This window comes from Aminobacter sp. MDW-2 (genome assembly GCF_014250155.1).
Taxonomy (GTDB): domain Bacteria; phylum Pseudomonadota; class Alphaproteobacteria; order Rhizobiales; family Rhizobiaceae; genus Aminobacter; species Aminobacter ciceronei.
The window spans coordinates 4,485,177-4,538,415 of record NZ_CP060197.1 but is presented as its reverse complement, the minus strand read 5'-3'; the positions used below and the strand labels follow the sequence as shown (position 1 = coordinate 4,538,415).

Sequence of the window (53,239 nt, the reverse complement as noted above, 5' to 3'; positions counted from 1 at the left end):
GCGACTGGACGGTCGCGGTTGGGGGGATGGCATGGACCTGCCGCTGCTGGTCATTGAAACCGCGCCGGCCCTGCGGCCGGCCCGTCTCACAGTCCGCGTGCCGCGACGGCGTTATGCACCGCAGCCACGATCGCGCCTGCAATGATGCCGAAAACGAGGCTGAAGAAAATGCCTTCGAGCCAAGCCTGGGGCGACGTCACGGGTGCGAGCGTGAACAGTCCTACCCAGGCATGCGTCACCTGCAGGCTGGGAAACAGCACTCCCACGAGCGCGCACAGGACGAACAGCACGATCAGCGCTGCGCTGGCCGCCATTGCCAGCCCCAGCATCGACAGCGTGCGTCTATTGACGATGTCGGTCATGGCATGTCTCCCTCAGCAGGGGCCTCGGGTGCGGGGATGTCCTTCTGCATCTGCCGCATCATCCGCATCATGTCCATCTGCATCATCTGCATGGACCGCATCATCTCCATCATCTGCATCTGCGGCGAGCCGCCGGCGCCTGGCTGCATCATCCCGCCACTCTGCATCTGCTGCATGAGTTGCAGGTGCATCTGCATCATCGTCATCATGTGCATTTGCATCATCGGTATGGCTGCTCCCCCGCCGCCCTTCATCATGCCCATCATGTCCGGGCATTGGGCCGTCGCGTTGGCTGCGGGCGGGGCAGGAAGCTGGGCAATGTTGCCTGCCGGTGTCCCGGTCGTGGCAGAGGGGGTATCGGCCCCCTCGGGGTGATGCGGGTCGGTCTGGGCGATCGCAGGATTGGCGAGGCTGAGGAACAGCGCCGCCATGAACAGGGGCCTGGTAACGCGCATGGGTCTTCTCCCTTTGCGTTGTGCTGGATTGAATGGGTGGTGACGAGACGCCGGACAACGGTGCAATGCAGGGCAGTGCGCGGGTGAGAAGCGAAACGCCGCGGCCGTCAAGGTCGCTTGTGTCAGCCGAGGTCGCGGGGCGGATGGCGGTTGACGAGCGGATCGATCCCGTGGAGGCATTGCGCTCCTGCCAAGGTCCAGGTCCGGTGCGCGGAACCGGCAAAGCTGGGCGCGTCAGCCGGCGCCACGAGGGCAATACCGCTGCAATGCGCCAGGCTTGAACAGCAATCGGCGAACCGATCATCGCACGGCTCTTGCCCGTTGGCGTCGTGCGCGATCGATGCAGGATGGACGATGGCCAGATGGTGCAGTTGTTCGACGGACGTGCCGGGCAAAGCGGCAACCGCCGCAGCGCCGACGCCAAGCGCCAACGCCAGGCTCAAAATCAGCGCCGTCGCCAGAAGCCGGAGTTCATCGCACAACCAAACCATGTTGACACGATAAGGCCATCCCGCAAGCTGTCCTTGATCGAAATCAAAATCGCGTCGCCGGACGTTCGAGCTTGCGGCCGGCCGGTTCGAGCCGCACGCCGGTTTCGGCGGCCAGGTCATCATAGCCAATGGCCTGGTCGCGGCGGTCGGGATCGTCTGCCTTCTCAAAAATCGTTCGTTTCCGCGTTTTCGTGCGCTTGCTCTGCGTCAATTCGGATCCGCAGGCCAGGTGATAGGCTGGCGTCGGATTGTGGTGCCTACGCGCCGTCTCGCACGCAAACTGGACAAAGCGTCGGCCACTCGCCGGACGCAGAAAAAGGAAGGGATATGTCAGCAACGCCGGGCAGCGATCTGCCCATGGATCTAAAGCTTGCGGATGGCATGCCGCGTCGCAGCGGCCGGTGGTTCCACAAACGATATTTGCTCGTCCTGCTGATACCGGTCTTCATGTTCTTGGGCGGCGTCCTGGGTATGTATTTCCAGCCCGTACCCCTCCAGAAATTCTATGAGATTACCGGGCTGACGCCGGGTGCGGGATCAGCCTCGCCAATCGCGCTGCCTCCCAATATCGAGTTGCCGGCGCAGTTGGCCGAAACGATGCTGCCGTCCGACGTCGTGGGGCTCGCCCGCGTGATACCGCGCGGTGACGTCTCGATCGTTGCAGCGCCTTACGGGGCCGGAGATGCCAGGCTTTCCGAACTGCTCGTCGGTGTCGGCGATTGGGTCGACCGGGGCACGCCACTGGCGCGCCTGGACAACCGCGACGCACTCGAAAGCGCCGTTCTTCTCGCTGAGGCAAATCTGGCGGTACGTCAGGCTGCACTGCTTCAGACCCGCAGCACCGTCTTGTCGAGCCGCGACGAGGCGCAGGCGACGCTCGACCAGGCTCGCTCAAATCTGCGTGAAGCCGAAGCCAATCTCGATCGCACCGGGAAGCTTGCCGGTAGCGGGGTTGCGACCGGCGCTACGCTCGATACGGCGCGCGCGGCCGTCCAGGGTGCCGCGCTCAGCGTGACGCGTGCCGAGGCAACGCTCGCCCGTTTTTCCTCGGTTCACCCCGACGAGCAGCCGGACGTGGTTGTCGCCGGCCGCAACGTTGCTGCCGCCGAGGCCGATCTTGCCCGGGTGAAGCTCGACACGCAGCGGGCGCTCGTTGTCGCGCCTATTGCAGGAACGATCCTCGATATTCACGCGACGCCGGGGCAGCGACCACCGACGGAAGGGATCATGGAGATGGGTGACACCAGCCAAATGATGGCGGAGGTCGAGATCTATCAGGACCGGATTGCCAGCGTTCGAGCCGGCCAGCCGGTGGAACTGGTCGCCAGCGCGCTGGGGCGGACATTGCTGGGAACGGTGGAAAGCATCGGCCTGACTGTTGGCCGACAGGGCCTCATCTCCGACGATGCCGCCGCGAACACCGATGCGAGGGTCATTCGCATCCTCGTGGCTCTTGACGCCTCGTCGACGAAGCTGGCTTCGGGCTATACCAACCTGGAGGCTATTGCCCGCATCGACACGTCAGCGGCGACACGGGCCGCACGATGAGCCGCCTGCTGCAACGGCTCTTTGGGCGGCTCCCTATCGGCTGGTTGCAGCTGACCCATAATCGCACCCGCTTCGCGGCTGCGATCGCGGGTGTCGCCTTCGCCAACGTACTGGTCTTCGTCCAGCTCGGCATAATGAACTCGATGGCCGTTGCGACGCTCAGACCGTATGAGTTTTTTCGGGCCGACATCATCATTTCGGCGGCCGACGCCAATGCGATCGCGGACGGGGGGAACGTTGCTCGCCAGTGGATGCTGCAGGCGCTGGCAAATCCGGACGTCATCGCAGGCATGGGCCTCTTTGTCGCCAATGTGCCCTGGGACCGCGGACAGACGGACATCAGCCTCACAACATTCGGGATAGATCCGTTCAAGCAGGACTTCATCTCGCCCAAGATTGCGGCCGACCTGAACCTGCTGCAGGTGAACGACGCGGCGATCCTGGACAGGCTCGCGCGCGGAATTACGCGAGACGAAGCTGTCGCCATCCGGCCGCAGACGCCGCTCTCCTTCGAGACTGACGGCCGCACCATCAAGGCCTACAACACGTTTTCCGGCGGTGGAGGGTTCGGCGGCGACGGCTACATGCTGGTCTCCGACCAGACCTTCCTGTCGCTGTTTCCCGCGCGAAGCTCGGCCGCGCCCGATCACATCCTCCTGCGCACGAGACCCGGCACGTCAGTGGACGAAGTGTCGGAACAGCTGCGCGGCCAGATCTCGGATTCCTCGCTGCGCATCCGCAGCTATGCAGACGCGATGGCCGAGGATTTGCGGTACCAGCAGACGCGACGTCCAACCGGCGTGATATTCGGGTTCGGCGTCTTTATCGGCATACTGGTTGGCCTGATCATCATCTATCAGGTACTCTCCACCGATGTGGCGGACCACTTGCGGGAATACGCGACCTTCAAGGCCATGGGATATGGCTCGCGGTTCTTTCTGGGCATCGTATTCGAGGAAGCGTTGATCCTCGGTGTCTTCGGCTTCATCCCGGGCCTGATCGTCGGCACGACAATTCTGACTGTAATGGCAAAGGTGACGACGCTGCCGCTATCGATGACGCTCGTTATGGCGGCTTCTGTCTTCGTCGGAACGATCGCAGTTTCGTCCCTGTCGGGCGCGATCGCCACCAGACGCGTCGCAGCCGCAGATCCGGCGGACCTCTTCTGATCATGGAAACGCCAGATCGCGACGTCATCGAAGTCCGTGGGCTTAACCACTGGTTCGGCATAGGCGATGCCCGCAAGCAGGCGCTCTACGATCTCAATTTCGCGATCGAGGCTGGAAGCTTCACCGTGCTCATGGGGCCATCCGGCTCCGGCAAGACGACGGTGCTTACCCTGCTCGGTTGTCTTCGCGGCGTGCAGGACGGATCTGTGCGCCTGCTCGGGGAGCAACTGAACGGTGCCCGTGAAACCACGCTGATGACGCTGAGACGGCGCCTCGGCTTCATTTTCCAAGCGCACAATCTGCATGAGAGCCTGACGGCCTTGCAGAACGTGATCATGGGCGTTCAGGTTCATGGTGATGTTTCGGATGAACTCGCACACAAGGCAGCGGTCCATGTCCTTGAACTCGTGGGCCTGTCCGATCGAATCAACTATCTGCCCGCCAACCTCTCGGGCGGACAGAAGCAACGCGTGGCCGTTGCCCGCGCACTCGTTGGCAACCCGGCACTCGTGCTGGCTGACGAGCCCACCGCCGCGCTCGACGCCGACAGTGCATCCGAAGTCGTGGATCTCCTCAAGCGCCTCGGCCGCAGCCGCGGCACGACCACTCTCCTTGTCACCCACGACAGCCGGATACTCGAACGCGCAGACCGTATCCTTGTGCTGGAGGATGGTCGAGTTGTCTCTGATACGGCACCACGAACAGCGCAGAAACTACACCACCCCTGACGCTTTTGGCGCCCTGCGCGGTCCTCTCATGAACTTGAAAAGACAAGTTTCAGTATCCGATCGCGGGCAGCTGAACGACCGCAACGGGGCGCATTGCCGCCGAAGCTCGTCGGCCGATGAGAAGCCGCTTTGTGATGTGGTTGTTTCGGCGGCATCCGGCCGCCGCAGGCCTGAATGGCAGAGTGATCTCAGCTGGACAAGCCTAGCCCTGCCATCCTTCTGCGCCGGCCTTGTCGCGGAGGTCGAACATCCACAGGCCGCCATCGTCGACATGAGGCCGATGATAAGGACGGTCGGCCGGGATGGGCTCGAGCTGCACGCCGGTTTCGTCGGCGAGGTAACCGACGGCCTGGTCGCGGCGGTGCGGGTCGAGAGGAGGTCGCGCCGGGCGCTGCGCCGGGCCGGGTCGTTCATCTTCAGATGATAGAGGTTGAGCCCGCTGCGTTATTCGCGGAAGCCGGCGTTCTTTGGATACCAGAGATCATGCAGTCCGGTGTCGATGCGTTCGGCCGGGTCGAAGGTCCGGAACAGGCAATGGCGGATCTTGGCGCCAAAGAGCGAGGTGACTGCAGCCCCTATCTTGCTCGTCGAGCGATGATCTCATCGGTATTCGCCAGAAGCTTGCGGACCGCGTTGCGCGCGGCATTCGGCTTCTGCAGCCGAATGCACTTCTCGATGTTCTCGTGCAGTTTCTGCGCGCGCAGCAGGCTGCTGTCCTCGCGGGTCACGTGAACGAACAGGTGGTTCAAGGCAGATTCGATCAGGACACCGAGCGGCACCAGAAGGTCGTTGCCCGAGGCGCGCAGGATTGCCACGTGAAAGCGTGTGTCGGCCTGTGTCCGGTGCTGCAGCGAAGCGGCATTGCCCATGTCGTGAAGGGCCTGGCTTATGTCAGCCATCTGCGCTTCGGTCCGGCGCTCGGCGGCCAGTGCCGTCGCTTCCGGCTCGATGATGTGGCGGAACTCCTGCACCGTCCTGAGAAAGCCTTCGCGGTCGGGCGAGGCGGCGTACCAGCTCAGGACGTCGCGGTCGAGCAGGTTCCAATGCTCCTTGGGCTCCACCCAGCTGCCGATCTTGGGGCGGGAGGCCAGCAGGCTCTTGGCCATCAGCATCTTGATCGCTTCGCGCACCGCGGAACGACTGACATCGAAGATTTCGGTCCACTTGGCCTCGTTGGGCAGGATCGTTCCGGGGGGATAGTCGCCGCGAACGATCCTGAGGCCGATCTCGCTGGCAAGGGAGGTATGTACGCTGGCGCCCGAAATACGCGTGGCGTCGGTTCGGCGGCTCGCCAGCGGCTTGTCGGCGATGAGTGCGTCTGTCGGCTTCGAGGCCATTGGTCTTCCTGTTGTCGTCTTCCTGTTGTCGTCTGGCCGATGCTGGAATTTCGGGCCGCCTTCGCAACAGAGTGGTGCGCCATCCCAAGTGTCAAGCGTCGCTTCCCGGCGCCGGCCAATCAGTTTTGCGAGACGTATTTTCGCCAGCTGTGCTGGCTGCGGAAACCCAGGACCTCCTTGGCCTTGCGATTGGACAGCAGCGTTTCGAATTCGCCGAGTTCATGCTTCAACGGCACGCCGGGATAGAACCGCTCGAGCAGCTCTTGTGTCGGCAGGTCGGACGAGGTGTCGTCATTGGCCGCGTTGAAGACCTGATAGCCCAGGCCGTCGGTCTTGACCGCGAGGTCGGTGATCTGACCCAGGTCACGCGCGTCGATGTAGCTCCAGGCGATGCGCTTGCGGAAACCCGGATCGGCAAACCACTTCGGAAACAGCTCGTATTCGTGCGGCTCGATGACGTTGCCGATCCGCAAGGCATAGATGTCGAAGCCGCTGCGCAGTGCAAAGGCCCGTGCCGTCTTTTCATTGACGACCTTGGAGAGGGCATAGCTGTCCATCGGATCGACGTCATAGTCCTCATCGAGCGGAAAATAGTGCGGGTTTCGCGGCTCATTGGCGAAGACAAGACCATAGGTCGTCTCGCTCGAGGCGATGACGATCTTGCGGATGCCGAGTTTCACCGCCGCCTCGATGACGTTGTAGGTGCCGAGCGCGTTGATGCGGAACAGCTCGTTGTCAGGTGTGAGCATGATCCGAGGAATGGCGGCGAAATGCACGACGGCGTCGACGGGCTGCGGCCGCAGCGACGGGTCGAATTCGTGCAGCCCCATGTAGCTGGTCAGCGCGTTGAAGAGCTGGCCGCTGTCGGTGATGTCGGTGATCAGCGTCCGGACCTTTGGATTGTCGAGCGGCCTGGCGTCGAGATTGAGAAGCTGGTGCCCCTGGTCGACAAGGTACTGGACGACGTGGCGGCCGGCCTTGCCGCTGCCGCCGGTAAAGATGATCCGCTTCGACATTTTGTCCTCCACATTCTGCCAGATCATTGGATATTGTCAGACAATATCATCGGTGACGACTGCGCCGAATTCAACCTGCGACCGGAGGGCATGGAAGATGGCAAACAGCACCAGATCGACCGAGCAGATCGGTTTCATCGGCCTTGGCCTGATGGGGCATGGCATTGCCAGGAACATCGTCGACAAGGGCTATCCGCTGACCTTTCTCGGCCGAAGGAACCGCGGCCCGGCGGAAGACATGATCGCCCGCGGCGCCGTCGAGGTCCCCACTGCTGCGGAGGTGGCCGCCCGCTCGAGCGTCATTTTTATCTGCGTCACCGGTTCGCGGCAGGTCGAAGACGTCGTTCGCGGCGCAGGCGGGCTGAAGCAGGCGCTGAAGCCGGGCTCGGTGGTTGTCGATTGTTCGACGTCCGACCCGGTGTCGACGATGGCGCTGGCGGCCGAGCTTGCCGCCGTCGACGTCACCTTGGTCGACGCGCCGTTGAGCCGCACCCCGAAGGAGGCGTGGGAGGGCACGCTGGACACGATGGTCGGCGCTTCCGACGCGATGTTTGCCCGGCTGAAACCGGTGTTCGACACCTGGGCCGGGCGTGTCGTCCATGTCGGCCAAACCGGCGACGGCCACCGGATGAAGCTGTTGAATAATTTCCTGTCGCTCGGCTATGCAGCACTTTATTCCGAGGCGCTCGCCCTGGCCGGCAAGGTTGGCATCTCGCCCGCCCGCTTCGACAGCGTCATCCGCAACGGCCGCATGGATTGCGGTTTCTATCAGACCTTCATGCGCTGGACCCTTGAAGGCGATCGCGACGCCCACAAATTTTCGCTGGCCAATGCGGTCAAGGACCTGACCTATCTCGAATCGATGGCCGATTCCGTCGGCATGGTGAACCCGCTGGGAAATGCCGCCAAGAACGCGTTTGCCGGCGCCGTCGCCGCCGGTGGGGGCGAACGCTACGTGCCGATGCTGGCGACACATATCGGGCAGATCAACGGCGTCGACCTGGCGCCGCCGGAAAACAGCTGAGCCAAGCCGGGTCGGGACAGGCGTCTACCGCCCCCAGCGGGCGATCACGTCGTCGGTGTCGGCCAGCAGCCTGTGCACCGCGTTGCGCGCCGCCCGGGGACGCCGCAGCCGGATGTTCGTCTCGATCGCCTCATGCAGGCTCTGGGCGCGTTCGTCCCTGATCTCCTGCGTCACGAAGGTGAAGAGATGGTGGAGCGCGGATTCGATCAGCACGCCCAGCGGCACCAGAAGGTCGTTGCCGGATGCACGCAATATGGCAAGGTGGAAGCGCGTGTCTGCCTGGGTGCGTTCCTGCAGCGACGTCGCCTGGCCCATGTCGCGGCAGCTCCGGCTGATCTCGCCCATCTGCGCCTCGCTGTGGCGTTCCGCGGCGAAGGCGGCGGCCTCCGGCTCGATGATGTGGCGGAACTCCTGCACAGTGCGCAGGAAGGCTTCGCGATCAGGCGAGGCTGCATACCAGCTCAGCACATCACGATCGAGCAGGTTCCAGCGATCCTTCGGTTCGACCCAGCTGCCGACCTTGGGACGCGATGCCAAAAGGCTCTTTGCCATCAGCATCTTGATCGCCTCGCGCACGGCCGAGCGGCTGACATCGAAGGTTTCGGACCACTTCGCCTCGTTCGGCAGGATGGTGCCCGGCGGATAGTCGCCGCGCACGATCCTGAGGCCGATCTCGCTGGCGAGCCAGGCGTGCACGCTCGAGCCGCTCATGCGCGCGGCATTGGGGCGACGCATTGCCGGCGGGCGGTCGGCGACCGTTTCCTCAGGCCTTTTGGACGTTCCGTCTGCCATCGACCGAGTTGATCTCTGCTGGATCAATTCCGTTCTGATTGGTGCAGCAAAAGCCGGCTCGGGCGGCGGAACCATCCGCGCGCGACATCAACCGCGCAGGCTTGTCGGAGCGCCGGCGAGCCGGGCGCTCCGAACTGCACCTACTTCTGGCCTGCACCTATTTCTGGATACAGGTATCGACCGTGTCCTTGGTGCACTCGTCGAGGCCGGTGAAGACCGGATCATCGACCGTCTTGCCTTCGATCAGGTCGATCATGACACTCGGTGCCTTGTAGCCCATTTCGAACGGCCGCTGGCCGACCAGCGCAGTGACGAGGCCCTCCCTGGCAATCGCCACTTCGTCGCCGATCGTGTCGGCAGCGCCGATGACGAACTCGTTCTTGGCGATCTTGTCGGCCATCGGCTTGAACAGGTCGCGATAGGGCTGCGGGGCGCCGAACAAAGGCCAGCCGCCCATGATGCCGAAGGCATCGAGGTCGGGATTGGCCGCGAGGATGTCGGTCATCGCCTGGACGCCCTTGGCGCCATCGTCATTGGTGAAGACAGGGCAGCCGGCAACCTCGGTCCAGCCGCCTTCACCCTTGAGTTCAGTCAGGCCCTTCTGGCCGGTCAGCGTGTCGCGCATGCCCTGGGCGCGGCGCAGGATGTTGTCGGCGCCCGGATTGCCCTCGATGGTGCAGATCTTGCCGCCACTGGGCTTGGCTTTCTTGATGTATTCGCCGATGCGCGCGCCCATCAGGTAGTTGTCGGTGCCGAGATAGGTCTTGCGCAGTGCCGCGTCCTCGGCGGCGAGATCCGCGTCCAGCGTCATGACCGGAACAGTCGGGTTGGCGGTCTTGATGGTCTGGGCGATCAGCTTGGCGTTCGAAGGCGAAATGGCGATGGCGGCGGTGTCGGCCTTGCCCAGCATGTCCTGGACGATCTGCGCTTCGCCAGCCTCATCCGACGTCGATGCCGGCCCGGTGTAGAAGCATTCATATTCCGAGCTGGCGTTTTCCTTGTTCCACTTCTGGCAACCCTGGTTGATGGCTTCGAAGAACGGGTTGTCGAGGCCTTTGACGACGATGACGAGCTGCTTCTTGGCGAGCGCGTTGCCAGCGCTGAGTGCCAGGACAGCGGTAGCGAGCAATAATGCCTTCCTCATTGTTTCCTCCCATTTGAACAAACGGGCACGGCGTGCCCGCGACGAAATCAACCCGGATACCAGACGGTGCGAGGATCGTTGTCCGAACGCTCGTACCGCCAGGCTGAGTCGATGAGCATTTCGAGGTCGTATCGGGGTTGCCAGCCAAGCAGGGACCTGGCCTTGGCATTGTCCATCCAGTTCGAGTGGTACTGGCTCGCTATGTCGATCGAGGCGAGGTGACGGGTGCGGGCGAGGTGGCGGGCGACCTCGCCATAATCGACCGGACGATCCATGCAGATGTTGAAGAGTTGCTGCCTGGCGCGCGGATTGTCGATCGCCGCAAGGATCGCCGACACCAGGTCGTCGACATGGACGAAGTTGCGTTTCAGCGGCTGCCCGTCGGCATCCCGCAGCAGCGGCACGGTGCCCGCCCTGGCATGACGCCTGGCGTCTGCCTCCGGCACCAGTGTCTTCCAGTCCGGGCCGCCAAAGACGTCGTCACCGAAAGACAGCGTGTATCGGAAGTCGTCCTTCTCCATGATCCACGGCGCGCGCAGGCAGCACCAGTTAAGGCCATACTGGATGCCGAACTGCTCCAGCATGACCTCTTCGAGCACCTTCGACAGCGCATAGCTGCCGGGATAGGCCTGATAGCGTGCCGCCTCGGTGAGGGGCGCATCGTTGCGGTAGTGGAAATGACCGATCGCCGCGTCGCCGCCGATGAGGATGAACTGTCGGGCGGTTGGACTGAGCCGAAACGCCTCGAGCAGCCAGAACAGGCCCTTGATGGCGACGTCCATCACGTCAGCTGGCGTTTCCTTGCATGTGGCGAGGTGCACGACGTGGGTGACGCCGACAAGCGCGTTGGCAACGACGTCGCGGTCGGCGATCGAGCCTCGGGCGATCTCGATGCGGTCGCCTTCATCGACGGAGCGGTTGTGACAAAGCGCGCGGATGCGGGTCTCGGAAAATCGCGGATCGTCAAGCAGCCCAGCGATGAAGTGCCGCCCGACCTTGCCCGTTGCACCGGTAACAAGGATCAGCATGCTCTTCCTCCGATGCCCAGCTAATATCCTGGCGCCGTCGTCGTCAATGCTATTTGTCCGACAAAACAGATTTTTGAGACATTTGTGCCGAACCCACCCGACAATTGATTGACGCTGTCGAGGCGTTTTGCATAAATGCGGGTCTTCGCGTTTCCCGGGAGGAGATCGGGGAACGTGAATGCGCAGTGCCCGAGCGTGACGCGTGCGGGACGGCTGCGAGGCTTGCATGTTTCGGGAGGCTAGAGGCTGGTGGCAGTTCTCGAACTCGCCAACATTTCCAAGCATTTCGGCGCCATCCAGGCGGTCAGCGACGTGTCGTTCTCGCTCGAGGCGGGACAGGTCGTCGGCCTGATGGGCGACAACGGCGCCGGCAAGTCGACCCTGGTCAAGATGATCGCCGGCAACTTTCGGCCGAGCCATGGCACGATGCGGCTGGAGGGGGCCGAGCTGGTCATGCATCGCCCGGTGGAAGCGCGGCAGCATGGCATCGAGATCGTCCACCAGGACCTCGCGCTGTGCAACAATCTGACGGCGGCGGCGAACGTCTTCCTTGGCCGCGAGCTGCGCCGGGGCTTTGGACCGTTGCGCGTCCTCGACTACAAGGCGATGTACAAGCGGGCCGGCGAGATCTTCAGGGACCTGAAGTCCGAGACGCGGCCGCGCGACCTCGTCCGGCAGATGTCGGGTGGGCAGCGGCAGGCGGTGGCCATCGCCCGCACCATGCTTTCCGAGGCCAAGATCGTGTTGATGGACGAGCCGACCGCGGCGATCTCGGTCCGTCAGGTGGCGGAAGTCCTCAACCTGATCCGCCAGCTGCGCGATCGCGGCATTGCCGTCGTGCTGATCAGCCACCGCATGCCTGATGTCTTTACGGTGGCAGATCGGGTCATCGTCATGCGGCGTGGCCACAAGGTTGCCGACAAGCCGATTGCCTTGAGTTCGCCGGAGGAAGTGACGGGGCTTATTACCGGTGCCATCGAACAGGTATGATCAACCCTGCCGGTCGCGCAGTGACGAAACGAAGGTCGATGATGGCTGTTACCCTTGACCAGACCATTTCACAGAAACAGCAGAGCTGGATGGCGCAGGTTCTCGGCAGCCAGACCTTCTGGGTCCTCATTGCCGTCATTCTGGCCTGCATCTTCCTGTCCTTCGCCACCGATTCATTCGCGACGACGAAAAACCTCTACAACATCACCCGCAACGTCACCTTCGTCGCGATCATCGCGCTCGGCATGACGCTGGTCATCATCACCGGCGGCATCGATCTGTCGGTCGGTTCGGTGCTGTGCCTGTGCAGCATGGTGCTGGCGGTGGTCATGCATGCCGGATACGGCATCGAGGTCGGCATTGCGGCGGCCATCGGCACCGCGCTGGTGATCGGGGCGTTCAACGGCATCTTGATCGCCTATCTCGACTTTCCGCCATTCGTGGTCACGCTCGGCATGCTGTCGATCGCACGCAGCCTGGCCATGGTCGCATCCAACAACACCGTCGTCTTCCAGTTTGGCCCCGACCACGACAAGCTGCTGGCGCTGGGCGGCGGCGCCTGGTTCTTCGGCATCGCCAATCCGGTGCTCTACATGATCGTCCTGGCGCTGCTCACCGGTTTTGTGCTGCGCTGGACGCGATTTGGCCGCTACGTCTTTGCCATCGGCGGCAATGAGCACGCAGCGACGCTGACCGGCGTTCCGGTGCGCAAGATCAAGGTCGCCGTCTACATGATCTCGGCGCTGTCGGCCGGCATCGCCGGCATCATCCAGACCGGCTGGCTCGGTGCCGTCACCACCAATATCGGCGCAGGCATGGAACTTCAGGTGATTGCGGCCGCCGTCATCGGCGGCGCCAACCTGGCCGGCGGGGTCGGCACTGCCTTCGGCGCGATCATCGGTGCGGCGCTGATCGAGGTGATCCGCAACAGCCTTGGCCTGCTCGGCATCAACGCCTTCTGGCAAGGCACATTCATCGGCAGCGCCATCGTGCTTGCCGTGCTGTTCGACAGGATCCGCAATTTCCGACTGAGCGAATAGTGGTTCTGCGGGGCGGCGATCCTCGACGGCCGAACCGAAAAATTCCGTCCCGTTGCCTGTGCGCGCAACCGGCTTGACGCGAGCGGAAAGCCGACCAACGCAGCCGCCAACCGGCATGCCAGCGGCGTTGCGAGCGGGGAGACGCCGGAGTAAACTTACACCCGATGGACCAGAAGCGATGCGGGAGCATTGTGGAAGGAGGTCCGGCATGGAAGCGCCCTCGAACGACAACCCACAAAAACCGCCGGCGGCGGAGGCTGGCGTCATTCTCAAAGACCCTGTCCACGAGCTGACCGTCCATGCCGACGTTCTCGCCTTGTTAGCCGATCCGGCAACCACGCGGCTTTGCCTGGATATCGCCGAAGACGCAGCGTGTGCCGTCGGCGGCACCATGGCCGCCGCCCATGTCGGCGCCGATCCTGAAAGGATGATCGCGGCCGCCGAGGAGATCGACCTGCAGATGCTGCGTGACCTCGACGAAGGCTCGCCGGCGCAGCGGTTGGAGCGGGTCACTTCCGCATTCGAAGACTGGAAGCGAGGCAAGCCGGGTCGAGACCGTCTTCGTCTTGATGATTGCCGCGGCGACCTTAATCGCTGCGTGACGAGCGAATGCCATGAGACGGCACTCGCCGTCGCCCCCTGCCATGGCAACATAGATGCCCGCGATGCGTTTCACGACCTTCTGTTCAACGAACACAAGCTCGTCCTGGCGCCGCCGCCCGGCCAATATGCCGGTGATCTGATGGGTCACATCGTGGTTGGCTGGAAGCAGCACGATCATGCCCAGCGCGCCGTCGTCGCAGCGAGACGCTGGCTGGCGGCAGCCGATCACATCACCGTTCTATGCATCAACGACAAAACCGACGGACGTAATCAGTTCACGGCGCGGGAACTGCTCAAGCAGCTCGAGCTGGACGGCGACGTTGTCACGACCAGCTCAGGCAACTGCTCCGTCGGCGAAACGATCCTCGATTTCGCGAAAACCGCGAAGGCCACCTGCCTGCTGATCGGCGCCTTCAAGCATGGATATTTCCTGGAGCTGCTGCTCGGTCGCGTCACCCACTACCTGTTGTCGCATAGCACGCTGCCGATGATGATGAAGCATTAGAGCGCCGGGCGGGGTCGTGGCCACCGCGGACTGGGCATCATCGGAAAGCGGGCGATCGTCCTTCCCATGGCACATGAATCCAGCTCAAGCGGAGTTTAGAGGTTTTTCAGACCTTCAATATTTCTCCGGCACCCAAACGCCAGAGGAAACGAGGTGCGAACAAACACCCTTTTCCGGAATGTTGTGAGCGCTTGCCTGCTCCTTTCCAGCACAGCTTTTGCCGCTGTCGCCTTGAACGGTCGCGATGGAATGTCATGGACACTCTTTCTGCGGTCGGCGCATAGGGCAACCACGCCACATATATAGCGCCTGAGGAACTCGAATAATAGAATCTCTAAACTGAATAATCTTATGTATTGCAAGAATAAATATGATTGTTTTTGATTTCGTGAGACTGTTTTCCAAATTATAAGATCATAATATGAAATTGATGATTAAATTAAGGTGGGTGAGTATTTATATTATTTCGGGAGATTTCAGATTTTTCCTTGAAAAAATCTCTGGAATGGCGTATATATAAAACTCGTAGATTTTGCCGACTTGGCCTTTCGCGGTGTCAAAGACCTTCGACCCGCCATCACCGCCGAATTCTCGAAAGCGAATGCAGGGCACCGATCCGGGGCTTATCTTGCCTGGTTCGGAGCTTGGAGTGATCTCTGACGTTGACCGTGAATGTGGCGTCAGAGCGTTGCGGGACGTATCCCGCGCAATCCTGCGGAGAACGCAGCCGTGACCAGCCGAACCATAGAAACCGTCGTCCACTTCGCATCCGCATTTTCATTCGCGGGCATCGCCGGACAGCAACCGGCGGGAGCCTACCGTGTCGATCGAGACGAAGAACTGATCGAAAGCGTCTCCCGAGTGGCCTGGCCGCGAACCAAGACATTCTTCCATCTGCCGGCGATCGACACGCCGGGGCCTAAACAACAGATGGTGCCGATCAATCCGGCAGACCTCGAAGCCGCACTGGAAAGGGACCGGCAATCATGACTGCGACCTTCCTCATGCGAGGCAAGCATCCTGCCCGGCGCGACCCGACGATCCATCGTTTTTCGATAGGGCAGACCGTACGGTTGAAGCGAAGCTTCGGCACGCAGGCATACCGCATTACGGGCACGTTGCCCGCGAGAGAAGACTCGCCTCAGTACCGCATCCGCAACGAACGAGAACTTCATGAGCGCGTGACGTCCGAAGACAATATCGAACTGCTCGGCGCGCCACTGGGGCAGGACGACGCAAGTCTCATCGAAAGGGCATTCGGCCATGGCTAAGGGACAAAAGCGCAGCAGTCGCGAGATTCGAAAGCCCAAGCAGGCCCAGGTGAAAACACCTCCGATGCGTGAAGTCACGTTCGGCAGCCAGATAAAGCTCGCCAGAAAGGTGACCGCGGGCGGCAGATGAAGATCGTGATCGAATTCTATCGCACCCGCGGCAAGGACGATGCCCATGCGGTCGTGGGCCGCGAGACAGATGAAGTCGCCGACGTCGAGGGGGCGATAGAGCTTGCACTGCGCCTGTCGCAAACCCTCGACCTGCCGCAGCGGCCGGACGGCATCACGATTACCGACGCGGATGGCAGGGTTCTCTATTCCGGGGACGTAGATGCCGACGCACTCTCTGAAGGAAGGTCACGACCATGACGGACCGCAGCACCGAAAGCCAACCCAGACGCGATGCCGCCGCGATCGACATCTGGGACAATGAAGGCGGGGCGCCTTACTCCATCGAACATCAAGTTGGCCGCCGCATCGAAGCGGATCGCTCCTGGACCGTCTATCATGTCTTCACGGGCATCCCGGTCAATATCGACGGCCAGGCGATGACGGGGCTGACCCGGTCTCGTGCGACGAGCGGGATGATTTTTCTCAATCTTCGCAATACAGGCCGCCACAGGGGACGGAGCGGGCCGGAAGCGTTTGGGCTGAGCGCAACAGGAGGCAACACGTGACGCTTGCATTTCTCAATCCGAGCCGCAGCTTCGACCAAGCAAAAAATGCCGTCCGCTTCATCGGTCACGACGGCATGTTCGAAGTGCGCTTCTTCGTCGAAGCCGGCGCATTGGCGAGAGCAGGGGCCTGTGCAAGCGGGACACAGCTGTCCGAGTCAGAATGCCTGACCGCGTTCGACGTAGCGCGCAAGTCAATCTACGATGTCGCGCGCGAAGCCTATTCCCATGGTCGCCGCACCTACTACACGCTGACTGCCGTCGATTTCCGGTGAGACAGCCAATGCCCCGGGGACCGATCGTGCCTGCGCACGATCCTGTCCCAGGCGTTCACGCCGTTGGCTGCCGATTGGGTCGCAACCCGAAAAGTCGATGCAGCCAATATGAGCAACTCAAAATCTGGTCTGGAGTTTCGTCATCAACAGCTTCCCACAAGACGCGCGAGCCGCGAGCCGCACTCTGCTGAACACATGCAAGAAGGCAGCTCGTCCGTTCGCTATGCTCGAGGTCTTTGGAGCGGCCAGGCGAATGTTCCCTCTCGATACATCAGGCATGAGGCTCGCATACGCCACCGCAAGTGAAACATCGAAGGCTGGGCCCAGCGTCAATTCTGATGATGCCGCAAAGGTGATGGATATCGAAAAATCGGACGATGAGGGCGCCGCCGTGAGAGGACCAAGAACCGAAACCCAGCGACGGAGCGAAAACGACACGAGCGGCATCAGGCGCAGGGCAAGAGAAACGCACACGCGACATCAGCTGGTCTAGGCTATTGTGCCCATCGTGCCCGACGACCAGCGACGTTGAGCGCTCTGTCCGTTGAATCTGGCCAGAAGGAAGTGGACGATGACGCGGATCGGGCATGGCTCGGACCGCTCGCTACGTCCGCTCTCGAGACGCCAGCGACTTGCTCAATATTTCCATGGCCGGCAAGTTTCAGTCGACGCTCCCAGGCAATGGTCCGCGATATCGGAACCGAGATTCCAACGAACAGCATGTGCACATCCTCAATGAGGGAGATCGACGTGAAATATCGTGAGCTTCAAGAGTACCTTCGACCGCTTGGTATAGTCATGAGCAAGAGAGGGACGACAATCCGGTTAAACAGTTTTGGCGGCCTCGAGAACACTGCGCGCTACTCCGAGACATTGGAAGGCGCGCTCGCCATAGCAGGAGATATGGCGAAACCTAGACGCAATATACTATCGTGATGGGTTTCTGGCTTGTTTTGTGTTAAAGTATGACTGACCCATTGCGGGCGCCATGCCTGCATTTCCGTTGATCGGAAAAACCATGAGATCACCTATGCTCTCGATAGCGGTGCTTTACGGCGCCGCCATCGGCGCTCTGGCTACAGCAACCATCGGCTTCACCGTTGGCGGATGGGTTACCCAAAGCACGGCCCTCTTGATGGCCGAGGCCTCATCGCAAATGGCTGTGGCGTCTGTGCTGACGCCGTATTGCCTGGAACGCTCAAGATCCGACCCGCTTTCCACCCAAGTCTTGTCGGAGCTGGAGACCAGCCGAGGCTTCAACCGCCGTGGGGTCATTGAACGCGCCGGCTGGGCCACTCCACTTGGGTCCGACAAACCGCTCTCCGAGGTTGCGATTGCATGTGAGACAGCGCTCGCAAAAGGGTAGCTCGGCGCTTTTCAGAGGTGGATTGAACAGAGGTCCGTGCCAAGCTCTGCCGGCTGTTCGAGCCGATCGGCGGCGTCGGCGAATGGCGCGGCGGTGCGGCATCTTGCGCCGCAATCCCGGCGTCGGGGCGGGGTGAGAGCGGCACGGCCCTGCATGCGGGCAGGTCTTGGACGCCACCGGCTGCCGCCCTCTGCGCCCGCCGCCGCGGCGGCGCCGGCGCATCACCGCTGCCGGGCAGCGGCCCCAGCGGCCGGACCCGGCGGCAGGCGGTTGTCCTTTTTTGTCCGATCCTTGTCCGCTGCATGGCTGGCGCGGCTGGACACGAGGGCTAGGATCAAGCACATCATGGTCCACGGAGTGTCCAGAAATGACCGATACCGCCCTGCTTGTCATCGATGCCCAGGAAAGTTTCCGGCAGCGCGCCAGCTGGCACGAGGTCGACAGCCCGACCTATCTCAGGAACCAGCAGGCGCTGATCGACGGCGCGGTGAAGAAGGGCTGGAAGATCGTGCGGGTGTTCCATGCCGAGCCTGAAGGCATTTTTTCGCCCGCTTCCGGTTTCGTCAGGCCGCTGGCCGAACTCAGGCTCGACAGGCCTGACCTCGAATTCCACAAGTTCCGGCATTCCGCCTTCGTCGGCTCGCCGCTTGAAGTGTTCCTGATCGAGAACGGCATCCGCCGCCTCGTCGTCTCGGGCATCCGCAGCGAACAGTGCTGCGAGACCACCACCCGCCATGGCTCGGATCTCGGCTGGCAGGTCGACTATGTCACCGAGGCGACCCACACCATGCCACTGACCGACGCGAGCGGAAAGACCTGGACGGCGCAAGAGATCAAGGCCCGCACGGCGGCCGTGCTCGATGGACGTTTCGCCCGCGTCTGCACCATATCCGAGGCGCTGGCCTACGAATCCCTGGCCGACGAGGGCAGGGCAGCCGCAGCATGATCGAGCCGCGCCGGATTCCGACCTATGTGGTGATGCCGGCGCGGACGCTTCTGCTCGATGTCGCCGGGCCGATGGAGGCACTGCGTTATGCCAATCTGCTGCAAAAGGACGTCAGGTTCGACGTCGCCTATGTCGGCGCCTTGCCCGAGGTGACGAGCTCGATAGGCTTGCGCATTTCAGGCATCTCGCCGCTGCCCGAGACCATCGAGCCGGACGCCATGATCGTGGTGTCGGGCGACACTGACGAGCCGATGGATACGGGCCAGCCGGTCGAGGCGGCCGGTCAGGATTCGGACGAGCTGGTCCGCTGGCTGAGGCGCAGCATAAGGCCCGGCATGCTCTTGGTGTCGATCTGCTCGGGCGCGCTTCTGGCCGGCAGGGCCGGGCTGCTCGACGGGGTCAGATGCACCACCCATTTCAGCGATTGCGACCGTCTTGCCCGCCTGGCACCTTTGGCGCGGGTGCAGGAGAACAAGCTCTATGTCGAGGATGGCGAACGCTACACCAGCGCTGGCATCACCGCCGGCATCGACCTGATGCTGCACATCATCGGCCGGCTGACCAATCCTGCCGTCTCCGCGGCGGTGGCCAAGTCGCTGGTCGTCTATATCAGGCGCCTCGGCAGCGATCCGCAGCTGTCGCCCTGGCTCGAAGGCCGAAACCACATCCACACCGCCATCCACCGGGTGCAGGACGCGATGTCTGCCGATCCGGCGCGGGACTGGTCGCTTTCGACCCTGGCCGACATCGCCATATCAAGCCCCCGCCACCTCAGCCGCCTGTTCAACGACCAGGCCGGCATGAGCATTCCGGATTATCTCAACCGGCTGCGCGTGGCTCTCGCCCAGCAGCTTCTGAGCGAGACGCGGCTCGACATCGAGCGGGTGGCGGAGCGCGTCGGCTACAGCTCGAGCCGGCAGTTGCGCCGCGCCTGGGGCCGCTTCAACGCCACCCCGCCAAGCGCCTTTCGCCGCGGCGGGGCAGGCCAGCCGCAGCAGCTGCCCACGAGCTGAAACGCCTGGGCAGATCGGCGCCAGGCTGGGATCGGCAGATGTCGAAGCGCCCAGCCATGCACCCGTGCCTTTGTCTCGCGGGGCTCAGAAGCTCTGCAAGATTTCCGGCCGCAGCCCGATCGACCGGCTGTTGCCCGACAGATTGGGGGGGACAGCTGCCATTCCTCCCCCACCCCATTCTCGCCGACCCATGCATGGGTCAGACAGCAACCCACCATTCGGCACCTGTAGCTGTTACGTACCGCAGAATGTCTGCAGGACGCGTTCTTCGTCTTTTGGTGGCCGCGCATAGTCCTCCATCCCGGGCTGCTCGTCGAACGGGCGCGCCAGCACGGTGAGCAAGCTCTGGAAAGGGCCAAAGTCGCCTTCATTGGTGGCGGCGGCGATGGCGGCTTCGACGCGGTGATTGCGTGCTATGTATTTCGGGTTCACCCCGCGCATGCGCGCCGTGCGGTCGGCTGCAGTCTCCGGCTCGCGAGCCAGCCGTTCACGCCAGCGCAAAGCCCAGCTATCGAAGGCAGCAGGGTCGATGAAGTGGTTGCGCACGCGGCCGGAGCCGTCGACCTCATCGGCGAGATCGCGAAATGTGAGGGTGAAATCCGCCCCGTTGCGCGCCATCAGCGCAAGCAGTTCGGCAGCAAGACCAAGGTCCTCAGGCTGTTCGGTTAACAGCCCGATCTTGTGGCGCATGCCTTCATGAAACGCAGCCTCGTAGCGTGCCTGGAACGATCCGATCGCCGCTTTCGCCTGCTCGAAGCCTTCATCGTCTCCGCCTGCTTCGCTTCCCAGAATGGGCAGCAGCGCTTCGGCCAGTCGCGCCAGGTTCCAGACGGTGATGCGGGGCTGGTTGGCAAAGGCGTAGCGGCCTTGATGGTCGATGGAACTGAACACGGTCGCCGGATGATAGGCGTCCATGAACGCACATGGACCATAATCGATCGTCTCGCCGGAAATTGCGACGTTGTCGGTATTGAGGACGCCATGGATGAAGCCGACCAGCATCCACTGCGCCACCAGCTTCGCCTGCCTTGCTACCACGGCATTGAGGAACCCGAGGTAGCGACGGGGGGCTTCGGCGAGATGCCGATAGTGCCGCGTTATGGCGTAGTCTGCCAACGCCCTCAGGCCGTCGCTGTCTTCACGTACGGCAAGGTACTGGAACGTGCCGACGCGGATGTGGCTGGCGGCAACGCGCGCTATCAGCGCTCCGGGAAGCCTGGTCTCGCGAAAGACGTGCTCGCCAGTGGCAACCAGCGACAGGGTTCGCGTGGTCGGGATGCCGAGGGCGTGCATCGCCTCGCTGACGATGTATTCGCGCATCATCGGTCCGAGCGCTGCGCGCCCATCGCCATTGCGGGAAAACCGGGTCGGACCGGAGCCCTTCAATTGAACGTCGCGCAACTGGCCTGTTGTATCGAGCAACTCTCCGACGAGGACGGCACGACCGTCGCCAAGCTGCGGCACGAAGTTGCCGAACTGGTGACCCGCATAGGCCTGGGCGATGGGACGCGCGTCAGCGGGGAAGCGGTTTCCGGCCAGCATGTCGATACCTTGGGGACCACGCAACCAGCCGATGTCGAGGCCCAGCTCCGTCGCCAGTGTTTCATTCAGTTCGAGCAGACGCGGTGTCGAAACCTGGGATGGATCCGGACTGGCGTAAAGCCGCTCGGGGAGGTCGGCGGCATAAGTGTGTTGGAACCGGGGGCTGCGCATGACAATTCGGGGCTTGTTCAGGTTACCGGCTAGATAGGGATGCCGCGAGGCGCGGGCCAGCAATTCGAGAGGGGCTGTTAAGTCGCAACCCAATCGCAGTTTCCGATGTTGGCGTCCAGCCGGGAAGCTGCTGTCACCAGGAAGCTGCTGTCAGTTGTCGCCGTAGCCCCATTCCATATCTGGAAGGAAGCGGGCGGCCGAGGGTCTGATGGGTGCTCTTGACGTCGTCCTCGTTCCGGGTGGCGCAGACCAGCGACGCCGAAGTCGGCATCTCGCCAGTGTCAGCCAGGACTGATAGTTCTGGGCTCCATGAACACGCTCGGTGTGATCTCGGATACGCACGGCCTTCTGCGCGAGGACGCCGTTGCGCTTCTTCAAGGCGTCGACCACATCGTCCATGCGGGCGACATTGGAAACCCCACCATCATCGAGAGATTGGAACGTATTGCGCCAGTCTCGGCAATTCGCGGCAATGTCGATGTCGAGCCGTGGGCGTCTCCGTTTGCGGATACCCTTCAAGTGACGCTGTTCGGGCAGAAGATATTCGTCATCCACGACCGAAAGGATATGACGTTTGCTCCAGCCATGATGGGCATCGATCTCGTGATTTCTGGCCATTCTCATCGTGCCAGTATCGAGAGCCGCGATGACGCCATTTATCTCAACCCGGGCAGTGCAGGCCCGCGCAGGTTCAGGCTGCCCATCACCTTGGCAATGGTCCAGATCATCCACGGGCGATTGGTGCCCAGGATCTGCGAGATTGCCTCAGATCTTCATTGAAGCCGACTGCATGGCTGGCCAGGGGGCGATTGCAGACTGACTGGTTTTGGGCCAACTCAAAGGACAACGACCCTTCGGCAACCGGCCCGCTTGCTGTCGTTTCGCGCTGGAAAGCAAAACCTCCCAAGTCCCCGCACGGATCGCTCCCGCAGGCTTCTGCGAGATGACCAAGCGCCATGGATTTGCCAAGGGTTCGGCCGCCGAGCGCGATTGGCCGAACGCGATCATTCAAGACTGGCGTAGACCGTGCTGTCCATCTCGGCCGTGCCGGAGATGGCTACCAAAGTTGCGAGGGTTGACGTTGCGCCTGCCGCGGTCACGCGGCAGGATGCAGCGAGGTCGAATGGCCCGTTTCAGGGAGCCTTTGCATGGCGTTCTTCTTCTTTGGCATGAACCAGTCCCTGGATGGCTTTGTCGATCACGATCGTTTCCCCTTCGCCCCGGGCCCAAGACTCTATCGCCGCTTTGTCGAGCAGACGGAGAAGCTCGCCGGCAGCCTTTATGGCCGCCGCCTCTATGAGACGATGCGCTACTGGGACGAGGACCAGCCCGGCTGGGATGCGGACAGGCGCGCCTTTGCGGCGGCGTGGCGCAAGAACCCGAAATGGGTGGTCTCCAGGACGTTGCAGACGGTCGGGCCCAACGCAAGGCTGCTCGGCACGGAGACCGAGGCCGAAATCCGCCGGCTAAAAGTCGAGCTGGAGGGCGAGGTGGAGGTCGGCGGCCCTGAACTGGCGCGTTGCCTGACCGAATGGGGCCTGATCGACGAATACAGGATCTACCTGCACCCGCTCGTGCTCGGCCACGGCACGCCCTTTTTCGCCGGCCCCCGGCCGCCGCTGCGCCTGACCGGAACCGAGCGCTATGACGGCGACGTCATCCGGCTGAGTTATGTGCCGGCCTGATTGTGCCCCCGCCATGGCTCGAGCGGCGCGGTCCGGCGGGCAGGCGCGCGCAGCGGCTCGTTTCGCTTCACCAGGCGTAACGCAGCACGCCCTTGCCTGAACAGGACCGCGTCACGTCGGAGAATGCGCCTTCGAAGCCTGCCGTTGCCGACCAGCCGTTTTGCTATCTTGTCTCGACCGCAGCGCCGACCAGTGCTGTGTCGCGCGCCATGGCAGCGCCATTGACGACGAAAGTGGCGCCGGGCAGCGTCTGGAAGGTCGCGGACAGGCTGCGCTCGGGATCGAAATGATGGGCCCAGGCAAGGCGCCTGCGCAACGTCACCACGGCCTCGGCCATGGCAAAGGCTTTGCCCGCCCGCAATTCGACCGGATGCGGTTCGTCTCCTTGTTTGGTGTCAGCCGCTCCGCCATCGACTCCTCCTCGTCTGAAGGATGCCGGCCGGGGGGCTTGGGCACCCGGCCGGTCAGTCAGCTGTCACTTGGTGGTATTGATTGTGATGCGCTTGGCGTTCGCCTGCGCCCTTTCCGTCTTGGGCAGGGTCACGGTGAGGACGCCGTTCTTGAATGCCGCCTCCACCTTGTCCTCCTCGACTTCGCGGCCAAGAGCAAGGCGCCGCTCGAAACGCCCGTAATAGCGTTCGCTGAACTGACGATCCTTGTCTTCGGTTTCCGATTTCTTCTCGCCGCGAAGTGTGAGAACACCGTCTTCAAGCAGAACCTCGACATCGTTCTCGTCAAGCCCGGGCATTTCCGCGACCACCCGGATTTCCTTGTCGTTCTCCGAGAATTCGACGCTTGGCCAGGTGCCATTGCGAGGCGTCATGCGGCCAAGAACCGACGGTGTGTCAAAGTCCCGGAACACCTCGTCAAACAGCCGGTTGACGTTGCGATGCAGCGACATGAACGGATCCATGTCCTCACTGCGATTGATCGCCGGGGCCTGGTTGTTGCCACGGTTCCATGGGATCAGGTCACGTACACTCATTGCCTTTTTCCTTTCGTCTTTCTTGTTTGTCCTTTCTCGTTTGGTCGCAACGACACCCCCACCCCAGATGGGGTGTCGCACTGGACGGTTCAGTCAAGATCATGCCGCTACGTTGCCTTCGATCCGCTTCGAGGCTGACTTCGTGTCAGCGCCGGCGTTGATCGCGATCCGTCGCGGCTTCATCTCCTCGGGAATTTCCTTCTTGAGGTCGATGATCAGCAGGCCGTTCTCGAGCTTGGCGCCCATGACGCTGACATGGTCGGCGAGTTCGAAACGACGGTCAAAGGTCCTCATCGCCAGTCCATGGTGGAGATAAAAAACGTCGCCATTTTCCGTCTTCGAGCCGTTGATGACGAGCAGGTTTGGCTCATGGGTGATCGAAAGCTCGTCTTCTGCGAACCCAGCTACCGCAAGCGCGATGCGATAGGTGTCTTCACCGAGCTTGACGATGTCATAGGGCGGCCAATTGTCGGCCTGTGGGGAACTGGATTTTTCGAGCAGGTCGAAAATCCGGTCAAAGCCGATGCTCGACCTGTAGAAGGGAGAGAAGTCCATATTTGTTCTCATAGCTACATCCTCCTTGGAGCAACATAGGTACGAGGGCGCGCCAAGAAGCCTGGCGCTCCCTGACCGTGTCGACCCTTTGCAGCGGCCGACGGAATATGAGTTGGGAAGCGATTTGAGCGACGTCAAGGGGCGAGCCATCGAGCCGACATTTTGACGGCGTGGTGGTGGGTTCACAGGCTGGGGCCGCTGGAAAGCGCTCCGTCCAATGCCCATCTAGTCTGCTGGCAAATCGATGGAGTTAGCGATGACCATGACGCGGGAAGACGTTGTCTCGGTCCTCGGGCCGGTGGACGATACGATGATTGCACAAGTGATCCTGTCCGGCGCTTCGCTCGCGGAACTCAGGGAGGCGTGGGGGTGGGCGTTCGGCGACGACGCGTTGATGGGGCAAGGCCGCCCTCTGCCCGGAACGCGGGTTGCGGCACTGATCGACTTGATTGAACCCGACGATGAGGAGACAGAGGGCCCGGCTGCACCGGGCCCCGGTGCTCACTGAATCGTAAATACCCCATCCACTGCCTGCCACTCGGCAGGTTTGATCAGGCGGTGGTGGGCAACGCGCACGGAATGCAGCGCACCTTCAAGTTCCTGTTCCCAGTAGCTCAGGAAACCTCTCAGCGTTGGGAATTCCGGTGCGAGGTCGTATTCCTGCCAGACATAAAGCTGCAACAACCGCGGGTAATCAGGAAGGTGATAATGGATCTCCGCGGTCGTGAGGCCGTAACCCTCCATCTGGAGCCGGAATTCCCTGCTGACCACAAGCTTCTTCTCGGTCACCATCAAGCGTCCAATCTTTCCGGGCGTTCGCGGTTGCCGCTCTGGTCGAATTTGCAAGCGACGTCGGCGCGGATTTCATCGAGCCGGCGAAGCGCATCCATGACGGCATCGAAAGTCACCGGGGCCGCAATGCCTGGTGGCTTGCGCAGGGCCGGTATGGATTCGACCGCGCATGCATCCGATGCCCAGGAGGCAAGAATGGCGCGCTTTTCCTCAATGCCGAGTTGATCGTCCGTTATCACGTCGTCGGGATGGCTGAAGAACCGGGCCGGGAAAAGCAGACGGTCCAGTGACAGATCCGTGATTTCAGGGGCGGTCGAGGGGATAATCGTCGGGACAGTTCGTTCCATCGATGGTCCTCCGTTACAAAAATCTCCTTGCGTTGACGATCCGACGATGGTCCCAGGCGAACCACCGTCGGACAGAAAAATTTGGAGAATTCGAACGAAATTGCAAGCCCCGCTTTCACGGCTTCGCGGCGGATAGCTGCATGAATTCAGCGCGCTAGCACTCGGCAAACCTGAGCGCTGGAATTTTTGCAGCCACCTCTTGAAACTCGAAAACACCTCACCCAGATCGATTGCGCGCGATGCCGAAGAGGGTCGCGCGCACCCCGCGCCGGCACCGCTTCGGATGCGGCGCGGAGGAACCTCAAAAATCTGTTTGTCCATGAGGAGAACGACATGACGTTCCGTCCATTGCACGACCGTATTCTGGTCCGCCGCATCGAGGCCGAGGAAAAAACGGCCGGCGGCATCATCATCCCCGACACCGCCAAGGAAAAGCCGCAGGAAGGCGAGGTCATCGCCGTTGGTCCGGGCGCCCGCGACGACAGCGGCCAGTTGCTGTCGCTCGACGTCAAGGTTGGCGACCGCATCCTGTTCGGCAAATGGTCCGGCACCGAGATCAGGCTCAATGGAGAGGATCTCCTGATCATGAAGGAGTCCGACGTCATGGGCGTGATCGATGCCGCGGTCCAGGCGAAGAAGGCCGCCTGAGTGGAACCTGCCGTTTTGAGAAGGAGCAAGAAAAATGGCTGCTAAGGAAGTCAAATTCCACACCGAAGCCCGCGAGAAGATGCTGCGCGGTGTCGACATTCTCGCCAACGCTGTGAAGGTCACGCTCGGTCCCAAGGGCCGCAACGTTGTGATCGACAAGTCGTTCGGCGCCCCTCGCATCACCAAGGACGGCGTCACCGTCGCCAAGGAGATCGAGCTGGAGGACAAATTCGAGAACATGGGCGCGCAAATGGTGCGCGAGGTCGCGTCCAAGACCAGCGACATCGCCGGCGACGGAACCACAACGGCGACCGTGCTTGCCCAGGCGATTGTCAAGGAAGGCGCCAAAGCTGTCGCTTCCGGAATGAACCCGATGGACCTGAAGCGTGGCATCGACAAGGCGGTCGACGCCGTGGTCGCGGAACTCAAGGTCAATGCGCGCAAGGTGACCAAGAACGACGAGATCGCCCAGGTGGGGACCATCTCGGCCAATGGTGACGCCGAAATCGGCCGTTTCCTTGCCGAGGCCATGGAAAAGGTCGGCAACGAGGGTGTCATCACCGTCGAGGAGGCCAAGACCGCGGTGACCGAGCTCGAAGTCGTCGAGGGCATGCAATTCGATCGCGGTTATCTCAGCCCGTATTTCATCACCAACCAGGACAAGATGCGCGTCGAGCTCGACGAACCTTACGTGCTGATCCACGAAAAGAAGCTGTCCAACCTGCAGGCGCTGCTTCCGGTTCTGGAAGCGGTGGTCCAATCCGGCAAGCCGCTGCTGATCATCGCGGAGGACGTCGAGGGCGAGGCCTTAGCCACGCTCGTCGTCAACAAGCTGCGTGGCGGCCTCAAGGTCGTGGCCGTCAAGGCGCCTGGCTTCGGCGATCGCCGCAAGGCGATGCTGGAAGACATTGCTATTCTGACCGGCGGCACGGCGATCTCGGAAGATCTCGGCATCAAACTCGAGAATGTAACGCTGAACATGCTGGGCCGCGCGAAGAAGGTGGTCGTCGAGAAGGAAAACACCACCATCGTTGACGGCGCCGGCTCCAAGACCGAGATCCAGGGGCGTGTTGCCCAGATCAAGGCCCAGATCGAAGAGACCACTTCGGACTACGATCGTGAGAAGCTGCAGGAACGCCTCGCCAAGCTCGCCGGGGGCGTCGCCGTCATTCGCGTCGGCGGCTCGACCGAGGTCGAGGTGAAGGAGCGCAAGGATCGCGTCGATGACGCCATGCATGCCACCCGCGCCGCCGTCGAAGAAGGTGTGTTGCCGGGCGGCGGCGTTGCCTTGCTGCGCGCAGTGAAGGCGCTCGACAATGTCCAGGCCGACAATTCCGACCAGAAACACGGCATCGAGATCGTGCGGCGCGCCCTCGAAGCGCCGGTGCGACAGATTGCGGAAAACGCTGGCGCCGAAGGCTCGATCATCGTCGGCAAGCTGCGCGACAAGGCCGAGTTCGGCTATGGCTGGAACGCACAAACCAATGAGTTTGGCGACCTCTACACACAGGGCGTCATCGATCCGGTGAAGGTGGTGCGCACCGCACTTCAGGACGCGGCATCCGTCGCTGGCTTGCTGGTCACCACCGAGGCGATGGTGGCCGAGAAGCCGAAGAAGGACGCGCCGCTGCCGGCGATGCCCGGCGGTGGCATGGACTTCTAAGAGACAGAGGCCGTGTCCGCGTCCATCGAGGCGCGGACACGGCCAGACGGACGGGTGATTGGCATGGATACGAGCAACATCAACAAGATTGCGCCGCCGCAACGTGCCGCTACCGAACTCGATTATGAGGCCGATCTTAAAGTCGTGCTGGAGCCGGTGCTGACCGAGGTGCTCGACACGGCAGAATCCGCGGGCTGGGACCGGCGGAAGGCAGCGTACACGGTGATGCTTCTGGCAGCACGGCAGTTGTCAGCCGGAAAATCGACCCCGAAAACGGATGTTGGAAAGGGTTGAGAAAATGGAAGTGGCGCATGCCGGCAAATGAAAGGAACGGACAGTATCGTCCGTTCCAACCCGGTTAGACCCGATAGCCAGCCGGAAGCGTCGAAAGGAGGAACCTGGAGCTTCGGGGCGAAGAAAGATGACCATGAGTTCGTCGAGTTGTCTTGCCGCGCTTTCGGCAGTTGTTCTCGACATGACCCGGCAGTCCAGCCTGCGCGCCGCGCTACCGCAGCCTCTCGCTGGTTTTGCCGCGCGCTCTGCTGGCCCCGCTGGTCGCCGATCTCGACGTCTTGCATGGGCGCATCCTGCAGCGCTCGACCGCGCTCAACGCGATGCTGGCCCGCCATCTGGGCGCGCCTTACGACGAAGCCCCCGTGCTGGCTGCGAAGGACGCCGGTGCCGCCGCCCACGGCACGGCAGCCCTTGTGGCGGCCTTCGCCGGCGCCTCGGCCCATGGCCGCGGGATGATCGGGCAGGCGTCCGCCGGCACCTCGCTGCAGGCCGCGCGCCGGCTCATCGAGGCGAACGTGCCCGAGCCCGATCTCGGGCCGGAATTCTTGTGCCAGCGGCTCGGCATGTCGCGGGCCAAGCTCTACCGGCTGACCAACAGCTTGCGCGCCTCGAGCGCGAGGCTGACAAGATGGGCAAGCCCGCCCGCATCAAGGGCGTGAAACCCGACGCGCTCGACCAGTTGGCGCCGGAGGCCGAGCCGAATAGCCACCGGTTTCGGTCGCCGGGGGAGCGGGCGGACTATGTGAACGGCGTTGTCGACGACATCTTTTCCCAGGTCACCAGTCGGGCAAACCAGGACATGCCGTTCTATGACATCGTGATGTCGAGACACGGGCTGCTGGCGGGACGCCCCTTCGACATCGATTTGGATCGCATCGAGGAGTTTCTTGAACACGATGTCGAATTGATCGGCCGGCGCTTTGCCCGCGTCGTTGCGGCCGACGTCCAACTGGCACGCCTGGACAGGCGCCTTGGCGGGCCGGGCAAGCCGACGCTTCAGAGCCAGCTGAGCCGGCTGGAAGACGATTACCGGCAACTGCGTGAACAGGTGCAGGCATCCGACATGGACGAAGCAGCCAAGGCCAAGGCACTCCAGGACCTGACCCGCCGGGAAAGCAGCGACATCGCGGACGTCACCGCCATGCGCGATCTTCTGCGCGGGCAGTCCGGGCTCGACAGCCGGCACACCGACTTCGCCCGCGTCTTGCGGACGGCGGGGCTGTTCGAGGTCATGGGTCGGCTCGCCGGCATGCTGGTTTCGTCGCTGGGAGATGCCGTGCGGCCGGCGATGGTCCACGGGCTGGGCCGGTATATGAACGAAGGTATCGCACCGCTGGTCACCAATCTCGGCGCGATCAAGTTCGCGGCCGCCGATGCCAGGCGCCTTTACACGGTGGTGAAACACCTGTTGCGCTCGCGTATCGCCGCCATGGCCGGGCTGACCGATCCTCATGCGATGATTCCGCCCTTCGAGCAACTGATCGACAACATGGGCACCACCTTCTCCAGAATGACGCTGCTGCCGTTCCTGACCGACGTGAACACGCACGTTTCTTCAGCGCTGGTCCAGAACCGCATCCTGAAGAATGTGCTGGCGGCGAGCGATGGCGCTTCCCTGCCGGCCCGAGAGCTGGTCATTGGCGATTTCTTTGAGCAGCCGACTGTATCGCTTGATGAGCTCTATGCGGTGGTCGGCAAACGGCAGGCCGAACTCGTCGCCGCGGGAAGCGAAGTCGCCGAGGCAACCGGCTCGACCTTCGTAAATTCTGGATTCAAGGACAAGGAGAAAGCGGCAGTCAAGATTGCGCGCAAGGGATATGACGACGCGTCCCACCTGACGGATGTGGTCCGGGCCGGTTTCGTGGTCGAGACACCTGCCCGGGCCGACGAAGTGGTTGCGAAGCTGGCGGAGCGATACGACGTTCTAGACGAAGGCTGGAAGAAAAAGACCAACGGCTACTTCGACCGCAAGGTCATCCTGCGCTTTGACGATGGAACGGTGGGTGAGGTCCAGCTATGGGAATCGAACCTGCGTGACGCGAAGTTCGGACGCGGGGAAGAGCTGTACAATCTCGCGCGAGATCTTGATCCCACGTCCGAGGAATTCCTCAAGCTGGAGAAGGAGGCCGAGAAGCTCTATTCGGCGGCGCGGGCTGCTGCAGGCGAGACCTGGTCGAGCGAGAACATCGGCGGGTTCAGTTCGCCGAAGCTCTTGAAGCGTTCGCGCCAGGCCTCTTCGGAGAGCACGTCGGCGGTTTCCCAGACATCCATGAAGTCCACCGGAACCCAAGGGGAGTTGGGCTTGAGCATGGCGAATGCTCCGGCTTCACCGATGACTGCTGGGCGGTTATCCCAATTCACTAAATTGGTGGGGCGCATATCGGATTCCTTGTTTGGAAAAAGTGTAACACAGCCGGGAATCCGGGGCTATGCGGGCCTTTCTGCGGCCGACCGCAAATACATGGAATTCGTCGGTATCGACGAGGATATGGCCTTAAGAATTGCGGCCCAGTACTCACTGTTCGGACAGATCGAAGAGACTGTCCACATTCCGCTGATCGGGCGCTGGACCGATGACGAAGCGCGCCGCGCCTTCACTGCCGCCGTCAACAAGGACGTCGACACCACGGTGGTCACCGAGAGCTTGGCGGATGTGCCGCTGTTTGCTCACACGCCGGAGGGCAGGGCCTTGCAACAATTCACGAGCTTCGCGCTGGCCGCCAATCAGCGTGCATCGATGCACGGCCTGCAAGACGGTCCGGGCTCGTTCGTCTCGGGCACGCTGGGCATGTCTGCTCTGGGCATGCTGGTCTACTGGCTCGAGGCCATGGAATCGGGCAGCGAGCTTGCGGAGGATTCCGAAACATGGATTGCCGCAGGGCTGGACCGCTCCGGCATCATGTCGGTCGGCATGGAGATCAACAACGCCTGGGAAAAGCTGGGCGGCTCCGGCTTCCATGCATTGGCCTCGGCAGGCGGGCAATTGCCCGATCCGACAGCCGAGGCGCGCCGGCCCGCCGCGCGCGTCGCCGATCGGGACGCCTACGGCTCTCGGCTCGGCCCGTCATTCCGGCTTGGGACAGATGCGGCGCGGTTGCTCGGCATTCCCGCTCACGCCTCATCAGGTGATCTCGCTATGTTGTCTGGTGATGTTGACCGCCGCTCCAGGATGGCGCCGTTCCTGACGCTGCCCTATTGGCGCTGGATCATAGAGGGTGGCTTCGGGTTGCCGGACGATTTCAGAGGTGTCGAACCTGAGCTCACCTCCCTGGCCGCATAGGGCGGCGCTTTTCAGGGGACGGCAACTGGCTGCAACTCATCTCGACATATGTCGGGGCTGGACTGTGGACGGACACTGTCGAGGGAAAAAGAGGGTGCCGCTGTGCCCGATTCCCGCCCGCCAGCTCTCTACCGGACGGGGACACGTCCGGCGGCCTTACAACAGGCGATGCTCACGAATTGGAGGGCCGCTATGGCGTTTCGGGTTTGGGGTACCATATCTGAATTCCGGGGCTGCGCCGGTCTGGATCAGGCGGCCCGACGATCGGATCCAGCGGTCCGGGTGGCGACAGCTGGTCGATCATCGGCGGGTCCAGTTCGCCGAAGCTCTTGAAGCGTGCGCGCCAGATCTCTTCGGGGAGCACGTCAGCGTTCCACCAGACATCGACGAAGTCCACTTCTACCCAATAGGAGTTGGGGCTGAGCATGGCGAATGCTCCGCGTTCACCGATGATCGCAGGACGGCGGTCCCAATCTACCAAAAGGGTGCGGCGCTTGTAGGGTTCCGTGTCCGGTGATGCAGCACTTGCGGATTCCCCGGCTGCGCCGGCCGGGAGCGCAGGCGATGGCGGCGCCGAGGCAGAAGGCTCCGCAGCCGGCCGGCCGGTCGGTTCCTGCGCTCGGGGCAAAACCTGGTCGAACATCGGCGGGTCGAGTTCGCCGAAGCGCTTGAAGCGTTTGCGCCAGATCTCTTCGGGGAGTATGTCACCGGACCACTGGACATCTACGAAGTCCACCGGCACCCAGAGGGAGTTTGGCTTGAGCATGGCGAATGCTCCAGCTTCACCGAAGATCGCCGGACAGCCGTCCCAATCCACCAATCGGGCGCCGCGCCTATAGGGTTTCGTGTCTGGAGGAGGTGCACTTCCGGCTTCCGGGATTGCGCCGGCCTGCAACGCAGGCGATGGCTGCTGCGGCGCCGAACCTCGTTCTTTGGCCATCCACCCGAAGAGCAGGGAAAACAGGCCCCTGAGGAAACCCAGATTTTCCTGCGTTGGACAGGCCATCCAGACGCCAACGGAATACCCGACCATCGCGACCGGATCGGCATTGGTCACACACGGCTTGTTGTAATTTTCGATGATGGTGGCGAGCTCATCCCGATTGCGGAGGCCGATCACTTCGAGCACCGCGTGCGTGCTGGCATACTCGAAATTCGTGCCGATCTTGGACGAGAAATGTCTCGCGGCCACCATGGCGAACAGACCCGCGAGCAAGCGCACGTCGCTGTCGACGACCGAGCGGGGTGTAATGATGTGGCTTACGAGAAGCGCTGCCGAGCGCGGCGCAAGCTGGGTATCGGACCCGGCGGCTATCATCTCGCCGCCGATCGTGGAGATGGCCGAGCGCAGCATGGCGAGGTTTTGGCCTCTGGCGCGCGCCTCCGCGAGGAGTGCTTGCTCCCTGCGGGCTTTTCTGCTGCGAAGCAGATCGAACAGTCCCATGAGAAGCCCAGTCGAAGGTCGGTTTGACCCTGGGTTGAGGCGGCGCAACACCAGGGTATGAAAACGGTAGAAGATCGCCAGCAGGAAAAGGTTGGCGATCAGGCCCAACGCTATGCCGGGAGCCTCGGTCGGCCTGACCAAGGGCATCAGGACTGCAAACACGATCGCCCCGAGAGTGATCGTCAATCCGACCGCAATCCTGCTCTTGAGTTCGAGAGCGGTCGCCAACAGAAATGCCATGAAGGCAATCCGTGCAGGGTCAATCAACAGATCGATAAACAGGCCCATCGTCCAAGCTTCGCTTATTTTCGCGTATAACGTGTATTCAACCTGAAATTGCCGCCCCTTTCAAGGCCGGCTCTCGGCCACGAAATCGCGCTCGCCCCATGCCGCACGGACAGAACCGAGCGGCACGATGTCGCCGATGCCGGATGTCCATCGCGCCCAGGCCGGCCATTCCGACCATCGGTCAAACAAACGAACAAGCATTGGTGCCCCTAGGGTCGCTGCGGTCCGAGCTCGCTCGCGCCAGCGGTTTCATGCCGGTTCTGCCCGCGACGAACAAGATTAGCGCAGATCGTCTCGACCTGCGCTGCTTCTGCGCCGGTGCCCTGACTTCTGATGGCAACAATCGTCCCAGACGTCGATCGATCTGACGGCGCGTGGTTCGCGCCAGGCGCAAAAGCATCGGCCTGTCTCTCCGCATCACCACCCTGAACCGCTCGCCGCGGCGAGCCCCATTGCCTTGAGGACAAGATATGGCGACGGAATTCGACAATTCGCTGCATTGGGGCCTGTTCCTCACCGGAACCACGCTGACCAGCGAGACCGGAAAATATGTCAGGGTGTCCGAGCTGGTTCTGTCGGCGCTTCGCGCGGCCGGCGTGTTCAGCAACATGGTCGACGGCATCGTCGCACCCGCAACCGACAAGCTCTGGCTCGACAAGAATGTCGATCCGGCCGTGCTCAAGGAGTGGGACGCGACCGGGGCGTCATGGGTGCCGATGAGCTATGGCAGGCTGTTCGGCCGCGCCGCCGTGGACAAGCTTACGGTGACGGGCGGCACCGGCAATGCCGTCGTGGTATCCCAGCCGGTGGGATTCCAAGCGAACCGGCTATACCTGATGACGCCGACGCAGAACAACAGTGCCGCTGCCACCATCACGGTCGCCGGTGTCGGCAGCTATGGCGTGAAATATGGCAACGGCGCCGACATCGGCGCGACCGAGTTCAGCGCCGGACGGCAGGCGGTGCTGTTCTTCACCGGTGTCCGTTTCGAGGTGGTGTTTCCGCTCAGCGAACTGTCGGCGACTGTTCTGGCGGCGCAGGCATCGGCGAGTGCTGCTGCAGCGTCGGCAAGCTCATCGTCGACTTCGGCGTCGAATGCAGCGACCTATGCTACCAATGCGGCGAACAGCGCGACTGCCTCGGCAAACAGCGCGACCGCTGCGGCCAACGCGGTGGCAGCGCTGCCGTACAACTTCTCGACCACGACGACCGACGCCGATCCTGGCGCCGGCATCTTCCGGCTCAACAACGCGGCTCCCGGCTCGGCAACCGCTGCCTATATCGACAATGTCGACAGTGACGGCGTGACGGCGACCGGCGTGCTCGATACATGGGACGACAGCACGACAGCGGTGCGCGGTGTCCTGACGATCCGGTCAAAGACGAACGCAGCGATCCGCCACAGCTACAACGTCACCGGCTCTGTGGTGGACGGTAGCGGCTATCGCAAGTTGACGCTGGCATATGTCGGCGGATCTGGCACGCTGGCCAACGGCGCAGCCCATTGGCTCATCTTCGAAAGGACGGGTGACGCCGGCGAGGTAACGTTGACTGGTACCCAGACGCTCAGCAACAAGACACTGACTAGCCCCATCATCAACGGAACCCTGAATGCACAGGGCGCTATCGTGGCCATCAACACGAGCGCGTCAGTAGGAGCAGCCCCTACGTTGGAACTCTACCGGGACGCCGTGATTACCGGGAACACCGGTATCATCCGCTTCCCAGGGAAGAACGCCGCCGGAACAAAGGTCAATTACGGCGACATCGTTGCGTCGATCATGAACAACGGGGTGGGGGTGGAATCCAGCGTACTGGATTTCCGCACCTATTGGGCCGGTGCTTATGCGGTCAAGTTCACCATCGGCTCCGGTTTCTGGATGAACGGTGCGGCCGGTGGCGACCCAGGCACAGGAAAGATCAATGCGACCGAACTGCAGCAGAACGGGGTGCCAGTCGCGACGGCTATCGCCACCTCGCAGGGAGTTGCCAAAGCCTGGGTGAACTTCAATGGCACCGGCACTGTCGCCATCAATGACAGTTTCAACGTGTCCTCGATCACCGACAACGGAGTTGGCAACTACACAGTCAACTTCGCAACAGCATTGGCCAATGCCAACTACGCCGCGGTTGGCATGGCCAGTGGCAACCTCAGGGATGTGAACTATAGCGGCGGCACTAAGACAACCACAGCACTTGGCATTGTGGTGGGCGAGTCGAACGTTGGTGGTGTTGACACCGCATATGTAGGCATCATTGTCATGGGAGACTGATCATGAACAATCGTATTATTTTCCCATCACTTAATGGTGGGGTGTGTGTACTTATCCCCGCTGGCAAGAGTGGCATTCCTATCGAAGAGATTGCCCGCAAGGACGTCCCTGCTGGCGTCCCGTATCGCATCATCAATGTGACCGATCTGCCCGAAGACCGCTCTGAGCGAGAGCTATGGTCGGCAGACTTCGCCAAACCAGACGGGCACGGGATCGGTTCTGAAGCATGGTTCGCAGAACAGGAGGCAGGGCAGTGAGCGTCATTACTATCCGACCGGCGCCACCACCAGCAATCGACGACTACAGGAAGGCGATCGAAACGCTCCTGGACGGTGAAGCCCGGACACGTAGCTATGACAGCGCGATATCAATCGCCACGTACATGGGTAGCACGAATGCCCAATGGGCCTTGGAGGCGGGGGCTTTTGTCGCTTGGCGAGACGCTATCTGGGCCTATGCTTACAGTGAACTCGAAAAGGCATCCAACGGCCAGCGTTCTCGGCCGGCCGTCTCGGAGTTCCTAGCCGAATTGCCGTTGATCAACTGGCCGGCCTAGGCCGCTTTCGGTACCACGCGTCCCATCGGGACCAAAGGCGATGCACGCGTTCATACCCTCGCAGCTTCATCAACCGATCGATATCCTTTTCTGCCTGCGTAAAGTTGTGCTCGATAGCAAATAGGCGGACGTCATAGTGCCCGAAATCAAAGCCAGCGAGGATATCGGGCTCGCTGCCTTCGGTGTCGATACTTATGAAATCGATCCGTTTCGGGGCGTTGTAGCGGGCAAGCAGGTCATTCAGACTGATAGTTGTCTGAGTCACCCTCGAATGGTTCGCGCGGCGAGGCGCATGGCTGTCCCCTCCTGCGTACTGCTGCATCGTGGACAACTCGGGTGCGTTTGGGACAAACAGCATCTCCACTTCAACGCCGGAAGTTTTCCCGACGGGCTGCATGCAGAGAGGAGATCTGCGCCGGCTGGTGATGCGTTCTTCCAGCGCCGGATTAGGCTCTGCCAAGATGCCAGACCAGCCTATCTGTTCAAGCATGAGGGTATTGGAATGGGCAACCCCATCATAAGCGCCGACCTCTACAAAGAATCCGTCAGTTCTATCTCCCACCTCCGACAGCGCCCAGAGGTCTTGCTGGAGTTGCGAATAGCTTTTGCGTTCCCCCTGGCCTCGGACGAACGCTGGTGGGAATGCTGATCTGATAAGGTTGCTTAATCGCATAGGGACCCCAGCGGAATAGACAGGGCAGCTTTAGACTATCGGCAGCCACTTTCAAACCGTCTTCGAAATTCGCAGCCTTCCCCGTATCCTGCGGGAACAACAGCACAGCCCCAAGCGCCGCTTTCGCTCGTATGATGCCGAACTGGGTGATAGCTGGGCAGCGCCTATAGCCGACAGTGTTCGCGTTTATTGTCAATTTGCCACGTGTCTTGTCGCAGTAAACCTCAGAGTTTCGTGGCCACTATTCCCAGATCGGGAAGGTTCGGATCGTTGGAGAAGTGGCGATCGATCTTAAATCCGAGTGCCTCAACCATCCTCAAGAAGTCTGTCACATCGTCGGTGATGTTGTAGTGGCCAATGTCGGGTGTCGGCCCGTGGTTCATCTCGGACCAGAACAGAAGCCTGCAGCCAGGGGCAGCATATCGGGCAATATTCGAGACGATAAAAGGCCATTTTGGAGAATGGTCGATGCAATTGCGGACGTAGATCAACCCGTCAATGGCACGTTCCATCTCCGCGATCGGCTTTGCCGCATCGGTGGAAAACAGTCGGCCACCCTCGAATACGTCGAAGCCAAAATGTCGACGCTGATACTCGACGATTTTCGCGCCCGTCGGCTCGATGATGTAGGGCGGGATGGTCGGAGCGAATCCGTAGATCATTGGGCCGCAACTGGGGCCGATCTCAAGGTTCTGACGGTCCCTGGCGTGAAGGCAGAGCGCATCGAATTCGGCCTCGTGCCCCTGAAAGAAGTAGCTCTTGAGGGTTGCGACGATGTGGGATCGGTCAGACTTGAGCGAGGTCAGGTAATCGCTAAATGCCTCGCCCTCCATCCATTGCCGAGTGAAGTTGAACTCATAGACCTGGGAGTTTTCCCAGGTTTTCGGCATGGGATTTTTGCCCCTCAGTAACTGTCGCAGGCTCGGCATTTCGAAAATCCCCATCAGGTAATGGCGACCTACCACTTCTTTTGTTCTTCGAAAAGCGAGTAGAACCACTTTCAAGCGTCTGCGAACTTAGCCTGAGTAGTCCGGACCTGCAGGAACGTAGGTAACATCCCACCATGGACCGCAACGCCGCGCGGGCGCTAACGCTCGTCCTGAAACATGAGGGGGCTGGTCGGATCATCCGGCCGATCCTGGCAGCGCCACCATGAAGGGGTGACGCTGGCGAACGTCCGCCGCGACGTGAGCCCGGGCGATCACCCATATCTGGTGGCGTTAGAGATCGAGCTCGATCTATCCGCACAAGCGGTCGGCGCGATTTGCGTTGCGGCCGGCAAGATCACCTCGGCGCCATGCATTCGCATTGCCTGCCACGTGCTCCGGCACCTGGCCTGGCGTGCGCATTCAACTGTGGCCGGAGCGGTCAGGCCGACTTGTGCCTGCCGCGAAATACCGACCAGGCAATCAGGCCGGCCCCGATCAGGCTTGCACCCCAGGCGATCAGCGCCGGCATCATCGGACTGCCGAAACATCCATAGAGGCCGATGTAATCCATCTGGTAGCAATGTCTGGCCGGGCTTTCGTTGTCAAAGCTGTAGGTTCGCGTGAACATTCCGTTGAAGAACAGGAACACGCCGGCGATGAGGATCACCCACTTCATTCAGCCCTCCCTCCCGTTGATGCTGGCAGATTGAACGACTTCATCATCAAAGGAAATCACCAGTGGCCGCAATCTACACCGGCGCTCGTCCTGAAACGTGAGGGGGGCTGATCGCACCGTGATCCGGATGCCATGGCTGCTAGCTAGTAGCCGGCCAGCCAGAAGAGCCGCTAGCCGCACCGAACGCCACGGCGATGTAGAACAGGTCAGTCCATTGCGGTCCTGGAACGTCGCTCAGATGGTCGACAGGTGCCATGTGCTCGACGCGTGAGCCCCCTGAGCCACGGAGATATAGAGCGCGTCTTTCAAGGTCATTGTCGCTGCGGGACGACTTCAGATCGGCCGTCATATTCGCCTCCCAAGAAGATTGCTTAACTCCTTGGACGGCTGACCGTTCCATGCCAGTGCGGGGCAGTCTGGCGCCTGGCCGCCCCCGGTGGAGGAAGAGGGATGGCCCCGCTCACTGCTGCGGGGCCCATCAGGACTACGCGGCGTCCGAGACGTCCGACATTTGGTCGAAAATGCCATCCGGAAGGCCGAGGGCTCGCGCAATGCGGTCCCGGTATCCCTTTTCGAAGCGATGTCCGGCCTCGATGCTTTCGACTTCATCAACCGTAAGCCCGCTTGTTACAGCGACGGCGCCGATCGAATAGCCCAAATATTGGCGGTAAGCCTGGATGGCGGGCGTTCCATTTGCAATTGCTGACAGAACTTGCGCCGGCAGCGCGAAGGGCGTTGCAATAGACATTTAGCCTCCAAATTTTGAGTACAGCGCTGGCGGTTGTTTGAAATGCGTCAGCGCTGATTGAGATGGCATGCCGGAAAAGCCGGCAACCGAAAGCGTCACTCCCGAAACGGTGAGAGGCGCAATCGCAATATGGTGCCTGGCCCCGAAGTGATCAAGCCATTCCGCCGATGTCAGATCGTCGGACGAACGCGACGTCGCGTCACCGCGCCTGCTGGCTGCTCAAACCAATCCCAACCGAAGGAATTTTTCATGGACCGCAATTTCGCGCGGGCGCTAACGCTCGTCCTGAAGCATGAAGGCGGCTGGTCGGATCATCCGGCCGATCCTGGCGGCGCCACCATGAAGGGGGTGACGCTGGCGAATTTCCGCCGCTACGTGAAGGCGGATGCAACCAAGGACGATCTGCGCGGGATCACCGACGCGCAGCTGGCCACCGTCTACCGGCGTTTCTACTGGGACGCCGTGCATGGCGCCGAGCTGCCCGACGGCGTCGATCATGCCGTCTTCGACTTCGCCGTGAACAGCGGGCCGGGCAGGGCGGCCAGATATCTGCAAGGCGTCGTCGGTGCCGTCCAGGACGGACGGATCGGCCCGGCGACGCTGAACGCTGTCAGCGCCATGATGCACGCCACCGTCATCAACGACCTGTGCGACAGGCGCATGGCCTTCCTGCGCGGCCTCGCCACCTGGCCGACATTCGGCAAGGGCTGGACGGCCCGTGTCTCCGCCGTTCGGTCGGCGGCGCTGAAGCTGGCCGTGCCCAACGCGCCTGAACACGCGCCGCCGTCACCCGCGCCGGTGGGGCACCCAGTGGACGTCAAGCAACCGACCGCCCCCACCAGGAGCGGCCTGGCTTCATTCCTGCAACTCATCACCAGGGCGATCGCCGCCTGGTTCATCAGAGGACACCGACCATGGCACCGATAATCCGCATCCTGCTGCGTTATGTCTCGCTTCCCCTGCTGGCGCTCGGCCTGATCCTGCCCGAGGAACAGCAGGCGCTCGTCGCCGATCCGCAGCTTGTCGAATGGCTGGGCACCGGCCTTGGCCTCGTCGCCTCGATGGTCGCCGAGGGCTGGTACTGGGGCGCGCGCCGCTTCGGATGGACGAAATGACCGATCGCGCCGTCACATCAGGCGAGGCGCTGACTGTCATGGGCTCCATGCTGGGGCTGGTCGTTGCCGTCGTCATCCTGCTCGCAATGCATGCCACGCGGCAGCGCTGGGGAAGGGGCGGCTCATGACCGGCTTCCTGCTCTCCAACCCGACGCTTCTGGCGGTCATGGGCGGCCTTTTGGCCGCACTGGTCGCTTTCCTCAAAGGCAACAGCCGCGGCGCCCGCCGTGAGCGCGACCGGCAGGCCAGGGCCGAGCAGAAGGCGAGGGACATCGCCTGCGAGGTGCAGTCGGACATTGGCGCCATGTCTCCCGACCAGCTGCGCGCCGAGCTCGCCAGAAGGACACGACAATGAGGGCGCGGCCAGAACCACACGACCATGAGGAAACGGCAATGAGGACACGACAATGAAGCGCCGGCTGCTCGACCTGATCACCCGCATCCTGCTTCTGATCGTCGTGCTGACGGGCGCTGCCGCCTGCACCGCCGCGCGCGGCAGCATCTGCCTGGGTCCAGACCTCCGCTATCGGCAACAGGTCTATGACGCCATGAACGAAGCCGAGGCAGCGCGCCACCTGGCCGCCCTCAAGCTGCGCGAACAGCTCTGCCCGAGGTCGAGATGATCATCCAGGCCACGCTTCTCACCATCAACGACGTGCTGCTGATCGGCTTCGGTCTGTCGATCGGCTGGCTGGCGGTGGCCGGCTGGCGGCGGGGGGCACCGACATGAACGAACGGAACACGGAAATCGACGGCGACCTGCGGTCCCGGCTGGTGGCGCTCGAGCATCAGGGCGCCAGCCGCGACCAGCGCCTGGCGGCACTCGAAGCCCGGCAGCGCCAGAGCGATATCGCCGAGGCACGCAAGGACGAACAGTTCAAGCACATGGACATGCGGTTTTCGACGCTCGACGCCAAGATCGACGGTGTCAGCGGCACGCTCAACTGGATCGCCAAGCTGGTCATCAGCGGCATCATCCTCGCCATCGTCGCCTTCATGATGGGCGGTGGCTTCAAGCTGCCCTGATCATGGACCGAAAGCCGACGTTCCTTGAGCCCCGCTGCCTGGAGGCGGCGAGTTTTTTCTGTGCAAGCTGGCGCGGGTGCTCATGGCCCGCAGGCCGGGGCATTGGTGAATTCAACGGCGACACCGAAGCCTGGAGCCGCAGCGTCGCATCTGCCGTTGACGATCGTATTGCCTGTCGAGCCGGTGAAGATGTTTGCCTCATAGATGTGCACGGCGCGCGTGTTGACGACGTCAGATGCGCGAGCGTCGATGGAGTTGCCACGGACAGTTCCGCTCGACATGAACATTTGAACACCAGTAACGTTGCCATCGGTGTAGTGCTCAACGGCGACGATGTTGTCGGCTATGGTCACATTGTTAGACCATCGAGCGCTGATACCAAAAGCAGTGTGGCCCGCCGATGTCGTGCTCACCGCGTTGTTGGTAATTGTTGCATGATTTACGTTTCTGGCGACTATTGCGATAGGATTGCCAAAGCTTCCCGGATTTTGGCGATGAACAACCATTCCTGAAAATGTGCTGTAGTCCGCCATCTCCACCGCAGCCTGATTGCCTGAAATTGCCGAGTTGATGGTAGCTGCTTGGGTGTACAACGTGGCGCTTCGGCCCGAAGCGCTGCTGACGATCGTGGCGCCGGCGCCCATCAACGTCTGGCCGGTCTGAAGTCGAACCGGGGCATTGGTGTCGAATGTGCCGGACAATATGACATGGCTGTTGGCGCCTGCGCCGGCCACTGCGCCGGCAAGATCTGCGCCAGTCGTCGTGCTGCTGCTGATCACCGAAAGCGAGCGACCGTCCGCCGTTTGCGTAGCCAGCTCTGCTGGTCCACCTGTCACCTGGGTGACGACATCGAGGTCCCGAACCACTCGTTCGGTCATCCGCGATTCCTGGGCGGTCAGGTGACCGCTTCTGCCGGCTGGACCAAGGGGGATGCGAAGGCGGGCAATGGCCGACGCTTCGGTGCCTCTGACATTGTCGTGCTGCAGCTCGGCCCCGACCGTCAATCTGGTACCTTCGGCCATACCGATGAGATCCGACAGGCCGTCGAAGCTGACCTCGAGGCGGCCGCGCGGGCCTGCTATAGCCTCGTCGACCTTGTCGCTGTCGAAATAGAAGCCACCGGCATAGGCGCGGATTTGGGTGGCGTCGCTCGGGTCAAGAATGGGCAGACGCCAGCCTATCTCGCCATCGAAGCCGGCGAGGGCATGCTCTTCCGTGCCCTGAATCCAGATGTTGGTACCGAAAATCGATGCGGTGGCGGCTTGGCCTGTGTCGCGGGTGCGCTGCCCGATCGGCAGGTAACCATTGAGGCGCAGCTCGAAGTCGGCATTGAGTGCCTCGATGCCGAGGGTCAGCTGTCGAAACGTGTTGTCGTGAACCGACCGGCGAACGTCGAAGTAGCCGTACCCACCAATGTTCCAGCCCTTGTCGAGCATGTGGCGAAGACCGACGCCAAAATTACCTTCGCGATTGGAGTTGTCGTCGAAACGCGCTCGGACGTCGGCGAACAAAAGCGAGGCGTCATTCTGCCACAGCGGCGCGAACAATGCGGCGTCGCCCAGCGTACGGGCCGAGCTCACTCGACCTTCAATCTCCAGATGCGCGCCCCATTTCGTTGCGAAGTCCGAGGCGAGGGCAAAGGGCATTGCAAAAAGCCATGCACCTGTCGCCAGTACCAGCCAGATGCCCCCATTCGTTCGATGCAAGTCCCCCACTGGTAGCTCCCGGCAGACGTTTCCCAAGTCGGCCGTCTACCCAGAGGACGCTTCGGAAAAAATACGTCACATGCCGTATTTCGGCAGTGCTCGCCGTAGAGCGGGTCTTTGGTCGCCTTAAATCGGGTGCGGTTCGGCGAAGCTGGCGAACGGCCCCACAGATCTGCGCCCGACACCGGAAACATGTTATGCTGGCGCCACTGACCTCCCAGGAGCCCCGCTGCCGCAAAGCAGCGGGGCCTTTTTTCGTTTTCGTTCATGCAGGCCGCGAGACTATCCCTCTCTCAGGCAGTTCCTGTTAATGGAAACCGACACCAGGGAGATCACGTTCCCCAGCTCGTCGGTCCGGGCGATGCCGCCGATGTCGAAACCGCATTGCGTCGCGGATTCGTAGCGGTTCTCCGCGTCGCGAAAATTGTAGTAGACCGCGCATCCCCTGTCGTCGCAGCGCGTCAGATTGTCGATCGGCCTCGACAGGCGCACGTTGAAATAGTCGCTCAGGGCGCGCCTTGTGCAGGGTTCCAGCGCCTCGGTGCAGGATGCGGCCAGCGCGATGGGTATCTCGATATTCAGGCTGCAGAAGCGGTGCGAAGCCGAAAAGCTTGTGCCCGGCATGGCGACCCTTGCCTTGATCAGGCAAAGCTCGCGCAGATGCTGGGAGTATCCGGTAGAATCGGTCGGGAATTCAAATGCCTGCGCTGCCTGACAAGGCAGGGCGAGCAGCACTGCAGCTGCAATCAGGCTGCGCAGATGCGGTCGCCGCCGTCGCGGATGTCTGATGTCGGCCAGATCAGTCACGGCTTCCCCGCCGCTCGTCTCGCATTCGAACACATTAGGCTTCAGCCCCCCTGCCGATCGCCGGAATGCCCCCAGGGACGTCCCCGGAACACTGAAAAGCATAGCTGCTGTCGGCGGGCGGGCAAGGGGGCGCATCGGGACCCGCACGACTCATGTTATGCTCTGTGCGTGAACCTCTCCCATCCTGCCCCGCTGCCGAAAGGCGCGGGGCTTTTGTCGAGAGCGCAAAGTCGCCAGCGCAAACAAGTACGGCCCGCCTGGACGTCGCCAGGTCGGGCCGTTCGTTGCGTAGCATGGGTTGGCGGGGCAGCCGACGCAACACTCATTCGTCGATGTAAGGCGTTGCGCCGGCGATCAACCCCACCTTGCCAATGCTTGATATTACTTGAGGCAGCGGCCGGCCGACAGTCAGCTGGATGGCGTAGCTCGATGGAGCGGGTTTTGGGGTGGCCCCGCCTCGATGCATCTGCGCGAGGCGGGCAACGGCACGGCTGTCACGACCTAGAAGCCGAAGCTCGCGCCGAGCCGCACGACATGGAGGTTGGTGTCGAAGTCGTAGCGGTAGGCGTCGCCAGATCCGAACGATCCCCTGTTGTCCTGGAGGTCGACATAAAGATATTCGGCGCGAAGCGACCAGTTGTCGGAAAGCGCATATTGTGCGCCGGCGCCTATGGTCCAGCCGGCGACGACATCGTCGGCGACGGCGTGGTTGCCTGGGCTGAAATCGTTGTCGTCATAGCTGCTCCTGACGTGGCCGAAGGCGAGGCCGCCGGTGACGAAGGGCAGGAGGCGGTCGACCGAATAGCCCAGGCGGGCGCGGGCCGTGCCGAACCAGTCGATGCGGGTCGAGAAGCTCTCATTGGAGCCCGGGATCATCGAGTTGGCGACGGTGGCGTCGATGTCGGTCCCGGTGATATCAAGCTCGACGCCATAGACCCATCGGCCGGATTGCCAGTTGTAGCCGGCGTGGACGCCGCCGAGGAAACCGTCCGAATCGAATCTGAATTCGGTGTCGCCGAAATTCGAGAAGGAATAGTCGTCCAGTTCGGTGACGGTGGTTCGGGCCCCGCCATAACCGAGATGGACGCCGGCATAGCCGCCGGCCCAGACAAACCCTGGCGCGGAGGCCGCGTCGGCGGCCCTGGCCGGCAGGCAGGCGGCAAAAGGCAGCGAGCCCGTCAGCAGCATCAGAACTGACGCCTGGCGGATGAATCTTGTCGTGGTCATGGCTTTCCCTGTTTTTGGCGACTGCAGAACGAACAGGGCAGCGTTCGTGGTGATAAAGGGCTGTCTACTGCAGCTTATGGTGGTGTGCAAGCGCCCCAAGCAACTTTGGCGCGGCGTGTTCTCCTGTCTGGCTGGCTTTATCAGGCGCGTTGCGGCAGAGTTGGAGCATGTGCGGCCGTGTCTTTGTCAGATCGACCCTTGCCGAGATGGTGCGCGGCTTCAGCTTTGCCGACCCCGGTGACGTCGGCGCGCTCGACAACAGCTTTCCCCGCTACAACGGCGCCCCGAGCCTGGTCTATCCGGTCATCGTGCAGGACGAAGCCCAGAAGGGCAGCGCGATGTTCGTCCAGGCGAAATGGGGGCTGGTGCCGTCCTGGCAGAAGGAGGCCGGCACGGGCCGTCCGCCGCCGGTCAACGCCCGCTCGGAAACCATCGCCACAAACGGCCTGTTCAAGCGCGCCTATGCCTCCCGGCGCTGCCTGGTGCCGATCGACGGCTATTTCGAGTGGCACGACATTCACGGCACCGGCAAGGACAAGCAGCCTTACGCCATTGCGATGAAGGACGGTTCACCCTTCGCGCTCGCCGGCATCGTCGATCTCTGGCGCAACCCAGAGACCGGCGAGCTTCTGCGCAGCTTCGCCATCGTCACCTGTTCCCCCAACGAACTGATGGCCACCATCCACGACCGCATGCCGGTCATCCTGGCACCAGTGGATTACCAGAGATGGATCGGCCCGGATGCCGATCCGGCCGAGCTGATGAAGCCGTTCCCCGCCGGGCTGATGACGATGTGGAAGATCGGCCGCAAGGTCGGCTCGCCGAGGAACGACACGCCTGACATTCTCGATCCCGCAGAGCCGTAGCCGCCCGGAACGCGCGCATCATCTTGATGGCGGGCGGCGCCTTCACGCTGACCAGGTCATCCCGCAGGCGCCGGCAACATGCTGGCGCCACTGACCTCCCAGGGCTGGCGAGGCCTTTTTTGTGCGCGCAAACAGGAGCCCCGAGGCCGGGGTTTGCGATCGCTCTCGCGCGCTAGAACCTGTAGCTCGCGCCGAGCCGCACGGCATGGATGTTGTTGTCGAAATCGTATCTGTAGCGGTCATTTCCATCCAGCAATGATCCCTGGCTGTCGTTGAGGTCGACAAACAGATACTCGGCACGGACGGACCAATTGTCTGTCAGGGCGTATTGCGCGCCTGCACCTATGGTCCAGCCACCCACAACTTCGTCCGCAACGGCATGATTGTTCTGGCTAGGGTCGTTGTCGTCGTAACTGCTTCTGATGTGGCCCATGGCGGCACCACCGGTCACGAACGGCAGGAAACGGTCGATCGAGTATCCTAGACGGACACGAGCGGTGCTGAACCAGTCGATCTTGGTCGAGAAGCTTTCGTTGGACATCGGCATCATGGAATTGGCGACGGTTTTGTCTATATTTGCGCCGGTGAAGTCAAACTCCACGCCATATACCAATTGACCCGACTGCCAGTTGTATCCAGCGTGCACGCCGCCAAGGAAGCCGTTAGAGTTGAATTTGAACTGCGTGTCGCCGAACGCCGAGAAGGAATAGTCATCCAGCTCTGTGACCGTGGTTCGGTCGCCGCCATAGCCGAGGTGGACGCCGGCATAGCCGCCAGTCCAGACAAACCCTGCGGGAGGGGCGGAGAGGGCGTCAGAAGCGGCTGCCGGCAAGCTGGCCGCGAGCGCCAAAGAACTCGCAAAAAGTGTCACAAAGGACGCCTTGCGAATAGACTTGATTATGGTGGGGTTCATGGCTTGCCCTCATTCACGACTCAAGTCGAGCGAACAGGGCAGCGTTCACGATACAGCGTGCGGTTATCATGAGTCATGATCAGGGGCAAGGTGGTTGACTATTCAGCCAGCGGTCGGGGCAGCCAGGATCGACGGCGTCAGCGGCACGCTCAACTGGATCGCCAAGCTGGTCATCAGCGGCATCATCCTGGCCATCGCCTTCATGATGGGCGGGGGCTTCAAGCTGCCGTGACAGCGGTATCGCTCTTGTTCAGCGATATTTGACAGCTAGACGGCGCCCCGCCGCGGCAAGGTCGCGGGGCTTTCGTCGTTTCGGCCGATCTTGCGGATGCGGCTTTGTGCGGCCCGTGCTATTTTAGCGATCCTGCAAGGAGCGTGCGCAATGCGATCATTCGTCCTGCTGACAGCTTCCATCGTCTTCGCATTGATCACCCTGACGCCGGGCCTTGCAACAGCGGAGAAGAAACTCGACAGCTGCAAGAGCGACCGGGCACGGTTATGCCCCGGTTTGGCAAGGCATGAATGCAAACTCGGGCGGTACGTCGATCAACTCTCTACGATGTGCAGGGCCGTTATCGAGCCTGAAATGAAGGCAAAGGGAAAGGTGCCGAAGCAGCGGGAGGCAAAAGGAAAGGCGCCGAAACAGCGCGAGGCGAAGGGTGACGGTGCGTGCGCGGCCGATAGGGCCCGTTTATGCGGATCATCCAAGGGTGGCGCCGATTGCAGGCTTGGCAAGATGATCAATGAACTGAGCCCCAGATGCCGGGCAACAGTGCAGCAGAGGCAGGCAACCCGTTAGGCGTGGCCGATTTCCGTCGTCGGTGACCTGCTGGATCGGGATTCGCCATCTGAACATTCTTGGCTGGCCATCTTTGGGCAGGCGCGTCGATCCCGCCGGCTTCGGCCGGCGGGCCTTTGCGTTCAGCAGCATCGCTCGAGACTATTCGCCGTTGTCGTGAACGATCCCCGGCTGTCCTGGAGGTCGACATAGAGATACTCGGCGCGAAGCGACCAGTTGTCGGTGGGGGCATATTGCGCGCCGGCGCGTATGGTCCAGCCGGCGACTCAGAAAACGATCTGTTTGATCTGGATCAGGGCTTTCTGGGAACGAACGCGAGATATTGCGCCGTTCACCAGAGGGTCAAGTGATGCTCGAACATACGATTCAGGCGACGCGCATCGACGAGCACGGCAGCGTCGCGCGATGCAAGGACGCGGCGATCCGTCTCGATACTGACATGGATGGACGCGCCGACGCATTCAACCCGGCGGAGATGCTGCTGGCGTCGCTTGCCGCCTGCATGATCAAGGGCATCGAACGGGCGGCCCCGCTCCTGAAGTTCGCATTCCGGGGGGTTGAGGTCCACCTGCGCGGCGTGCGCGAGGACAGTCCGCCGCGGATGGTTTTGGTGGAGTACGAGATCATCGTCGATACCGACGAACACGACCGTCGGATCGAACTTCTGCATAAGAACGTCCGCAAATATGGCACGATCTTCAACACCCTGTCTTCGGCCACCGTGTTGTCTGGCCAGATGGTCCGGAAGCTTTGACAGGCGTGGAAGCCGCCAGGGACTCGGTACAAACAGCTCGGCCAGCCTGACCGCATGGCGGTCCATTGCGGCGGTATCGGAGGGCGGCAGATCGAGCCGCGCCGTCATGTCAGCGGCGAGCACGCGCCCGCTGGCCGCGAGGAGGTCGACCGTTTCCGTCTTGGCGACCGGCGTCGCCACCGCGAGCGCTTTCGCAGCAGCGATGTCCACCGGGATCACTGCCGCGGCGGCGTCGGCTTGGCAGTGTCTTTGAAAGGCGAGCGCAGGCGAGGTCATGGCTGCTCCGGAAGGGGCCTCGCGACGGGAGAGGGGGAGCGTCGCCGGGCGTTTCCGTCCGGCAGCGCGATGCACGGGTCAGCCCGCGCTGTATTCCATCGACTTGAACGAAAGATCCGCAGCCGAGGCGGGCGCATCCGATATCTTGCGGATATTGGCCCAGGTGTGCTTGTAGTTCGGCAGGATCAGCTCGTTCGTGCCGGCATTGACGATGTTGCCCTGCGCGCCATTCGGCGCCCCGAACACCATGAAGGTCTCCTTTCGCCGTGCAGTCGGCGTCGGATAGACCAGCGCCTGCGTCGCACCGACGTCGTTGAACACCTCGACCAGGTCGCCGGCCTTGACCCCCAGTTCGGCCATGTCGTCCGGATTGATCTCGATGAACGGGATCGGGAAGCGGTCGGAAACGAAGTCGTTCGCCTTGTCCAGGAACCAGTTCTGCCAGATCACGTTGGCGCGGCCATTGTTGATGAGAAACGCGAAGTTGTCCCTCTGGTAGGCCTTGCCCGGCGCCTGCAGCCCGCGCCATTCGCCGCCGCAGAACAGCGCCTTGCCGTCCTCGCGGCCGTGACGCGTGAACTTGCCGTCGGTGTAGAGCCGCTTGGTCCCGACCAACTGGCCGTTCTCGAAGCCGACCACAGGCTCCTGCACGCCGTTGTTGCCCATGGCCCGCAGGCGGTCATACGTCACCTCCGGATTGCCGGAGTTGTAGCCGTCCATGAAGGCATCTTCCTCGGTCTTCCAGTCGTAGCCCTTGAACTGGTCGGCATAGGCGTCGCGACCCTCCTCGCGCAAGACCCGCTCCAGGTTCTGGGCGATTGCGGCTGCGATCAGGCAGTCCGGCTTGGCATTGCCCGGACCGTCCATGTATTTCTCGACCAGACGCAGCCTGCGCTCGCCGTTCATGGAGGTCAGGTTCATCTCGCCCGACTCCACCGCCGGCAGGATGACGTGCGCGGCCTGGCCGATCTGGCTGTGGATGATGTCCACGTTGACCGAGAACAAGCCTCCCGCGTTGATCGCGCCAACGATGGCGTCTACCAGTTCCTCGCGGCTGGACCCCGCATGGGCGTCCATGGCGTCCTTCACCATGTTGGTACGGCGGTTGTATTCGCGCTTGAACTCGGTCGCGTTGAGCGTGGTCTTGTAGTGGTCGTTGGCCCAGATGTGATGCACCTTGCCCTGGCCGCCGATGATGAGCTGATCGACATAAGGCGCTGGCCGGCCGACATGTGCGTCGGAGGGCCGGAAGTAGCCTTCCTGATGACCGCCGAGACGGCACACGCCACCGCCCTCTCGGCCGATGTTGCCGGTTGCGAGCCCGATGTTCACCAGCGCGCCGATGACGCGGTAGTTGTCGTTGCCCCAGATGATACCCTTTTCGTAACCGGTGGTGCATTTGCGGCGCGAGCCGTCGTCCTTTGGCTTGGCGATCCACTCGGCAGCCTTGACGATGTCGGCTTCGGACAGGCCGGTGATCGACGCGCCTTCGGCGAGCGACATCTTGCACTTGGCGCGCGCCATCTCGAACGAGCCCAGAGCGGCAGGGTGCGCCTCGTCCAGCGGCACCGCGACGTCGCCCTGGAGGGTCGATGCCGCGATGAAGTCACTGTCCACCCATCCCTGGTCGGCGATGTAGGTGAAGAGCGTATTGAACAGCGCCAGGTCGGTGCCGGTCTTGATCGCCAGGTGCAGCACATTGTCGGCGCCGGCCTCCACTTCGCAGGCATTGGCGGTCACTGTGCGGCGCGGATCGACGATGATCACCTTCGCCCCGTTGCGCATGCCCGGCACCATGTGATTCAGGAACAGGTTGGTCTGGCATTCGAGCGGGTTGGTGCCGACCAGCATGATCGTGTCGGTCAGCGTGTAGTCCTCGTACGCGTAGTTCAGCTCGTCGACACCCATGTCGCGGGTCGAGTGAACCTCGGAATTGTAGGCCGGCCGGTTGTGGATGCGGCAGTTCTTGACCTTCATCGAGCCGAAATAGAGCTTTCCCGTGCCCCAGGTGTTCTCGTAACCGCCGGCCGAACCGCCATGGTCGAACATCGAGACGAACAGGTCGTCCTCATCGTCCTTGTCGATGACGCGCGTGGTGACGCGGGCGACCAGATCGAGCGCGTCGGCCCAGCTCGTCGGCTGCCAGGTGCCGTAGCGCCAGACCATCGGCTCCGACAGACGCTGCTGCTGCGTACCCGTCTTGTCGGAGCGGCGGTTCTCGGCCATGCGGGCGCCGCGCACGGAGCCCAGGCCGGAATTCACGACGCAGCCCCTGTCCGGCTTGATGACGAGATGGACGTCCTTCCCGTCCTGCTTGACGATGTTGTACATCGACGGCGCGTACCAGGCCTCGGTCTCCGCCGGCTGCTGCTCGGCGAGGTTCACGCCGAAGGCGTTGGCGGCGGCGTCGGTGCCGCCCTGCTTGTTCACCGGCCAGGTGTAGGCGTGGTAGCCGCAGCCGACGATGCAATAGTGGCAAGTGACGTTATGCTTCTTCGCGTCCGCCGGGATGATCGGCAGGCGGTCGATGTTTCGCTTGTAAGCCATGGTTCCCTCCCTCAGAGCACGTTCGACAGGCGGCCGTAGAGAAGTTCGTCCACGCCTTCGGCGTAGATGTCGCCCTTCTCGTCCACCCTCAGCGCATATTGCGGAAGGTTCTGCGTTGCCTGGCCCCAGATCTGCTGGCCGCCGGCCTCGCAGTCGAAGCGGGAGTAATGGCCGGGGCAGTTCAGCGTGCGGTCGGCAGCAACGTAATTCAGTGGAAAGCCCTTATGCGGGCAGATCGTCGAGAAGCCGACAATGTCGCCATCCGGTCCCGCGCCGCCTTCGACGCGCGTGCCGAGCTTGAGCAGCACGCCAGGGGCGTTCTCGTCCGGATAGGCGACGTCCAGGGGTTCGTTCGGCTTGAGGTCGGCGACATTGCCGAGGCGGTTCAAGGGATAGTCGACCCGCGCAAGCGCTGCGGCCTTTGCAGGCGCCGCTGGAAGCGCGACGGCGGTGGCGGTAGCGGCAGCGGCAATCGCGCCACCCCGCAGAAACTGACGGCGACCGACATCGACCAACTTGTCGCAACGATCCATTGTTTTCCTCCCTGGTTCGCGACTGGGTACGCATTGCGTGCAGCAAGGAGCATGCCAGCTGCCGTTCGCCACCCCGACGCCGCAGTTGCAGGAACCTTGCAAATGCCGTCGATCGCGATGTCCGGAATTCCGGACATGCTGCGCCGCCGAAGGTCCGGAAACCCGGACGGCCGAAAGTGCGGGATTTCCGGTCGATTTTGACGGCGTGCGGCGCTAGTCTATCCGGCAGGGAGGATTTCGCGTCTTGACCGCACGGTACCCAGCCGCGAGCCAGGTACTCACGCGCCGTTCGGCCATCGCGCTGTGCGGCTCGGCGGCGGCGTCGGTCGCGTTCGCGCCGGGCCTCGCCTCCGCGAAGGACGAGGGGTTCAGGTTCGGCCTGACGCCCGTCTTCCTCTCGAACGATCTCGAACTGCTCGCTGCCCTTCGCGCGTATCTGTCCGAGGCGACCGGACATCCCGTGGAACTGGTCAGCCGCCGGACTTACCAGGAGATCACCGCACTGCTCGTCGCGGGCCAGCTCCACGCGGCATGGATCTGCGGCTATCCGTACGTCCAGTTCAAGTCGGAGCTCGATCTCGTCGCCACCCCGTCCTGGCATGGCAAGCCGCTCTACCAGTCCTACCTGATCGCCGCCCCTGACAGGCCCGCAAACCAATGGCAAGACCTGAAAGGAGACATCCACGCCTTCTCGGATCCGGACTCCAATTCCGGCTTCCTCGTCACCCGAGCGCTTCTGGCGGAGAACGGGCTGAAGCCCGAAGGTTTTTTCGCCCGCACCTTCTATACCTACGGTCATCGCAACGTGATCCGCGCCGTCGCCTCCGGGCTCGCCCAGTCCGGCAGCGTCGACGGCTATGTCTGGGATGTCATGCGCGAGATGGAGCCAGGCCTCGTCGGCCGCACACGAATCGTGCGCCGTTCCGAATGGCTCGGCTTTCCGCCGGTTGCGTCGCCGAAGGCCCTGGCAGGCGATCCCCGCATCGCGCGGCTCAAGCAGGCGCTGACGACGATGGATCGGCACGAGGAGGGCCGCAAGGTGCTGGCCTTGCTGAAACTCGACGGTTTCCTCGCCACCGAGCCAGCGCTGTTCGACACAATCGCGGCGAAGGTCGATGCGGTGAGGCGGTTCGGATGAGGTTCTTCGGCCGCCTGCGCACCATTCCAGTCTCCTATCGGGTGCCTATGCTGGTGGCGCTCCTGATGGTGGCGATCAGCGTGGTGATTTCCGAGCGCGTTCTCGACCGGCTGTCGCGCACCCAGGAATCCTTCCTCGACGGTCTCGCCGGCAGCTATCTCGACGGGCTGACCGCGGCGGTGCTGCCTGCGGTGCTGCGTGGCGAC

64 protein-coding genes and 1 pseudogene (1 of these 65 running past the window's edge) are annotated in these 53,239 nt (G+C 62.3%); 37 read left to right on the top strand and 28 right to left on the bottom strand.

What is annotated here, in order from left to right; translation table 11 throughout:
• Nucleotides 1–86 precede the first annotated feature (86 nt).
• The 3 genes from H5P29_RS22385 to H5P29_RS22375 all read right to left on the bottom strand — a co-directional run bounded on the left by H5P29_RS22385 (nt 87) and on the right by H5P29_RS22375 (nt 1,431).
• Nucleotides 87–362, bottom strand: a complete 276-nt coding sequence (locus H5P29_RS22385; protein ID WP_067963662.1) for a hypothetical protein — start codon at nt 360–362, stop codon at nt 87–89.
• Nucleotides 359–817 carry a hypothetical protein gene (locus H5P29_RS22380; protein WP_067963658.1) on the bottom strand — a complete coding sequence of 153 codons (459 nt, stop codon included), beginning with the start codon at nt 815–817 and terminating at the stop codon, nt 359–361. Before H5P29_RS22380 ends, H5P29_RS22385 begins: the two co-directional genes overlap by 4 nt.
• 122 nt (nt 818–939) lie before the next feature.
• Nucleotides 940–1,431 (bottom strand): hypothetical protein, encoded by a 492-nt coding sequence (locus tag H5P29_RS22375; protein WP_185910165.1) that lies wholly within the window; start codon nt 1,429–1,431, stop codon nt 940–942.
• A gap of 204 nt (nt 1,432–1,635) precedes the next feature.
• On the opposite strand from H5P29_RS22375, the gene H5P29_RS22370 reads away from it, so the two are divergent.
• The 4 genes from H5P29_RS22370 to H5P29_RS22355 all read left to right on the top strand — a co-directional run bounded on the left by H5P29_RS22370 (nt 1,636) and on the right by H5P29_RS22355 (nt 5,177).
• Nucleotides 1,636–2,856: an HlyD family efflux transporter periplasmic adaptor subunit gene (locus tag H5P29_RS22370; protein WP_169808343.1), complete on the top strand. Its 1,221-nt coding sequence runs from the start codon at nt 1,636–1,638 to the stop codon at nt 2,854–2,856.
• Complete coding sequence (locus H5P29_RS22365; RefSeq protein WP_154387341.1) at nt 2,853–4,025, top strand: FtsX-like permease family protein; 1,173 nt, start codon at nt 2,853–2,855, stop codon at nt 4,023–4,025. Before H5P29_RS22370 ends, H5P29_RS22365 begins: the two co-directional genes overlap by 4 nt.
• A 2-nt stretch (nt 4,026–4,027) precedes the next feature.
• Nucleotides 4,028–4,753 carry an ATP-binding cassette domain-containing protein gene (locus tag H5P29_RS22360; protein ID WP_154387340.1) on the top strand — a complete coding sequence of 242 codons (726 nt, stop codon included), beginning with the start codon at nt 4,028–4,030 and terminating at the stop codon, nt 4,751–4,753.
• A 136-nt stretch (nt 4,754–4,889) separates the two neighbouring features.
• On the top strand, nt 4,890–5,177 hold the full coding sequence (locus tag H5P29_RS22355) for a hypothetical protein (protein ID WP_067963642.1): 288 nt from the start codon (nt 4,890–4,892) through the stop codon (nt 5,175–5,177).
• A 151-nt stretch (nt 5,178–5,328) separates the two neighbouring features.
• On the opposite strand, the gene H5P29_RS22350 is transcribed toward H5P29_RS22355, so the two are convergent.
• Complete coding sequence (locus H5P29_RS22350) at nt 5,329–6,090, bottom strand: FadR/GntR family transcriptional regulator (protein WP_154387338.1); 762 nt, start codon at nt 6,088–6,090, stop codon at nt 5,329–5,331.
• Between the two features lie 119 nt (nt 6,091–6,209).
• Nucleotides 6,210–7,106, bottom strand: coding sequence for an NAD(P)-dependent oxidoreductase (locus tag H5P29_RS22345; RefSeq protein WP_154387337.1), 897 nt, complete (start codon nt 7,104–7,106; stop codon nt 6,210–6,212).
• Between the two features lie 97 nt (nt 7,107–7,203).
• Between H5P29_RS22345 and H5P29_RS22340 the strand changes: the two genes are divergently transcribed.
• Nucleotides 7,204–8,130, top strand: coding sequence for an NAD(P)-dependent oxidoreductase (locus H5P29_RS22340; protein WP_154387336.1), 927 nt, complete (start codon nt 7,204–7,206; stop codon nt 8,128–8,130).
• A 24-nt stretch (nt 8,131–8,154) separates the two neighbouring features.
• On the opposite strand, the gene H5P29_RS22335 is transcribed toward H5P29_RS22340, so the two are convergent.
• The 3 genes from H5P29_RS22335 to H5P29_RS22325 form a co-directional block, all read right to left on the bottom strand.
• Nucleotides 8,155–8,922 (bottom strand): FadR/GntR family transcriptional regulator, encoded by a 768-nt coding sequence (locus tag H5P29_RS22335; protein ID WP_154387335.1) that lies wholly within the window; start codon nt 8,920–8,922, stop codon nt 8,155–8,157.
• A 157-nt stretch (nt 8,923–9,079) separates the two neighbouring features.
• The gene (locus tag H5P29_RS22330) at nt 9,080–10,066 is read right to left on the bottom strand and encodes a substrate-binding domain-containing protein (RefSeq protein ID WP_154387334.1); all 987 of its coding nucleotides are present in this window, start codon (nt 10,064–10,066) and stop codon (nt 9,080–9,082) included.
• Nucleotides 10,067–10,113: 47 nt separating this feature from the next.
• Nucleotides 10,114–11,094 carry an NAD(P)-dependent oxidoreductase gene (locus H5P29_RS22325; protein ID WP_154387333.1) on the bottom strand — a complete coding sequence of 327 codons (981 nt, stop codon included), beginning with the start codon at nt 11,092–11,094 and terminating at the stop codon, nt 10,114–10,116.
• Nucleotides 11,095–11,340: 246 nt separating this feature from the next.
• On the opposite strand from H5P29_RS22325, the gene H5P29_RS22320 reads away from it, so the two are divergent.
• The 10 genes from H5P29_RS22320 (at nt 11,341) to H5P29_RS22275 (ending at nt 19,777) form a co-directional block, all read left to right on the top strand.
• Entirely contained in the window at nt 11,341–12,084 is a 744-nt protein-coding gene (locus tag H5P29_RS22320; protein ID WP_154387332.1) for an ATP-binding cassette domain-containing protein, read from the top strand.
• A gap of 41 nt (nt 12,085–12,125) precedes the next feature.
• Entirely contained in the window at nt 12,126–13,124 is a 999-nt protein-coding gene (locus tag H5P29_RS22315) for an ABC transporter permease (protein ID WP_154387360.1), read from the top strand.
• 208 nt (nt 13,125–13,332) lie between these two features.
• Nucleotides 13,333–14,232, top strand: coding sequence for a universal stress protein (locus H5P29_RS22310; protein ID WP_067963624.1), 900 nt, complete (start codon nt 13,333–13,335; stop codon nt 14,230–14,232).
• A 729-nt stretch (nt 14,233–14,961) separates the two neighbouring features.
• On the top strand, nt 14,962–15,222 hold the full coding sequence (locus H5P29_RS22305; RefSeq protein WP_185910164.1) for a hypothetical protein: 261 nt from the start codon (nt 14,962–14,964) through the stop codon (nt 15,220–15,222).
• Nucleotides 15,219–15,503 carry a hypothetical protein gene (locus tag H5P29_RS22300; RefSeq protein WP_067963617.1) on the top strand — a complete coding sequence of 95 codons (285 nt, stop codon included), beginning with the start codon at nt 15,219–15,221 and terminating at the stop codon, nt 15,501–15,503. Before H5P29_RS22305 ends, H5P29_RS22300 begins: the two co-directional genes overlap by 4 nt.
• 126 nt (nt 15,504–15,629) lie before the next feature.
• A complete protein-coding gene (locus tag H5P29_RS22295) occupies nt 15,630–15,872 on the top strand; it encodes a hypothetical protein (protein WP_067963614.1) in 243 nt (80 codons plus the stop codon).
• Nucleotides 15,869–16,180, top strand: coding sequence for a hypothetical protein (locus tag H5P29_RS22290; RefSeq protein ID WP_154387330.1), 312 nt, complete (start codon nt 15,869–15,871; stop codon nt 16,178–16,180). Before H5P29_RS22295 ends, H5P29_RS22290 begins: the two co-directional genes overlap by 4 nt.
• Nucleotides 16,177–16,452, top strand: coding sequence for a DUF1488 domain-containing protein (locus tag H5P29_RS22285; protein ID WP_067963609.1), 276 nt, complete (start codon nt 16,177–16,179; stop codon nt 16,450–16,452). The genes H5P29_RS22290 and H5P29_RS22285 overlap by 4 nt, the downstream gene beginning before the upstream one ends.
• A gap of 1,733 nt (nt 16,453–18,185) precedes the next feature.
• Nucleotides 18,186–18,764, top strand: coding sequence for a cysteine hydrolase family protein (locus H5P29_RS22280; protein WP_154387329.1), 579 nt, complete (start codon nt 18,186–18,188; stop codon nt 18,762–18,764).
• Nucleotides 18,761–19,777 (top strand): GlxA family transcriptional regulator, encoded by a 1,017-nt coding sequence (locus H5P29_RS22275; protein WP_154387328.1) that lies wholly within the window; start codon nt 18,761–18,763, stop codon nt 19,775–19,777. The genes H5P29_RS22280 and H5P29_RS22275 overlap by 4 nt, the downstream gene beginning before the upstream one ends.
• Nucleotides 19,778–20,011: 234 nt before the next feature.
• Here the strand turns inward: H5P29_RS22275 and H5P29_RS22270 are convergent, their stop codons facing one another.
• The gene (locus H5P29_RS22270) at nt 20,012–21,490 is read right to left on the bottom strand and encodes a YdiU family protein (protein WP_154387359.1); all 1,479 of its coding nucleotides are present in this window, start codon (nt 21,488–21,490) and stop codon (nt 20,012–20,014) included.
• Between the two features lie 309 nt (nt 21,491–21,799).
• On the opposite strand from H5P29_RS22270, the gene H5P29_RS22265 reads away from it, so the two are divergent.
• Together H5P29_RS22265 and H5P29_RS22260 are read left to right on the top strand one after the other, a co-directional pair.
• Nucleotides 21,800–22,270 carry a metallophosphoesterase family protein gene (locus H5P29_RS22265; RefSeq protein ID WP_154387327.1) on the top strand — a complete coding sequence of 157 codons (471 nt, stop codon included), beginning with the start codon at nt 21,800–21,802 and terminating at the stop codon, nt 22,268–22,270.
• 368 nt (nt 22,271–22,638) lie between these two features.
• Nucleotides 22,639–23,175, top strand: a complete 537-nt coding sequence (locus tag H5P29_RS22260; RefSeq protein WP_154387326.1) for a dihydrofolate reductase family protein — start codon at nt 22,639–22,641, stop codon at nt 23,173–23,175.
• Between the two features lie 163 nt (nt 23,176–23,338).
• On the opposite strand, the gene H5P29_RS32975 is transcribed toward H5P29_RS22260, so the two are convergent.
• From H5P29_RS32975 to H5P29_RS22245, 3 genes are all read right to left on the bottom strand, one after another.
• Complete coding sequence (locus H5P29_RS32975) at nt 23,339–23,512, bottom strand: hypothetical protein (protein ID WP_371818580.1); 174 nt, start codon at nt 23,510–23,512, stop codon at nt 23,339–23,341.
• Between the two features lie 138 nt (nt 23,513–23,650).
• Complete coding sequence (locus tag H5P29_RS22250; RefSeq protein ID WP_154387325.1) at nt 23,651–24,160, bottom strand: Hsp20/alpha crystallin family protein; 510 nt, start codon at nt 24,158–24,160, stop codon at nt 23,651–23,653.
• Between the two features lie 99 nt (nt 24,161–24,259).
• Nucleotides 24,260–24,727: an Hsp20 family protein gene (locus tag H5P29_RS22245; protein WP_067963583.1), complete on the bottom strand. Its 468-nt coding sequence runs from the start codon at nt 24,725–24,727 to the stop codon at nt 24,260–24,262.
• A 244-nt stretch (nt 24,728–24,971) separates the two neighbouring features.
• On the opposite strand from H5P29_RS22245, the gene H5P29_RS22240 reads away from it, so the two are divergent.
• Nucleotides 24,972–25,223 (top strand): hypothetical protein, encoded by a 252-nt coding sequence (locus H5P29_RS22240; protein ID WP_154387324.1) that lies wholly within the window; start codon nt 24,972–24,974, stop codon nt 25,221–25,223.
• Here H5P29_RS22240 and H5P29_RS22235 read toward each other — a convergent pair.
• Both H5P29_RS22235 and H5P29_RS22230 read right to left on the bottom strand, forming a co-directional pair.
• Nucleotides 25,217–25,507 (bottom strand): usg protein, encoded by a 291-nt coding sequence (locus H5P29_RS22235; protein WP_154387323.1) that lies wholly within the window; start codon nt 25,505–25,507, stop codon nt 25,217–25,219. The two genes, H5P29_RS22240 and H5P29_RS22235, sit on opposite strands and share 7 nt — an antisense overlap.
• Nucleotides 25,507–25,854 carry a hypothetical protein gene (locus H5P29_RS22230; RefSeq protein WP_154387322.1) on the bottom strand — a complete coding sequence of 116 codons (348 nt, stop codon included), beginning with the start codon at nt 25,852–25,854 and terminating at the stop codon, nt 25,507–25,509. The genes H5P29_RS22235 and H5P29_RS22230 overlap by 1 nt, the downstream gene beginning before the upstream one ends.
• A 333-nt stretch (nt 25,855–26,187) precedes the next feature.
• Here H5P29_RS22230 and groES point away from each other — a divergent pair, with 333 nt between their 5' ends.
• From groES to H5P29_RS22205, 5 genes are all read left to right on the top strand, one after another.
• Nucleotides 26,188–26,502 carry a co-chaperone GroES gene (gene groES / locus H5P29_RS22225; RefSeq protein ID WP_067966797.1) on the top strand — a complete coding sequence of 105 codons (315 nt, stop codon included), beginning with the start codon at nt 26,188–26,190 and terminating at the stop codon, nt 26,500–26,502.
• A 34-nt stretch (nt 26,503–26,536) separates the two neighbouring features.
• The gene (gene groL, locus H5P29_RS22220; RefSeq protein WP_182573627.1) at nt 26,537–28,165 is read left to right on the top strand and encodes a chaperonin GroEL; all 1,629 of its coding nucleotides are present in this window, start codon (nt 26,537–26,539) and stop codon (nt 28,163–28,165) included.
• Nucleotides 28,166–28,228: 63 nt separating this feature from the next.
• Nucleotides 28,229–28,459, top strand: a complete 231-nt coding sequence (locus tag H5P29_RS22215; RefSeq protein WP_154385503.1) for a hypothetical protein — start codon at nt 28,229–28,231, stop codon at nt 28,457–28,459.
• Nucleotides 28,460–28,692: 233 nt separating this feature from the next.
• Nucleotides 28,693–29,118 (top strand): hypothetical protein, encoded by a 426-nt coding sequence (locus H5P29_RS22210; RefSeq protein ID WP_154385502.1) that lies wholly within the window; start codon nt 28,693–28,695, stop codon nt 29,116–29,118.
• Nucleotides 29,088–31,739 carry a hypothetical protein gene (locus tag H5P29_RS22205; RefSeq protein ID WP_154385501.1) on the top strand — a complete coding sequence of 884 codons (2,652 nt, stop codon included), beginning with the start codon at nt 29,088–29,090 and terminating at the stop codon, nt 31,737–31,739. The genes H5P29_RS22210 and H5P29_RS22205 overlap by 31 nt, the downstream gene beginning before the upstream one ends.
• Nucleotides 31,740–31,929: 190 nt before the next feature.
• Here H5P29_RS22205 and H5P29_RS22200 read toward each other — a convergent pair whose 3' ends face one another.
• Nucleotides 31,930–33,471, bottom strand: a complete 1,542-nt coding sequence (locus H5P29_RS22200; RefSeq protein WP_154385500.1) for a hypothetical protein — start codon at nt 33,469–33,471, stop codon at nt 31,930–31,932.
• Between the two features lie 60 nt (nt 33,472–33,531).
• A complete protein-coding gene (locus H5P29_RS22195; RefSeq protein WP_154385499.1) occupies nt 33,532–33,672 on the bottom strand; it encodes a hypothetical protein in 141 nt (46 codons plus the stop codon).
• 269 nt (nt 33,673–33,941) lie between these two features.
• Between H5P29_RS22195 and H5P29_RS22190 the strand changes: the two genes are divergently transcribed.
• Nucleotides 33,942–35,744, top strand: a complete 1,803-nt coding sequence (locus H5P29_RS22190; protein WP_154385498.1) for a hypothetical protein — start codon at nt 33,942–33,944, stop codon at nt 35,742–35,744.
• Nucleotides 35,745–35,746: 2 nt separating this feature from the next.
• Nucleotides 35,747–36,001: a hypothetical protein gene (locus H5P29_RS22185; protein WP_154385497.1), complete on the top strand. Its 255-nt coding sequence runs from the start codon at nt 35,747–35,749 to the stop codon at nt 35,999–36,001.
• A gap of 282 nt (nt 36,002–36,283) precedes the next feature.
• Here H5P29_RS22185 and H5P29_RS22175 read toward each other — a convergent pair whose 3' ends face one another.
• From H5P29_RS22175 to H5P29_RS22160, 4 genes are all read right to left on the bottom strand, one after another.
• The gene (locus H5P29_RS22175) at nt 36,284–36,790 is read right to left on the bottom strand and encodes an FkbM family methyltransferase (RefSeq protein WP_246786994.1); all 507 of its coding nucleotides are present in this window, start codon (nt 36,788–36,790) and stop codon (nt 36,284–36,286) included.
• 407 nt (nt 36,791–37,197) lie between these two features.
• Complete coding sequence (locus H5P29_RS22170; RefSeq protein ID WP_154385496.1) at nt 37,198–37,863, bottom strand: hypothetical protein; 666 nt, start codon at nt 37,861–37,863, stop codon at nt 37,198–37,200.
• A 478-nt stretch (nt 37,864–38,341) separates the two neighbouring features.
• Nucleotides 38,342–38,578: a hypothetical protein gene (locus H5P29_RS22165; RefSeq protein WP_067963513.1), complete on the bottom strand. Its 237-nt coding sequence runs from the start codon at nt 38,576–38,578 to the stop codon at nt 38,342–38,344.
• A gap of 484 nt (nt 38,579–39,062) precedes the next feature.
• On the bottom strand, nt 39,063–39,326 hold the full coding sequence (locus tag H5P29_RS22160) for an XRE family transcriptional regulator (RefSeq protein WP_067963511.1): 264 nt from the start codon (nt 39,324–39,326) through the stop codon (nt 39,063–39,065).
• 249 nt (nt 39,327–39,575) lie between these two features.
• Between H5P29_RS22160 and H5P29_RS22155 the strand changes: the two genes are divergently transcribed.
• The 6 genes from H5P29_RS22155 to H5P29_RS22135 all read left to right on the top strand — a co-directional run bounded on the left by H5P29_RS22155 (nt 39,576) and on the right by H5P29_RS22135 (nt 41,467).
• On the top strand, nt 39,576–40,253 hold the full coding sequence (locus H5P29_RS22155) for a glycoside hydrolase family 108 protein (RefSeq protein WP_067963507.1): 678 nt from the start codon (nt 39,576–39,578) through the stop codon (nt 40,251–40,253).
• A complete protein-coding gene (locus tag H5P29_RS22150; protein WP_154385495.1) occupies nt 40,241–40,441 on the top strand; it encodes a hypothetical protein in 201 nt (66 codons plus the stop codon). The genes H5P29_RS22155 and H5P29_RS22150 overlap by 13 nt, the downstream gene beginning before the upstream one ends.
• Nucleotides 40,438–40,569, top strand: a complete 132-nt coding sequence (locus H5P29_RS32825; protein ID WP_256438480.1) for a hypothetical protein — start codon at nt 40,438–40,440, stop codon at nt 40,567–40,569. The genes H5P29_RS22150 and H5P29_RS32825 overlap by 4 nt, the downstream gene beginning before the upstream one ends.
• On the top strand, nt 40,566–40,796 hold the full coding sequence (locus H5P29_RS22145) for a hypothetical protein (RefSeq protein ID WP_154385494.1): 231 nt from the start codon (nt 40,566–40,568) through the stop codon (nt 40,794–40,796). The genes H5P29_RS32825 and H5P29_RS22145 overlap by 4 nt, the downstream gene beginning before the upstream one ends.
• A 52-nt stretch (nt 40,797–40,848) precedes the next feature.
• The gene (locus H5P29_RS22140) at nt 40,849–41,064 is read left to right on the top strand and encodes a hypothetical protein (RefSeq protein ID WP_154385493.1); all 216 of its coding nucleotides are present in this window, start codon (nt 40,849–40,851) and stop codon (nt 41,062–41,064) included.
• A 103-nt stretch (nt 41,065–41,167) separates the two neighbouring features.
• Complete coding sequence (locus H5P29_RS22135; RefSeq protein WP_154385492.1) at nt 41,168–41,467, top strand: hypothetical protein; 300 nt, start codon at nt 41,168–41,170, stop codon at nt 41,465–41,467.
• An 80-nt stretch (nt 41,468–41,547) separates the two neighbouring features.
• Here H5P29_RS22135 and H5P29_RS22130 read toward each other — a convergent pair whose 3' ends face one another.
• The 3 genes from H5P29_RS22130 to H5P29_RS22120 form a co-directional block, all read right to left on the bottom strand.
• The gene (locus tag H5P29_RS22130; protein ID WP_067963493.1) at nt 41,548–43,113 is read right to left on the bottom strand and encodes an inverse autotransporter beta domain-containing protein; all 1,566 of its coding nucleotides are present in this window, start codon (nt 43,111–43,113) and stop codon (nt 41,548–41,550) included.
• A gap of 342 nt (nt 43,114–43,455) precedes the next feature.
• Nucleotides 43,456–43,980 (bottom strand): hypothetical protein, encoded by a 525-nt coding sequence (locus tag H5P29_RS22125; RefSeq protein ID WP_154385491.1) that lies wholly within the window; start codon nt 43,978–43,980, stop codon nt 43,456–43,458.
• Between the two features lie 501 nt (nt 43,981–44,481).
• Entirely contained in the window at nt 44,482–45,207 is a 726-nt protein-coding gene (locus H5P29_RS22120; RefSeq protein WP_154385490.1) for an outer membrane protein, read from the bottom strand.
• A 167-nt stretch (nt 45,208–45,374) separates the two neighbouring features.
• On the opposite strand from H5P29_RS22120, the gene H5P29_RS22115 reads away from it, so the two are divergent.
• On the top strand, nt 45,375–46,073 hold the full coding sequence (locus tag H5P29_RS22115) for an SOS response-associated peptidase (protein ID WP_154385489.1): 699 nt from the start codon (nt 45,375–45,377) through the stop codon (nt 46,071–46,073).
• Nucleotides 46,074–46,245: 172 nt separating this feature from the next.
• Here the strand turns inward: H5P29_RS22115 and H5P29_RS22110 are convergent, their stop codons facing one another.
• Nucleotides 46,246–46,986 carry an outer membrane protein gene (locus tag H5P29_RS22110; protein WP_154385488.1) on the bottom strand — a complete coding sequence of 247 codons (741 nt, stop codon included), beginning with the start codon at nt 46,984–46,986 and terminating at the stop codon, nt 46,246–46,248.
• A gap of 94 nt (nt 46,987–47,080) precedes the next feature.
• Between H5P29_RS22110 and H5P29_RS22105 the strand changes: the two genes are divergently transcribed.
• On the top strand, nt 47,081–47,218 hold the full coding sequence (locus H5P29_RS22105) for a hypothetical protein (RefSeq protein ID WP_154385487.1): 138 nt from the start codon (nt 47,081–47,083) through the stop codon (nt 47,216–47,218).
• 150 nt (nt 47,219–47,368) lie between these two features.
• Entirely contained in the window at nt 47,369–47,785 is a 417-nt protein-coding gene (locus H5P29_RS22100) for a hypothetical protein (protein ID WP_067963475.1), read from the top strand.
• Between the two features lie 122 nt (nt 47,786–47,907).
• Here the strand turns inward: H5P29_RS22100 and H5P29_RS22095 are convergent, their stop codons facing one another.
• A complete protein-coding gene (locus tag H5P29_RS22095) occupies nt 47,908–48,036 on the bottom strand; it encodes an outer membrane protein (protein WP_157097224.1) in 129 nt (42 codons plus the stop codon).
• Between the two features lie 98 nt (nt 48,037–48,134).
• Between H5P29_RS22095 and H5P29_RS22090 the strand changes: the two genes are divergently transcribed.
• On the top strand, nt 48,135–48,539 hold the full coding sequence (locus H5P29_RS22090; RefSeq protein ID WP_067963472.1) for an OsmC family protein: 405 nt from the start codon (nt 48,135–48,137) through the stop codon (nt 48,537–48,539).
• 81 nt (nt 48,540–48,620) lie between these two features.
• On the opposite strand, the pseudogene H5P29_RS32970 reads toward H5P29_RS22090, so the two are convergent.
• From H5P29_RS32970 to H5P29_RS22075, 3 genes and pseudogenes are all read right to left on the bottom strand, one after another.
• Nucleotides 48,621–48,815 (bottom strand): annotated as a pseudogene (locus H5P29_RS32970) (hypothetical protein); the annotation flags it as partial.
• 78 nt (nt 48,816–48,893) lie between these two features.
• A complete protein-coding gene (locus tag H5P29_RS22080; protein WP_067963469.1) occupies nt 48,894–51,362 on the bottom strand; it encodes an arsenate reductase (azurin) large subunit in 2,469 nt (822 codons plus the stop codon).
• Nucleotides 51,363–51,373: 11 nt separating this feature from the next.
• Nucleotides 51,374–51,895: an arsenate reductase (azurin) small subunit gene (locus H5P29_RS22075; protein WP_067963465.1), complete on the bottom strand. Its 522-nt coding sequence runs from the start codon at nt 51,893–51,895 to the stop codon at nt 51,374–51,376.
• Between the two features lie 244 nt (nt 51,896–52,139).
• On the opposite strand from H5P29_RS22075, the gene H5P29_RS22070 reads away from it, so the two are divergent.
• Both H5P29_RS22070 and H5P29_RS22065 read left to right on the top strand, forming a co-directional pair.
• Complete coding sequence (locus tag H5P29_RS22070; RefSeq protein ID WP_154385486.1) at nt 52,140–53,033, top strand: PhnD/SsuA/transferrin family substrate-binding protein; 894 nt, start codon at nt 52,140–52,142, stop codon at nt 53,031–53,033.
• Nucleotides 53,030–53,239, top strand: the beginning of a protein-coding gene (locus H5P29_RS22065; protein ID WP_154385485.1) for a sensor histidine kinase. Its footprint extends 1,254 nt past the window's final position; only the first 210 of its 1,464 coding nucleotides appear in the window; the start codon lies at nt 53,030–53,032; its stop codon lies off the right edge, out of view. Before H5P29_RS22070 ends, H5P29_RS22065 begins: the two co-directional genes overlap by 4 nt.

Coding starts and splice junctions, on each gene's coding strand:
- H5P29_RS22385 (WP_067963662.1), bottom strand. CDS start 362: ATGACCGACATCGTCAATAGACGCACGCTGTCGATGCTGGGGCTGGCA.
- H5P29_RS22380 (WP_067963658.1), bottom strand. CDS start 817: ATGCGCGTTACCAGGCCCCTGTTCATGGCGGCGCTGTTCCTCAGCCTC.
- H5P29_RS22375 (WP_185910165.1), bottom strand. CDS start 1,431: ATGATGACCTGGCCGCCGAAACCGGCGTGCGGCTCGAACCGGCCGGCC.
- H5P29_RS22370 (WP_169808343.1), top strand. CDS start 1,636: ATGTCAGCAACGCCGGGCAGCGATCTGCCCATGGATCTAAAGCTTGCG.
- H5P29_RS22365 (WP_154387341.1), top strand. CDS start 2,853: ATGAGCCGCCTGCTGCAACGGCTCTTTGGGCGGCTCCCTATCGGCTGG.
- H5P29_RS22360 (WP_154387340.1), top strand. CDS start 4,028: ATGGAAACGCCAGATCGCGACGTCATCGAAGTCCGTGGGCTTAACCAC.
- H5P29_RS22350 (WP_154387338.1), bottom strand. CDS start 6,090: ATGGCCTCGAAGCCGACAGACGCACTCATCGCCGACAAGCCGCTGGCG.
- H5P29_RS22345 (WP_154387337.1), bottom strand. CDS start 7,106: ATGTCGAAGCGGATCATCTTTACCGGCGGCAGCGGCAAGGCCGGCCGC.
- H5P29_RS22340 (WP_154387336.1), top strand. CDS start 7,204: ATGGCAAACAGCACCAGATCGACCGAGCAGATCGGTTTCATCGGCCTT.
- H5P29_RS22335 (WP_154387335.1), bottom strand. CDS start 8,922: ATGGCAGACGGAACGTCCAAAAGGCCTGAGGAAACGGTCGCCGACCGC.
- H5P29_RS22330 (WP_154387334.1), bottom strand. CDS start 10,066: ATGAGGAAGGCATTATTGCTCGCTACCGCTGTCCTGGCACTCAGCGCT.
- H5P29_RS22325 (WP_154387333.1), bottom strand. CDS start 11,094: ATGCTGATCCTTGTTACCGGTGCAACGGGCAAGGTCGGGCGGCACTTC.
- H5P29_RS22315 (WP_154387360.1), top strand. CDS start 12,126: ATGGCTGTTACCCTTGACCAGACCATTTCACAGAAACAGCAGAGCTGG.
- H5P29_RS22310 (WP_067963624.1), top strand. CDS start 13,333: ATGGAAGCGCCCTCGAACGACAACCCACAAAAACCGCCGGCGGCGGAG.
- H5P29_RS22300 (WP_067963617.1), top strand. CDS start 15,219: ATGACTGCGACCTTCCTCATGCGAGGCAAGCATCCTGCCCGGCGCGAC.
- H5P29_RS22295 (WP_067963614.1), top strand. CDS start 15,630: ATGAAGATCGTGATCGAATTCTATCGCACCCGCGGCAAGGACGATGCC.
- H5P29_RS22290 (WP_154387330.1), top strand. CDS start 15,869: ATGACGGACCGCAGCACCGAAAGCCAACCCAGACGCGATGCCGCCGCG.
- H5P29_RS22280 (WP_154387329.1), top strand. CDS start 18,186: ATGACCGATACCGCCCTGCTTGTCATCGATGCCCAGGAAAGTTTCCGG.
- H5P29_RS22275 (WP_154387328.1), top strand. CDS start 18,761: ATGATCGAGCCGCGCCGGATTCCGACCTATGTGGTGATGCCGGCGCGG.
- H5P29_RS22270 (WP_154387359.1), bottom strand. CDS start 21,490: ATGCGCAGCCCCCGGTTCCAACACACTTATGCCGCCGACCTCCCCGAG.
- H5P29_RS22265 (WP_154387327.1), top strand. CDS start 21,800: ATGAACACGCTCGGTGTGATCTCGGATACGCACGGCCTTCTGCGCGAG.
- H5P29_RS22260 (WP_154387326.1), top strand. CDS start 22,639: ATGGCGTTCTTCTTCTTTGGCATGAACCAGTCCCTGGATGGCTTTGTC.
- H5P29_RS32975 (WP_371818580.1), bottom strand. CDS start 23,512: ATGGCCGAGGCCGTGGTGACGTTGCGCAGGCGCCTTGCCTGGGCCCAT.
- H5P29_RS22250 (WP_154387325.1), bottom strand. CDS start 24,160: ATGAGTGTACGTGACCTGATCCCATGGAACCGTGGCAACAACCAGGCC.
- H5P29_RS22245 (WP_067963583.1), bottom strand. CDS start 24,727: ATGAGAACAAATATGGACTTCTCTCCCTTCTACAGGTCGAGCATCGGC.
- H5P29_RS22240 (WP_154387324.1), top strand. CDS start 24,972: ATGACCATGACGCGGGAAGACGTTGTCTCGGTCCTCGGGCCGGTGGAC.
- H5P29_RS22235 (WP_154387323.1), bottom strand. CDS start 25,507: ATGGTGACCGAGAAGAAGCTTGTGGTCAGCAGGGAATTCCGGCTCCAG.
- H5P29_RS22230 (WP_154387322.1), bottom strand. CDS start 25,854: ATGGAACGAACTGTCCCGACGATTATCCCCTCGACCGCCCCTGAAATC.
- groES (WP_067966797.1), top strand. CDS start 26,188: ATGACGTTCCGTCCATTGCACGACCGTATTCTGGTCCGCCGCATCGAG.
- groL (WP_182573627.1), top strand. CDS start 26,537: ATGGCTGCTAAGGAAGTCAAATTCCACACCGAAGCCCGCGAGAAGATG.
- H5P29_RS22215 (WP_154385503.1), top strand. CDS start 28,229: ATGGATACGAGCAACATCAACAAGATTGCGCCGCCGCAACGTGCCGCT.
- H5P29_RS22205 (WP_154385501.1), top strand. CDS start 29,088: ATGGGCAAGCCCGCCCGCATCAAGGGCGTGAAACCCGACGCGCTCGAC.
- H5P29_RS22200 (WP_154385500.1), bottom strand. CDS start 33,471: ATGGGCCTGTTTATCGATCTGTTGATTGACCCTGCACGGATTGCCTTC.
- H5P29_RS22195 (WP_154385499.1), bottom strand. CDS start 33,672: ATGCTTGTTCGTTTGTTTGACCGATGGTCGGAATGGCCGGCCTGGGCG.
- H5P29_RS22190 (WP_154385498.1), top strand. CDS start 33,942: ATGGCGACGGAATTCGACAATTCGCTGCATTGGGGCCTGTTCCTCACC.
- H5P29_RS22185 (WP_154385497.1), top strand. CDS start 35,747: ATGAACAATCGTATTATTTTCCCATCACTTAATGGTGGGGTGTGTGTA.
- H5P29_RS22175 (WP_246786994.1), bottom strand. CDS start 36,790: ATGCTTGAACAGATAGGCTGGTCTGGCATCTTGGCAGAGCCTAATCCG.
- H5P29_RS22170 (WP_154385496.1), bottom strand. CDS start 37,863: ATGCCGAAAACCTGGGAAAACTCCCAGGTCTATGAGTTCAACTTCACT.
- H5P29_RS22165 (WP_067963513.1), bottom strand. CDS start 38,578: ATGAAGTGGGTGATCCTCATCGCCGGCGTGTTCCTGTTCTTCAACGGA.
- H5P29_RS22160 (WP_067963511.1), bottom strand. CDS start 39,326: ATGTCTATTGCAACGCCCTTCGCGCTGCCGGCGCAAGTTCTGTCAGCA.
- H5P29_RS22155 (WP_067963507.1), top strand. CDS start 39,576: ATGGACCGCAATTTCGCGCGGGCGCTAACGCTCGTCCTGAAGCATGAA.
- H5P29_RS22150 (WP_154385495.1), top strand. CDS start 40,241: ATGGCACCGATAATCCGCATCCTGCTGCGTTATGTCTCGCTTCCCCTG.
- H5P29_RS32825 (WP_256438480.1), top strand. CDS start 40,438: ATGACCGATCGCGCCGTCACATCAGGCGAGGCGCTGACTGTCATGGGC.
- H5P29_RS22145 (WP_154385494.1), top strand. CDS start 40,566: ATGACCGGCTTCCTGCTCTCCAACCCGACGCTTCTGGCGGTCATGGGC.
- H5P29_RS22140 (WP_154385493.1), top strand. CDS start 40,849: ATGAAGCGCCGGCTGCTCGACCTGATCACCCGCATCCTGCTTCTGATC.
- H5P29_RS22135 (WP_154385492.1), top strand. CDS start 41,168: ATGAACGAACGGAACACGGAAATCGACGGCGACCTGCGGTCCCGGCTG.
- H5P29_RS22130 (WP_067963493.1), bottom strand. CDS start 43,113: ATGCCCTTTGCCCTCGCCTCGGACTTCGCAACGAAATGGGGCGCGCAT.
- H5P29_RS22120 (WP_154385490.1), bottom strand. CDS start 45,207: ATGACCACGACAAGATTCATCCGCCAGGCGTCAGTTCTGATGCTGCTG.
- H5P29_RS22115 (WP_154385489.1), top strand. CDS start 45,375: ATGTGCGGCCGTGTCTTTGTCAGATCGACCCTTGCCGAGATGGTGCGC.
- H5P29_RS22110 (WP_154385488.1), bottom strand. CDS start 46,986: ATGAACCCCACCATAATCAAGTCTATTCGCAAGGCGTCCTTTGTGACA.
- H5P29_RS22100 (WP_067963475.1), top strand. CDS start 47,369: ATGCGATCATTCGTCCTGCTGACAGCTTCCATCGTCTTCGCATTGATC.
- H5P29_RS22090 (WP_067963472.1), top strand. CDS start 48,135: ATGCTCGAACATACGATTCAGGCGACGCGCATCGACGAGCACGGCAGC.
- H5P29_RS22080 (WP_067963469.1), bottom strand. CDS start 51,362: ATGGCTTACAAGCGAAACATCGACCGCCTGCCGATCATCCCGGCGGAC.
- H5P29_RS22075 (WP_067963465.1), bottom strand. CDS start 51,895: ATGGATCGTTGCGACAAGTTGGTCGATGTCGGTCGCCGTCAGTTTCTG.